This window comes from Paenibacillus sp. BGI2013 (genome assembly GCF_002843485.1).
GTDB classification, from domain to species: domain Bacteria; phylum Bacillota; class Bacilli; order Paenibacillales; family Paenibacillaceae; genus Paenibacillus; species Paenibacillus amylolyticus.
Genome location: NZ_PJFA01000001.1, coordinates 1 through 57,671 on the forward strand (window position 1 = coordinate 1; position 57,671 = coordinate 57,671).

59 protein-coding genes (1 of these 59 running past the window's edge) are annotated in these 57,671 nt (G+C 46.8%); 51 read left to right on the forward strand and 8 right to left on the reverse strand.

Features of this window, described 5'->3' with window-relative positions; all coding sequences use genetic code 11:
- Positions 1-252: 252 nt before the first annotated feature.
- The 14 genes from CXK86_RS00010 to CXK86_RS00075 all read left to right on the forward strand — a co-directional run bounded on the left by CXK86_RS00010 (position 253) and on the right by CXK86_RS00075 (position 12,612).
- Positions 253-636, forward strand: a complete 384-nt coding sequence (locus tag CXK86_RS00010; RefSeq protein ID WP_036610305.1) for a VOC family protein — start codon at positions 253-255, stop codon at positions 634-636.
- Between the two features lie 191 nt (positions 637-827).
- Entirely contained in the window at positions 828-1,574 is a 747-nt protein-coding gene (locus CXK86_RS00015) for a class I SAM-dependent methyltransferase (protein ID WP_180361719.1), read from the forward strand.
- Between the two features lie 49 nt (positions 1,575-1,623).
- Positions 1,624-2,388 (forward strand): SDR family NAD(P)-dependent oxidoreductase, encoded by a 765-nt coding sequence (locus tag CXK86_RS00020; RefSeq protein WP_101313280.1) that lies wholly within the window; start codon positions 1,624-1,626, stop codon positions 2,386-2,388.
- A gap of 189 nt (positions 2,389-2,577) precedes the next feature.
- On the forward strand, positions 2,578-3,267 hold the full coding sequence (locus tag CXK86_RS00025) for a response regulator transcription factor (protein ID WP_036610298.1): 690 nt from the start codon (positions 2,578-2,580) through the stop codon (positions 3,265-3,267).
- On the forward strand, positions 3,264-4,268 hold the full coding sequence (locus tag CXK86_RS00030; protein WP_101313281.1) for a sensor histidine kinase: 1,005 nt from the start codon (positions 3,264-3,266) through the stop codon (positions 4,266-4,268). The genes CXK86_RS00025 and CXK86_RS00030 overlap by 4 nt, the downstream gene beginning before the upstream one ends.
- A 116-nt stretch (positions 4,269-4,384) precedes the next feature.
- Complete coding sequence (locus CXK86_RS00035) at positions 4,385-5,140, forward strand: ABC transporter ATP-binding protein (RefSeq protein ID WP_076327097.1); 756 nt, start codon at positions 4,385-4,387, stop codon at positions 5,138-5,140.
- Positions 5,137-7,062 (forward strand): ABC transporter permease, encoded by a 1,926-nt coding sequence (locus tag CXK86_RS00040; RefSeq protein WP_101313282.1) that lies wholly within the window; start codon positions 5,137-5,139, stop codon positions 7,060-7,062. The genes CXK86_RS00035 and CXK86_RS00040 overlap by 4 nt, the downstream gene beginning before the upstream one ends.
- Positions 7,063-7,260: 198 nt before the next feature.
- Positions 7,261-7,806: a ClbS/DfsB family four-helix bundle protein gene (locus tag CXK86_RS00045; RefSeq protein WP_101313283.1), complete on the forward strand. Its 546-nt coding sequence runs from the start codon at positions 7,261-7,263 to the stop codon at positions 7,804-7,806.
- Entirely contained in the window at positions 7,806-8,336 is a 531-nt protein-coding gene (gene pgsA / locus CXK86_RS00050; protein WP_036610288.1) for a CDP-diacylglycerol--glycerol-3-phosphate 3-phosphatidyltransferase, read from the forward strand. Before CXK86_RS00045 ends, pgsA begins: the two co-directional genes overlap by 1 nt.
- A gap of 16 nt (positions 8,337-8,352) precedes the next feature.
- Positions 8,353-8,778 carry a GNAT family N-acetyltransferase gene (locus CXK86_RS00055; RefSeq protein WP_101313284.1) on the forward strand — a complete coding sequence of 142 codons (426 nt, stop codon included), beginning with the start codon at positions 8,353-8,355 and terminating at the stop codon, positions 8,776-8,778.
- 43 nt (positions 8,779-8,821) lie between these two features.
- Positions 8,822-9,256, forward strand: coding sequence for a GNAT family N-acetyltransferase (locus CXK86_RS00060; protein ID WP_076318268.1), 435 nt, complete (start codon positions 8,822-8,824; stop codon positions 9,254-9,256).
- A 108-nt stretch (positions 9,257-9,364) separates the two neighbouring features.
- On the forward strand, positions 9,365-9,787 hold the full coding sequence (locus tag CXK86_RS00065; protein ID WP_076318269.1) for a hypothetical protein: 423 nt from the start codon (positions 9,365-9,367) through the stop codon (positions 9,785-9,787).
- A gap of 178 nt (positions 9,788-9,965) precedes the next feature.
- On the forward strand, positions 9,966-11,186 hold the full coding sequence (locus CXK86_RS00070) for an RtcB family protein (protein WP_101313285.1): 1,221 nt from the start codon (positions 9,966-9,968) through the stop codon (positions 11,184-11,186).
- A 247-nt stretch (positions 11,187-11,433) separates the two neighbouring features.
- Positions 11,434-12,612, forward strand: coding sequence for a DUF4272 domain-containing protein (locus CXK86_RS00075; protein ID WP_101313286.1), 1,179 nt, complete (start codon positions 11,434-11,436; stop codon positions 12,610-12,612).
- 118 nt (positions 12,613-12,730) lie between these two features.
- Here the strand turns inward: CXK86_RS00075 and CXK86_RS00080 are convergent, their stop codons facing one another.
- Complete coding sequence (locus CXK86_RS00080; RefSeq protein ID WP_017689723.1) at positions 12,731-13,768, reverse strand: LacI family DNA-binding transcriptional regulator; 1,038 nt, start codon at positions 13,766-13,768, stop codon at positions 12,731-12,733.
- A gap of 693 nt (positions 13,769-14,461) precedes the next feature.
- On the opposite strand from CXK86_RS00080, the gene CXK86_RS00085 reads away from it, so the two are divergent.
- From CXK86_RS00085 to CXK86_RS00130, 10 genes are all read left to right on the forward strand, one after another.
- A complete protein-coding gene (locus CXK86_RS00085; protein ID WP_101313473.1) occupies positions 14,462-15,841 on the forward strand; it encodes an ABC transporter substrate-binding protein in 1,380 nt (459 codons plus the stop codon).
- A 126-nt stretch (positions 15,842-15,967) separates the two neighbouring features.
- Positions 15,968-18,895: an extracellular solute-binding protein gene (locus CXK86_RS00090; RefSeq protein WP_101313287.1), complete on the forward strand. Its 2,928-nt coding sequence runs from the start codon at positions 15,968-15,970 to the stop codon at positions 18,893-18,895.
- Between the two features lie 75 nt (positions 18,896-18,970).
- The gene (locus CXK86_RS00095) at positions 18,971-19,882 is read left to right on the forward strand and encodes a carbohydrate ABC transporter permease (protein WP_076327396.1); all 912 of its coding nucleotides are present in this window, start codon (positions 18,971-18,973) and stop codon (positions 19,880-19,882) included.
- Positions 19,883-19,884: 2 nt separating this feature from the next.
- Positions 19,885-20,748 carry a carbohydrate ABC transporter permease gene (locus CXK86_RS00100; protein WP_017689719.1) on the forward strand — a complete coding sequence of 288 codons (864 nt, stop codon included), beginning with the start codon at positions 19,885-19,887 and terminating at the stop codon, positions 20,746-20,748.
- An 11-nt stretch (positions 20,749-20,759) separates the two neighbouring features.
- A complete protein-coding gene (locus CXK86_RS00105) occupies positions 20,760-22,226 on the forward strand; it encodes an NHL repeat-containing protein (RefSeq protein ID WP_076327088.1) in 1,467 nt (488 codons plus the stop codon).
- The gene (locus CXK86_RS00110; RefSeq protein ID WP_101313288.1) at positions 22,207-22,827 is read left to right on the forward strand and encodes a Yip1 family protein; all 621 of its coding nucleotides are present in this window, start codon (positions 22,207-22,209) and stop codon (positions 22,825-22,827) included. The genes CXK86_RS00105 and CXK86_RS00110 overlap by 20 nt, the downstream gene beginning before the upstream one ends.
- 14 nt (positions 22,828-22,841) lie before the next feature.
- Positions 22,842-25,427 (forward strand): DUF5696 domain-containing protein, encoded by a 2,586-nt coding sequence (locus tag CXK86_RS00115; RefSeq protein WP_076327087.1) that lies wholly within the window; start codon positions 22,842-22,844, stop codon positions 25,425-25,427.
- The gene (locus CXK86_RS00120) at positions 25,424-26,323 is read left to right on the forward strand and encodes a carbohydrate ABC transporter permease (protein ID WP_076327086.1); all 900 of its coding nucleotides are present in this window, start codon (positions 25,424-25,426) and stop codon (positions 26,321-26,323) included. The genes CXK86_RS00115 and CXK86_RS00120 overlap by 4 nt, the downstream gene beginning before the upstream one ends.
- Before the next feature lie 28 nt (positions 26,324-26,351).
- Positions 26,352-27,362, forward strand: a complete 1,011-nt coding sequence (locus CXK86_RS00125; RefSeq protein WP_083677300.1) for a carbohydrate ABC transporter permease — start codon at positions 26,352-26,354, stop codon at positions 27,360-27,362.
- Positions 27,363-27,390: 28 nt separating this feature from the next.
- Positions 27,391-28,353 carry a glycoside hydrolase family 26 protein gene (locus tag CXK86_RS00130; RefSeq protein WP_257467744.1) on the forward strand — a complete coding sequence of 321 codons (963 nt, stop codon included), beginning with the start codon at positions 27,391-27,393 and terminating at the stop codon, positions 28,351-28,353.
- Between the two features lie 130 nt (positions 28,354-28,483).
- Here CXK86_RS00130 and CXK86_RS00135 read toward each other — a convergent pair whose 3' ends face one another.
- Positions 28,484-28,750, reverse strand: a complete 267-nt coding sequence (locus CXK86_RS00135) for a SunI/YnzG family protein (RefSeq protein WP_017689713.1) — start codon at positions 28,748-28,750, stop codon at positions 28,484-28,486.
- A gap of 223 nt (positions 28,751-28,973) precedes the next feature.
- Here CXK86_RS00135 and CXK86_RS00140 point away from each other — a divergent pair, with 223 nt between their 5' ends.
- A complete protein-coding gene (locus CXK86_RS00140) occupies positions 28,974-29,582 on the forward strand; it encodes a DUF1349 domain-containing protein (RefSeq protein WP_101313290.1) in 609 nt (202 codons plus the stop codon).
- Between the two features lie 26 nt (positions 29,583-29,608).
- On the opposite strand, the gene CXK86_RS00145 is transcribed toward CXK86_RS00140, so the two are convergent.
- Complete coding sequence (locus CXK86_RS00145) at positions 29,609-30,715, reverse strand: MFS transporter (protein WP_101313291.1); 1,107 nt, start codon at positions 30,713-30,715, stop codon at positions 29,609-29,611.
- An 88-nt stretch (positions 30,716-30,803) separates the two neighbouring features.
- A complete protein-coding gene (locus tag CXK86_RS00150; RefSeq protein ID WP_101313292.1) occupies positions 30,804-31,334 on the reverse strand; it encodes a TetR/AcrR family transcriptional regulator in 531 nt (176 codons plus the stop codon).
- A 235-nt stretch (positions 31,335-31,569) separates the two neighbouring features.
- On the opposite strand from CXK86_RS00150, the gene CXK86_RS00155 reads away from it, so the two are divergent.
- The 3 genes from CXK86_RS00155 (at position 31,570) to CXK86_RS00160 (ending at position 33,543) form a co-directional block, all read left to right on the forward strand.
- The gene (locus tag CXK86_RS00155) at positions 31,570-32,415 is read left to right on the forward strand and encodes an AraC family transcriptional regulator (RefSeq protein WP_076252512.1); all 846 of its coding nucleotides are present in this window, start codon (positions 31,570-31,572) and stop codon (positions 32,413-32,415) included.
- Between the two features lie 214 nt (positions 32,416-32,629).
- Positions 32,630-32,758, forward strand: a complete 129-nt coding sequence (locus CXK86_RS32475; RefSeq protein WP_143781264.1) for a nucleotidyltransferase family protein — start codon at positions 32,630-32,632, stop codon at positions 32,756-32,758.
- A 50-nt stretch (positions 32,759-32,808) separates the two neighbouring features.
- Positions 32,809-33,543: a YdcF family protein gene (locus CXK86_RS00160; RefSeq protein WP_083684630.1), complete on the forward strand. Its 735-nt coding sequence runs from the start codon at positions 32,809-32,811 to the stop codon at positions 33,541-33,543.
- Positions 33,544-33,642: 99 nt separating this feature from the next.
- Here the strand turns inward: CXK86_RS00160 and CXK86_RS00165 are convergent, their stop codons facing one another.
- The gene (locus CXK86_RS00165) at positions 33,643-34,971 is read right to left on the reverse strand and encodes a M56 family metallopeptidase (protein WP_256720081.1); all 1,329 of its coding nucleotides are present in this window, start codon (positions 34,969-34,971) and stop codon (positions 33,643-33,645) included.
- 9 nt (positions 34,972-34,980) lie between these two features.
- The gene (locus CXK86_RS00170; RefSeq protein ID WP_017689706.1) at positions 34,981-35,355 is read right to left on the reverse strand and encodes a BlaI/MecI/CopY family transcriptional regulator; all 375 of its coding nucleotides are present in this window, start codon (positions 35,353-35,355) and stop codon (positions 34,981-34,983) included.
- Positions 35,356-35,522: 167 nt separating this feature from the next.
- Between CXK86_RS00170 and CXK86_RS00175 the strand changes: the two genes are divergently transcribed.
- From CXK86_RS00175 to CXK86_RS00255, 17 genes are all read left to right on the forward strand, one after another.
- Positions 35,523-36,044 (forward strand): hypothetical protein, encoded by a 522-nt coding sequence (locus tag CXK86_RS00175; protein ID WP_076252508.1) that lies wholly within the window; start codon positions 35,523-35,525, stop codon positions 36,042-36,044.
- A 116-nt stretch (positions 36,045-36,160) separates the two neighbouring features.
- Positions 36,161-37,051, forward strand: a complete 891-nt coding sequence (locus tag CXK86_RS00180; RefSeq protein ID WP_076252506.1) for a TIGR01777 family oxidoreductase — start codon at positions 36,161-36,163, stop codon at positions 37,049-37,051.
- Between the two features lie 319 nt (positions 37,052-37,370).
- Positions 37,371-38,372 (forward strand): beta-ketoacyl-ACP synthase III, encoded by a 1,002-nt coding sequence (locus CXK86_RS00185; protein WP_076252504.1) that lies wholly within the window; start codon positions 37,371-37,373, stop codon positions 38,370-38,372.
- A complete protein-coding gene (locus tag CXK86_RS00190) occupies positions 38,362-39,654 on the forward strand; it encodes an ATP-grasp domain-containing protein (RefSeq protein WP_083684627.1) in 1,293 nt (430 codons plus the stop codon). Before CXK86_RS00185 ends, CXK86_RS00190 begins: the two co-directional genes overlap by 11 nt.
- On the forward strand, positions 39,651-40,646 hold the full coding sequence (locus CXK86_RS00195; protein ID WP_076252502.1) for an NAD-dependent epimerase/dehydratase family protein: 996 nt from the start codon (positions 39,651-39,653) through the stop codon (positions 40,644-40,646). Before CXK86_RS00190 ends, CXK86_RS00195 begins: the two co-directional genes overlap by 4 nt.
- Positions 40,640-41,500, forward strand: coding sequence for an MBL fold metallo-hydrolase (locus tag CXK86_RS00200; RefSeq protein ID WP_076252500.1), 861 nt, complete (start codon positions 40,640-40,642; stop codon positions 41,498-41,500). The genes CXK86_RS00195 and CXK86_RS00200 overlap by 7 nt, the downstream gene beginning before the upstream one ends.
- Positions 41,497-42,825 carry a F390 synthetase-related protein gene (locus tag CXK86_RS00205; protein ID WP_076252498.1) on the forward strand — a complete coding sequence of 443 codons (1,329 nt, stop codon included), beginning with the start codon at positions 41,497-41,499 and terminating at the stop codon, positions 42,823-42,825. Before CXK86_RS00200 ends, CXK86_RS00205 begins: the two co-directional genes overlap by 4 nt.
- A 69-nt stretch (positions 42,826-42,894) precedes the next feature.
- Positions 42,895-43,815, forward strand: coding sequence for an SDR family oxidoreductase (locus CXK86_RS00210; RefSeq protein WP_256720080.1), 921 nt, complete (start codon positions 42,895-42,897; stop codon positions 43,813-43,815).
- A gap of 214 nt (positions 43,816-44,029) precedes the next feature.
- Entirely contained in the window at positions 44,030-44,611 is a 582-nt protein-coding gene (locus CXK86_RS00215; protein ID WP_076252496.1) for a DJ-1/PfpI family protein, read from the forward strand.
- Positions 44,608-45,186, forward strand: a complete 579-nt coding sequence (locus tag CXK86_RS00220) for a GNAT family N-acetyltransferase (protein ID WP_076252494.1) — start codon at positions 44,608-44,610, stop codon at positions 45,184-45,186. The genes CXK86_RS00215 and CXK86_RS00220 overlap by 4 nt, the downstream gene beginning before the upstream one ends.
- Positions 45,183-46,067, forward strand: coding sequence for a serine/threonine-protein kinase (locus tag CXK86_RS00225; protein ID WP_076252492.1), 885 nt, complete (start codon positions 45,183-45,185; stop codon positions 46,065-46,067). Before CXK86_RS00220 ends, CXK86_RS00225 begins: the two co-directional genes overlap by 4 nt.
- Positions 46,068-46,155: 88 nt before the next feature.
- Positions 46,156-46,527 carry a hypothetical protein gene (locus CXK86_RS00230; RefSeq protein ID WP_306068580.1) on the forward strand — a complete coding sequence of 124 codons (372 nt, stop codon included), beginning with the start codon at positions 46,156-46,158 and terminating at the stop codon, positions 46,525-46,527.
- A gap of 50 nt (positions 46,528-46,577) precedes the next feature.
- Positions 46,578-47,246, forward strand: coding sequence for a GNAT family N-acetyltransferase (locus tag CXK86_RS00235; RefSeq protein ID WP_180361701.1), 669 nt, complete (start codon positions 46,578-46,580; stop codon positions 47,244-47,246).
- Positions 47,246-47,464: a hypothetical protein gene (locus tag CXK86_RS00240; RefSeq protein WP_076252485.1), complete on the forward strand. Its 219-nt coding sequence runs from the start codon at positions 47,246-47,248 to the stop codon at positions 47,462-47,464. Before CXK86_RS00235 ends, CXK86_RS00240 begins: the two co-directional genes overlap by 1 nt.
- A gap of 67 nt (positions 47,465-47,531) precedes the next feature.
- Positions 47,532-47,918 carry a hypothetical protein gene (locus CXK86_RS00245; protein ID WP_076252483.1) on the forward strand — a complete coding sequence of 129 codons (387 nt, stop codon included), beginning with the start codon at positions 47,532-47,534 and terminating at the stop codon, positions 47,916-47,918.
- Between the two features lie 247 nt (positions 47,919-48,165).
- On the forward strand, positions 48,166-48,948 hold the full coding sequence (gene murI, locus CXK86_RS00250) for a glutamate racemase (protein WP_076252481.1): 783 nt from the start codon (positions 48,166-48,168) through the stop codon (positions 48,946-48,948).
- Positions 48,949-48,972: 24 nt separating this feature from the next.
- Complete coding sequence (locus CXK86_RS00255) at positions 48,973-49,524, forward strand: histidine phosphatase family protein (protein ID WP_076252479.1); 552 nt, start codon at positions 48,973-48,975, stop codon at positions 49,522-49,524.
- Between the two features lie 69 nt (positions 49,525-49,593).
- Here CXK86_RS00255 and CXK86_RS00260 read toward each other — a convergent pair whose 3' ends face one another.
- Positions 49,594-49,956 carry a DUF423 domain-containing protein gene (locus CXK86_RS00260; RefSeq protein WP_076252477.1) on the reverse strand — a complete coding sequence of 121 codons (363 nt, stop codon included), beginning with the start codon at positions 49,954-49,956 and terminating at the stop codon, positions 49,594-49,596.
- Positions 49,957-50,020: 64 nt separating this feature from the next.
- The gene (coaA, locus tag CXK86_RS00265; protein ID WP_076252475.1) at positions 50,021-50,950 is read right to left on the reverse strand and encodes a type I pantothenate kinase; all 930 of its coding nucleotides are present in this window, start codon (positions 50,948-50,950) and stop codon (positions 50,021-50,023) included.
- A gap of 195 nt (positions 50,951-51,145) precedes the next feature.
- On the opposite strand from coaA, the gene CXK86_RS00270 reads away from it, so the two are divergent.
- From CXK86_RS00270 to odhB, 6 genes are all read left to right on the forward strand, one after another.
- Positions 51,146-51,934, forward strand: coding sequence for a DUF3891 family protein (locus tag CXK86_RS00270; protein WP_076252473.1), 789 nt, complete (start codon positions 51,146-51,148; stop codon positions 51,932-51,934).
- A 238-nt stretch (positions 51,935-52,172) separates the two neighbouring features.
- On the forward strand, positions 52,173-52,682 hold the full coding sequence (locus CXK86_RS00275; RefSeq protein ID WP_076252471.1) for an 8-oxo-dGTP diphosphatase: 510 nt from the start codon (positions 52,173-52,175) through the stop codon (positions 52,680-52,682).
- 360 nt (positions 52,683-53,042) lie between these two features.
- Positions 53,043-53,540, forward strand: coding sequence for a GNAT family N-acetyltransferase (locus CXK86_RS00280; protein ID WP_036610208.1), 498 nt, complete (start codon positions 53,043-53,045; stop codon positions 53,538-53,540).
- Complete coding sequence (locus CXK86_RS00285) at positions 53,541-53,975, forward strand: NUDIX domain-containing protein (protein ID WP_036610206.1); 435 nt, start codon at positions 53,541-53,543, stop codon at positions 53,973-53,975.
- Between the two features lie 634 nt (positions 53,976-54,609).
- Entirely contained in the window at positions 54,610-57,483 is a 2,874-nt protein-coding gene (locus tag CXK86_RS00290; RefSeq protein ID WP_047842236.1) for a 2-oxoglutarate dehydrogenase E1 component, read from the forward strand.
- 5 nt (positions 57,484-57,488) lie between these two features.
- Positions 57,489-57,671 carry the start of a 2-oxoglutarate dehydrogenase complex dihydrolipoyllysine-residue succinyltransferase gene (odhB, locus tag CXK86_RS00295; protein WP_076252469.1) on the forward strand. It continues 1,089 nt past the right edge of the window, so the window shows 183 of its 1,272 coding nt (coding positions 1-183); its start codon is at positions 57,489-57,491; its stop codon lies beyond the right edge, outside the window.

A 57,671-nucleotide genomic window follows, 5' to 3' on the forward strand; every position in this document is an offset into this window, starting at 1 on the left:
AGATTACGTGTACAATTACAACTACCGACGCTTTCAAGCCAAACTCAAACAGCGCGCACCGATTGAATATCGATGCGCGCTGGCAGCATAGCTTTTTTCATCTGTCTACTTGACAGGGGTATGACCAATGTGTAGTTAGTACTTGCAAAGAAAGATGATAAAAAAGCTGTCCTGCATGTTATACTCTATTGGAATTTGAGGAATGATAAACAGGATGTTGAGAGATTAGATGATCAGAGGAGTGAATGATGCATGTTTAGCAAAGTCGGCCAGATTATGTTGTATGTCAACAATCAGGATGAATCACTGGCATTTTGGACGGAAGTTGCGGGGTTCCACATTGTGGATGAAGTAAACCTTGACGAGGGTATGAGATGGATTGAGATTGCGCCTACCCCAAATTCGCAGACGAGCATTATTCTTCATGACAAGGAGTTTGTGGAGCGGATGTCGGCGGGTGTAAATCTGGGCACACCTTCGTTAATGTTCTTCACCGAAAATCTGGATCAGTTATATGCCGACTTGGCTGGTAAACATGTAACGGTTGGAGAGATTGTCGAGATGCCAACGGGGCGTGTCTTCAACTTTGCTGATAATGAAGGAAATTACTTTGCAGTCTTGGAACGGGCAAAGTAAGTTACAACACAAAACCCCAACGATTGTAAGCGATCGACATTCATGTCGGTCGTTTTTTTGTTGGGAAAAAGCTTCTGTTTTGGAGTAGAAAAGCACAAGAAAAATAGAGAACTACTGGGTAAAAATGTTATAATAGAGTGTGGCTGATTTATTGAAAATGATGAGGAATGAAGTCGGAAATGAAAGTTTGGATGGAGCAGTTAAGGAGGAATGTGGTTGTGGAAAAGACGATTAAAAGTGTACAGGACCTATATGATATGCTCGATGCGGACTTCAGATCTGCCAAGCAATTTTGGGAACCTTTCTATGAGGATCGGAACAGACCAATACCCTTTTTCCCAAACAAACCGGATGAGAATCTGGTAGAACATGTGAACGCAGGTCTGCTGAGCTGCGGCAAGGCACTGGAACTGGGGTGTGGCCCGGGCAGAAATGCGTTGTATTTAACCCGCCAAGGATATCAGGTAGATGCTTATGATCTTTCGGAGACAGCTATTGCTTGGGCTAAAGAGAGGGCGGCAGAGGAGCAACTGGACGTGCATTTTGAATGTCGATCTGTGTTCGAATTGTCCCCAGAGCAAGAATATGATCTTGTCTACGACTCGGGTTGTCTGCACCATCTGTTGCCACATCAGCGCATTCCCTACATAGAGATGATCCACAATGCACTCCGGCCTGGAGGATACTTTGGAATGACTTGTTTTGCTCCTGGTTTTGGCGATATTGGTGGGCCTGAGATCGTTATGAATGATTGGCAGGTGTATCAAGAGAAGTCGATGCGCGGTGGTCTTGCGTTCACGGAGGAGAAGCTTCGCTACATGCTGGAAGATGGCTTTGAATGTGTGGAGTTCCGTGCAATGAAGTCGCTGGAGCAACATGAACCGTATTTTGGTGTACCTTTTCTCTGGGCCACGTTGTGGAGAAAGAAAAACTCGTAAGAATAGTGAAATAAACATGCATTGAAAATAGAGGAGGAGTGGTATCGTAATGGGAACAGAAACAGGAAAAAGACACTTTATTATTACAGGCACATCCAAAGGGATCGGTTTACAACTTGCAGAGTTATTATTGGCTAAGGGGGATTACGTTTACGGTATTTCACGCGGGGGTTCGGATCTGTCGGAATCAAGCGAGGAATGGAGCGGGCGTTACCGCCATGTTCAGTATGATCTTGCCGACCTGAATGGGATCGATGATTTGATTACACGCATATTGGACCAAATACCTTCTCAAGAAGCTGAATTCATTGGACTCATTAATAATGCAGCGATGCTGGAGCCTCTAAAACCTATCGATCAATGCAGTGCGGCAGAGATAAGTCAGAGTCTTAACATCAGCCTCGCAGCACCAATGATATTAAGTTCCTCTTTTATTCAACAAACAAATCATCTGTCCGCCAGACGTAAAATTGTCAATCTCTCATCGGGTTCGGGAAGTTATCCCGCGCCTTCAATGGCAGTGTACTGTACATCCAAGGCAGGTATGAACATGTTCACCCAATGCGTATCTTTGGAGCAAACGGGCCAACAGAACCCTGTTGAGATTATTGCTTTTGATCCGGGGATGGTGGATACGGAATTGCAGGCTGTTGCACGAGGCAAAAGTGCAGAGGAGTTCGCCCTTGCAGGTATGTTCAATCAAGTATATGAAGCAGGACAATTAAGATCGCCACGAGACGTAGCGATGCAGTTGATCGAGCGGATGGACGAAAACAGTGATGCAAGCCATGGTATACACACTGTTGAGAGCTAATATGATATACGATACTTCTTTCAGCTCGTTTTCTTACGAAGTATGGATACCTTTTGATATAAGCCCAACTTCCCTGTACACTGGAATCAGCGATCGGAAGAACGATACGTTACGGTAAAGGTGATCCTTCAACAACGGAGTCTAATTACCTTATTCAACCTTAGAAGATCAGAAACGTGGTGAAGTCTCTTGTTTAAAATTATGCTCATTGAAGACGACGAGTCGTTATTCAGTGAAATCAAGGAACGTTTGTCCCAATGGTCGTATGATGTGTATGGTGTGCAGGATTTTGGAAAGGTATTGCAGGAGTACAGCGTAATTCAGCCGCAACTGGTCATTATAGATATTCAGTTACCCCAATATGACGGGTTCCATTGGTGCCGGATCATTCGTTCGCACTCCAATGTGCCGATTATCTTTTTGTCCTCAAGGGATCATCCTGCGGATATGGTTATGTCCATGCATTTGGGTGCAGACGATTTTATCCAGAAGCCTTTTCATTTCGATGTATTGATTGCCAAGATCCAAGCGACTTTGCGGAGGGTGTATAACTATAATACAGAGCATATTGAACTTCGAACCTGGCGCGGTGCCACTATTGAGTATGTGAAAAATACACTGACCTGCGGGGATGAATCTGTCCTGTTAACGAAAAATGAGATGTTTATCCTTAAAGTGCTGGTGGAGCACAAAAATCAGATTGTTACCCGTGAGGACCTCATCCGGAGCTTGTGGGATCATGAGCATTTCGTGAGTGACAATACGCTGACGGTTAACGTTAATCGGTTACGGAAGAAACTTGAACCCATCGGCTTGGAGCGTTACATTGAAACCAAAGTAGGGCAGGGGTACATGGCAACGGAAGAGGCAGAAGCATGATCGGAAAGTACATACGAGAAAGGGCTAGTTGGTTATGGCTACTGGTAAGCATGCAACTTATTATTTTATTGGTGGCCTACCTGGACTCGTCCATTCCATTCCAATCTGTGGTGTATATCGTAGGACTGAATGTGGTTGTATGCCTTGTTTTTATCTGGGCGAGATACCTGAAAGAGACCCGTTTCTATAAAAAGTTGAGCATCTGGGATCATACCTATGATCTGGGAGAACTTGATATCGCCGAAAGTCCATATGAGCAGATTGTACATGAGGCCGTCAGTTCCCAGACACAGCGGTATCGTAAGGAGTCTTCACATCATTTTATCGCTCTGGAACAGGAGAAGGACGAGATGTTGTCCTGGATTCATGAGGTGAAGACCCCACTGACTGCGTTGCAACTGATGATCGAGCGCTTGCCAGATGACAAGTTACAGAGCCAAATGACATATGAATGGTTACGAATTCATCAGTTGCTGGATCAGCAGCTTCATCAGAAGCGTATTCCGTTTATGCATAATGATCTGTTCATCGAAGAGACGGAACTTGAACCAGTATTGAATAGCGAGATACGAGCGTTGAAATCGTGGTGCATTTCCAAAGGCATTGGCTTTGATGTGTCTTTAATGGTATCGCGCGTGCTCACAGACAGCAAATGGTTAGGCTTCATCCTCCGGCAGTTGTTGAGTAATGCGGTCAAATATAGCGATTCATCGGACATCCTCATTGAAAGTTGGGAACAGGATGGACACATCATACTCATGATTCAGGATCACGGGCGAGGGATTGAGACTCAAGATCTGCCGCGTATATTTGATAAAGGATTTACGTCCACCCGAGGCAGAATGGATGGGGCGGCTACCGGGATGGGGCTGTATCTGGTTCGTCAGGTGGTCCAGACGCTTCATATGAACATTCATGTAGAATCTTCTCTTGGCGAGGGCACAATCGTCACACTTACTTTTCCGCGAAAAAACGACATGGTGCATTTTGCAGGCGTGTGACAACAATGTCACATGCTTTTTGGTTTTGTTCGGTGAATCACACGATAACACTGCACATTCCGCCTATGATATAGACACGAGCATTTTGCAGAAGATCTAAGAGGAGTGAGTGGGATATGTGGATACTGGAAGCCAAAAAAATTCATAAAGTCTATGGTAATAAATTAAATAAACAGGAAGTGCTGAAGGGGATTGATCTTGGGGTAAGCAAGGGAGAGTTTGTTGGTATTATGGGGCCTTCGGGTTCGGGTAAAACAACGCTGCTTAATGTACTTTCCTCCATTGATCGGGTGAGCCAGGGCACGATTGATATTGAGGGCAAGGAATTCACCGGAATGAAGGAGAAACAGCTGGCTGAGTTCCGCAAACATCATCTGGGCTTTATTTTTCAGGAATACAATCTTCTGGATACCCTTACGGTGAAGGAAAATGTATTATTACCGCTCTCGATTACGAGCATTCCAAAACAGGAGGCACACCACAAGTTTGAACAGATCGCACGTGAACTGGGAATCTACGAGTTGAAAGACAAGTATCCATCTGAGATTTCAGGGGGTCAGAAGCAGCGGACTTCGGCAGCACGAGCATTTGTCCACGAGCCGAGTATCATTTTTGCGGATGAGCCGACAGGAGCGCTGGATTCCAAGTCCGCTTCGGATCTGCTCGGCAAGTTAAGTGATATGAACAGCGCACGAAAAGCGACTATTATTATGGTTACCCATGATCCGGTTGCCGCAAGTTATTGCAGCAGAGTGATCTTTATTCGAGATGGTCAGATCTACACCCAGTTGAATAAAGGAGACGAGTCACGGCAATCGTTCTTCAACGATATTATCAAAACCCAGGGCGTATTGGGTGGTGTGCAGCAATGAGCTTGAATTATATTATCTTCCGCAATCTCAGAAAAAATCTGAAGAATTATTATCTCTATGTATTTGCGCTTGTGTTCAGTGTGGCCTTGTATTTTTCCTTTGTGACGTTACAGTATGATCCTTCCATGGATGAGGTGGCTGCTTCAACAAAAGGTGCGGCGGCTATAGGCGCATCTTCGGTACTGTTAATCGTCATTGTTGGTATCTTTTTGCTCTATGCCAATACGATCTTTATCAAGCGGCGTAGCAAAGAGATTGGATTATTTCAATTGATCGGACTGACGAAAGGCAGGATTTTTGGCATTTTGAGTGCGGAGAATAGTATTCTTTATTTTGGCTCCATGGCTATCGGTGTGTTAATTGGGTTTCTTGCGTCCAAGCTGGTATTGATGATATTGTTCAAAATTCTCGGTGTGGATGCGATTACGAAACTGTACTTCTCTCCGATGGCACTGATGCAAACGGTGATTGTTTTTACGATCATGTATCTGCTCATCATGCTGATGAACTACACTTTTATCAAGAGACAGAGCATTCTCTCACTTTTTCGGGTGTCGGCCACTTCGGAGCAGCAGGTGCAGAAGATGTCTGTCGGACAGATGATTGTTGGCGTCTTGGGCATTGCTCTGATTGTGTATGGATACTTCATGTCTGCACGGCTGTTCAGCGGTGAGGCAATGGATATGCAGCAGTTGATGTATACGATGATCCTGATTCTCTTCTCGGTCATACTGGGGACATACCTGTTCTATAAGGGTTCGGTAAGTTTTATCTTTAATCTGATTCGCAAAAGTAAAAACGGATACCTATCCATTCATGAGGTGTTGTCTTTATCTTCAATCATGTTCCGCATGAAGTCCAATGCATTGCTGCTTACAATTATTACAACCGTATCGGCGCTTGCTATTGGCATGCTGTCACTCAGTTACATTTCGTATTATTCCGCAGAGGCTCAGGCGAAAGAAAGCTTGCCGGAGGATTTCTCTTTTGCTCAGGTTGATGTGAAAAATCGCTTTGTAACGGATTTGGAACACAAACAGATTCCATATGAAGAGGAGCATAGACAGCCCATTTATATTGAAATTGATGCTCATAAAGTGATGGATGAGTCCATGACGGAAAAGTACCTGTTCAGTAGTGTGTTGAGTGACAAGATGGTAGATAACATTGATCTGCAACCAGGCGAAGTGGTCTTCATGGGATACGGAAATGCCATTCAGCAGTTGATTTCCATTCAGGAGACAGGTCCAATTGTCTTGCATGGATTGAAGCGAACGCTAGACCAACAACTGATCGGAACCACCCAAAAGGGGGTTCTTCCTGGATACTATTCTGGGGGCACGCCTGTAGCGGTAGTAGATGAAACGGTATACCAGCAGTTGCGGCAGGATCTCGATCCCGAGTTGCAAAAATCCGAGTGGGCGGATTACTATGGTGTACGTATTCTGAATGAGGGGCAGGCTGAAGAGGCATATGCCGTATATAAGGAGCTACAGTTGGAAGCACCGAGCTTCTCCCAGATTGAGTTCAGAAATAACCAACGTAATAATATGGGACTGATTATGTTCATTGTTGGTTTCCTGGGTTTGACGTTCTTGATCACATCGGGATGTATCCTGTACTTTAAACAAATGAATGAGAGCGAAGAAGAGAAGGGTAATTATACCATTCTGCGAAAACTCGGATTTACACAAGGCAATCTGTTGCGTGGAATTCAGATCAAGCAGTTGTTTAACTTTGGTATTCCGCTTATGGTGGGGCTGAGTCATAGTTACTTTGCCGTGAAATCAGGTTGGTTTTTCTTTGGTACGGAGCTGGCGACACCTACGGTCATTGTCATGATAGTCTATACATTGTTATATTCGATCTTTGGTCTGTTGTCTGTGTGGTACTATAAACGGGTGATTAAGGAAGCTTTGTAGAATTGGGATCACGAGTATGCTGATATAGCAAAATAGGTTGAGTAAAGGGCAGCTGTATTGTTTACAGACTGCCCTTTTTCTTGCAGAAATAAATATAGCTTTATGAAAAAAAGGATGATTATGGAATTGAGTCGAAATGATGATAGAGTCCATGCTTCTGATTCATGTATAACGGTGAAACGAGAGGAGTGGAGTAGCGTGCCTGGAGTTCTATATGCCTCGAAGAAAGAGTTACGTGAGACGATTCGACGCACCTATGAATTGTTTGAGGGTGAGTTCAATGACATCCATAACAGCGACAGAGATAAGTGGGTTGAAGGTGTGGACAAGACGCCTGCCCAGATGATCGCCTACCAGTTAGGATGGATGAACCTGGTGATGGATTGGGAGCGAAATGAACAGTTGGGAAATGAATTCCATATGCCGGCACCAGGATATAAATGGAACCAACTAGGGTCATTAAATGAATCATTTTACGAAAAGTATTCAGGTTGTACGCTGGAGGAGTTACGCTCATTGTTTCGGGAGACAGAACAACAATGGCAGAACTGGATTGACTCCCTTAGTGAAGAGGACTTATTTGTACAAGGGATGAGACAGTGGACGGGAACAAAGCCCAGGTGGGCTATGGTGAAGTGGATCCAGATTAATTCGGTAGCTCCTTTTAAATCCTTTCGGACCCGATTACGTAAATGGAAAAAAGGTCACTTAGCCAACATGGATGAGGGGAGAATAGATGTCTAATGAATCTGGCAAATAAAATCACGTTGGCTAGAATCGCGTTGATTCCATTGTTTATGATCTGTTTTCTCAATCAGCAAAGCGTGATGATTGCACTAATTATATTTGCAGTAGCGGCAGGTACGGATAAATTGGATGGATATGTGGCGAGGAAATATAACCAAATCACGAATCTGGGAAAGTTGCTTGATCCACTGGCGGATAAACTGTTGATTGCGGTAGCGCTGGTCATGATGGTTCAGGAGAATATGATCAGTTCATGGATTGCTGTAATCATTATAGGACGTGAAATTGTCATTACTGCATTGCGAATGGTAGCGACAGAACAGGGCATTGCTCTTGCAGCGGATCGATATGGTAAGATCAAAATGGTGCTTCAGGTGGCAGCGATCATTGCCATTTTGTTGAATAATGTTCCGTTTAGTTTGTTGACTGATATCAGAGTGGATGTGGCATTACTATGGGTTGCAACAGGCGTTACTCTCTTATCCGGAATGAATTACATTATCGTAAATTATAAACTGTTGAGATAAAAGGAGTGATTAGGAGATGTCCCCAATAAATATTAATCCAAGTACTTCAGAGGATTCAGAGTATGTTCGCCAGCAACTTATCGCATTTAATGCTGCACATGTGAGCGAGGAATTAAGGCATCGGTACGAAGAACTGAATTTCAATATCAAAAATGAGACCGGCGAGATTGTTGCAGGTGTGCTTAGCACACTTTGCTGGAACTGGCTGGAGGTTGATATTCTTTGGGTGGATTCTGAACAACGGCATCGGGGATATGGTTCACAGTTGTTGCTTGAAGTTGAGCGAATTGCGCGAGAGAAATCTTGTGATTTTGTCATGTTGAACACCTTCTCCTATCAAGCACCGGAATTTTACAAGAAACATGGCTACCAATTGATCACAACGATCAAGAATGCACCGACTGGACACAGTCATTATTATTTTAAAAAGGACCTCACTTAAGACAGACAAAGCATACGAAATAGGAAAAATCAGGAGGGTTATGATGGTTACCATTAAAGGAATCGAACTTGAAGATTTACCGGCACTAAGCCAGCTATACAATGAGTTGATGGGAATGCCTACCAATGAACAGCAGATGAAAAAGATGTTTCATTACATACAGCAGAATGGCCATTATCATGTGCTTGGGGCATTTTACAATGGCAAACTGGTTGGGTCCGTTATGGGGGTTGAGTGTATGGATCTGGTAGGGCCATGCAAACCGTTCATGGTTGTGGAGAATGTGATTGTATCGGATCAGGTACGCAGGCAGGGCATTGGGCAGAGGTTAATGCTCCAGATTGAGCGGATTGCAAAAGATATGGGTTGTGGTTACATGATTCTGGTGTCTGGCGATCAGCGTAAGGAAGCACATATATTTTATGAGAAGTTAGGTTTCAAGGATGAGAAGGTTCAGGGTTACCGAAAGCATCTTTAACAGACAGTTCAAGTGAAAATTTCTTACACAAGTGGAAGGATTACTTAAGGAACACGGCGAATAAGGCATAGTCTTAACAAAAGAAACGAATAAGAGGGAGGCACTCTCGTGTTCAAAAAATGGGCTAATGTTTTCATGGTTCTGAGCCTGGTATTCGCCGTATGTTCCCCAACCTCCTATGCTGCCGCCAAAACGGTAAAGGTAACCGTGACGCTGGTGAGCGCAGAGCTTGTCGAGAATAACTCTGTCGGTAATGAGTGGGCCATCGGAGCAAGTGTGAACGGCAAAGATCTGGAAGAGGGTTCGTCAGTCACCTTAAACCTGAAATCCACGGGTACGTTGAAACTGGAGGCCATCGCCGAAGAACAGGACAAAATTCCCGATTACGGGGATAAAAGCACCAACGTCAAACTATCTTCGTTCTCCAAATCAACCAACAAGACACTTTCCGTGGTGGTGACCGAGAACAGAGGCCGATATTCTGGTAACACAGCGACTTGGGCGTTCAAGTTTAAGATTAGCAAGAAGTGAATAGGAACCAACCGTGAGAAAAGGGAGCTGAGCTCTCTTTTTTTATGCGTAAATAATTGGTGATCTAAAGTAAGGCGACGTTTCGAGCCACGCTAATCTTTGTTAAACTAATGAGAACAACAGTATAGAAATAAAAGATGTATTTTCAAAAAAAAGTACATAGGAGGTTAACACAATTATGCGTATCGTAGATAACATTAAAGTCTGGGGGGAGCCGCTGGAGAACGCCGTAAGTCAGGCGGTGACTTGCTCGCAATATGGAGATGTATTGGGTGTGGCTCTGATGGCCGACCATCACAAAGGTTACTCGCAACCCATCGGTGGTGTTGTCGCTTATCGGAATATGATCAGTCCGTCAGGTGTCGGATATGATATTGCCTGTGGCAACAAGGCTGTGCGCACAAATCTGATGTGGGACGATATTCGGGATCGGATTGTAACGATCATGGATGACATTAATTCGACCATTTCTTTCGGCGTGGGTCGTAACAATCCAACACCCGTGGATCATGAACTGTTTGACGACGCGAGCTGGAAGCTGTTTGATACCATTGAACCGGGATTACAACATAAGCTGAAGACACTTGCACGCAACCAACTCGGAACCGTAGGCAGTGGCAATCATTTCGTGGATATTTTTGTAGAAGATGCAACGGGAAAGGTGTGGATCGCAAATCATTTTGGCAGCCGCGGGTTCGGTCATAAAGTGGCGAGTGGGTTCCTTAACCTTGCGGCAGGACGTCAGTTCAGTGGCAAAGCGCCTGGCGAATCCATGGATCAACCGCCTACGTTGTTTGATCTGAACAGCGAAATGGGTGATATGTATTGGGATGGAATGACTTTGGCGGGCCGATACGCCTATGCAGGACGTGACTATGTCATTGAACAGGTGCTCGGAATTCTGGGGGCAAGTGCTGAATACGCCGTACATAACCATCACAACTTTGCCTGGAAGGAACAACACATGGGTGAAGAGGTAGTTGTGGTTCGCAAAGGTGCAACGCCACTGGCACCCGGGCAACTCGGTTTTGTCGGAGGGAGTATGGGTGATATCTCGGTAATTGTGGAGGGGATCCACAGCGAGGAGAATACCGAGTCATTCCGCAGCACCGTACATGGGGCAGGGCGCAAGATGAGCCGAACCCAGGCGGCTGGCAAAATGAATTACAAGTTGCGCACACGCATGGGTGGCGAGATCAGCGAAGCACAGATGCATGAGGCGATTCGTGCCTATGGTGTCGAACTGCGGGGAGCGGGCACAGACGAAAGTCCGTTTGTGTACAAGAAACTGCAAGACGTGCTGAACGCACATGCGAATACGCTGAAAATCAACCATGTGTTGCGTCCCGTTGGTGTCGCCATGGCCGGAGGTAATGAATTCGATCCGTACAAGGATTAGTCATATATGTTCAACTGAACATTTACACGATAACGGAGAGGGCAGAAATAACTTGAAGAAGCGGAGCGTTCGCCTAAAAGCTTTCTAAAAGAAAGCTACATCGGAAGCATACGCTATCACCGGATTTCCCCTTTCAAAAAAAGGAATAAAAAAATCTGGGGATAACAGCGATCGGAAAGTTATTCTGCCATCGGAGTGCCAGTGTAAATATTCATTAGTTGAACTATATATAGAGAGGGTGAACTTCATGAGAAATTGTGCGATATATAGCTCTCAGTTTGACCTGGATCAGCTGTATGAACTGGTTCAATCCATTTACCCCGAGGGTACGATTGAACGCCGGGAAGACAAGACCCATATTCAAGTGACTCAGAAAAAATGGCTCAGTAAGAAAACCAAAGGCTTTAATATCATGACCAGCCAGACACATCCTGAGGAATTTACGACAATGATTCAGGGGATGCTTGGATTTTTGGGTCAGATTAAAGGGCGCAATGCTTCGCTACAGGAAAAGGTATTGATCAAATGTTCCACATTGAACATGGTGGTTGGTATTGAGACGGAAGAGGATATCTCGGAAGAATTCTTCGGCGAGTTATTACGGTTGGCTGATGCGCTGGATGCTGTTATCTTCTGGGGAGGTGGATCTCTGCTGAACGCACAAGGTAAGCTATTGCTGGATGTGAATGGAGAATCTGAGGTAGAGGATTACACGGTGACAGCGCACACCAGTTTCCTTGACGGTGACAGCCCCCAGTCGGAGTCTGGCATTCAACGTAAAGCGCGTTCAGAGCAACTGTTGACTGAACAAGGCATTCCGTATAATGCGCACTTGCCCGCAAGGGCCGGAGATGAGCACACCACGATTCGGAGTAAAGAGGAAGTTGCGCGCCGTGCGGTTGCCCTATGTCTTGCCGCGCTTAAGGGTGAGTGTCTGGGAGCCGGCGAAAGTGCGGATGATACCGCAGCACTGGTTCAGGAAGTGATCGACAAGTATGAGGCTGACTCCTTTTTCTCACCCGTAGAGAAGAGGTTTATCGACCAGTACGGAGCAGAGCAGCAGGAGATTATTTCCTTCTCTTGGGGATATGAAGCCTACCACGTAATGTTATGGGCGCTTGGTTATGTGAAGGAACTGGCTGCACCAACGGAGTTGTGTAACGTAGGGAAGGATGTCGGTTATTTGCAACAGAAGGATAGTTTTACCGACTTTCTCTCCGATGCATCTCTGCGTAACAAGAGCGAGATTCTGGATGAAGCAGATCTGATCTACCGTTATAACTGGGTGTGCGTGGATAGTCGTGTGAATGACAAAACACCTCCAGCTGGCCTGAATGGTGGAGTGGCTTATGAACGTCACCGTGCATTGAACTGGCTGATCTGTTATCTGGATCTGGCGTGGGATGATGTGCGTACAGATACGTAGAACGGGATGATGTGACGGCCTATTGTAAATAAACAATAAACATTACACAACATACAACAATGCAAATACCCCTTTAGCCGCACAAATACGGTTAAAGGGTATTTGATATTCTGCCATATTACCCACTATGTCTGCCAAACTGTTCACGGATAATGACGTCAGCAAGAATTAATTTTTTCTCGACGTTGCTCTCTGGATTCGCAATGCGCCATAACATCTGATCCACTGCACGCGCACCGAGCAACTCCTTGTTCACATTAACTGTGGCAAGTAATGGGATATTGTCGTATAGATTATCAAATCCCGTGACAACACACTGATCGGGTACACGAATACCCATACTCTCAAGGGCTTCTATGGTGTATAGCCCATAGAAATCATTCGCACATACAAACACTTCAGGCAGGTTATCCTCACTGATCACCGAAGTGAACGTCTGGCGGAACTCATCCAATGCCTGATTACTCAGCTCGGGAATCTGATGTATTTCCATCCCATGACCCATAAGCACAGAAGTATACGCAATCCAGCGTTCATAGAAGCTATGAGCATCCCCGATATTGCCAACGAACTGGAATGTTTTGAAACCCTTGCGGAGCAAATAGAGCATGATCTCTCGCATGGATGCAAAGTTATCGGTGAATATGCTGTCACTGTGAAAAACAGGGTCCAGATGATCCACCATCACAACCGGAATACTGAGCCGTTTGATTTCAAGCAGAATCGGGGTCGAGATAGAGCCAACGGTAATGATCCCTCGAATGGCATCCGGGTTGAGTAGGGTAAATAGCTGGTCTGCTGAGGGTTCCGTTAAGGTCAGAATATTAATCCCTTTTTGGTTCAGCTTGGAAGAGATCCCGTTAAAGACGGGGCCCCAGTATACGGAGTCTTGATTTTGGTACCGAACATTGGGGAACAAAATCAAGATCGTTCCGCTTGAACGTGTGTTCTTTGGTTCCTGAAGTTCATGGCTGTTATACAGTTCACCAGACAACATGCTGTTATCTTTGAAATATCCAAGTTTGCCAGCGGCCTTGAGAATGACATCCCTCGTTTGATCGCTAACTCCCGATTTTCCAGACAAAGCTCGTGACACCGCGAATTTCGACAAACCCGTAAAATGTGCAATCTCCTGAATTGTTACCTTTGTCTTCATCATACCATCCTTACACTCGTAGTTCTGCCGTATTCCTTATTTGGAGCGATATCCAACTGATCCCGGGGCGTATCTTATAACTCCGAAAGGAGCAGATTTTGCCGAATTTTCGTTCCAGGCCAGGAACTTTTTCGCAGGCGTACCGGGGTACGTCAAGAGAAAGTGACGCAGCAGGGGGCGAAAAGGCGGTGAAAGATGCCCTTAAGTGAGATTTAAGACACGCCCTAGTATAACATGATGTATTTCTCTTAATCTAATAACGGACAGAGAATTCAAAATGTTAGTGATGCACAGTATTTTAGGATGAACGTTCAACGTGACGGTAAGCATATTTTCAGATAGTATGACGAAAATTGTCTGCTTAATTATTATTTTGTTATTTTATAAAAATAACAAAATAAACAAAGTTAGAATCATGGTTTAATATGTTTGTACTTAGAGTCCAGGATATTGAATAAGCTGTGATACAGGCATTTTACAGCTTAATCAGAATTTTATCAGAGAAATTAGAAAATGTTAACAACAAAAATGTTGACGCTTACATTTTGCTGTGTTAAATTTTGTTTGTCAAAAACAAACAAGAAAATAACAAATGGTGGTGGTTGTTTATTTTCGATTGGTTGATGAATGGGGTTAATGATTTAGGGTGAACCATGATTGGTATACACATTCGGGGAGGTTGTTAAAATCATGATGAGAAGATGGAATGTTCTGCCTCTGATGTTATTGGCCGTGATGCTTTTTGTATCCGCTTGCAGTGGTGGGGGGACAGCGCAGACGGGGACCGAAGCAGAGGGAACAACGAACTCAGGTAACAGCACCGAGGTCGCTGAGACAGAGAAAGAGGGCGAAGCGGAAGAAGCTGTGCTTAATGTGCCTGATCTGGGTGGGCGTGTCATCAAGGTCGCGGCCTGGTGGGACTTGAAACCGGCGGGAGAGACGGCCTCCGATAAGGCCAGACTTGATAAAATTGCAGAGGTCGAGAAGAAATACAACGTAAAACTGGAGTTTGTTAACGTACCTTTTGAAGAATACATGAACAAATTCACAACGTCTGCACTGGCTGGCGAACCGTTCGCCGACATCGTTCAGATGGAGTACAAATCCGCATTACCCGCCATCCTCAAAGGGCAACTATTGCCCATCTCCGAATTCACTACACCTGAGAATAACATCAACCAAGAGGCTAACCTGATTGCAAAATTTCCTGCCATTGCAGGCAACGAATATGCCTTCGAATCTCCAACCAGCATTGGTCTGGGACTTCACTATAACCGTGACTTGTTCAAAAAATTATCTTTGCCTGATCCTCAAGAACTGTATAACCAAGGCAAATGGGATTGGGACAAATTCATGGAACTTGCCAAACAGGCAACCAAAGATACCAATAACGACGGCAAAACTGACGTATACGGATTTTCTGGCTGGGCGCTTGATGTCGTTCGTCATTTTACCGCAGCCAATGGTGGAACGATCGTGGATGATACCAATAGCAAAGAAGGATTGTCCGATCCGAAAACGATTGAAGCTGCCGAATTCGTCAAACGCCTGTATAACGTGGAAAATGTCGTGAAGGTCAAAACCGGCGACAAAACCAATTGGGAGGAAAGCAATACGTTCAAAGATGGAGATGTAGCTCTGTTCACCGCTGCTGAATGGCAGTTGGGCGATCTCACCTTTGCTGTTGGTGTTGTGCCGATTCCGAACGGGCCACAGGGTAGCAAAGGGGTAACGTATGCAAACAATGCAGCATCAGCGAAGTTCATTCCAAAAGGTGTGGAAGATCCAAAGATCGTCTACCAAATCTATGAAGAGACCTTCGACATCCCGCAGATTGAAGAGTATCCAGGTCAAGATTATCTGGAGAGTCGTTATACCGACGAGAAGGATATTGCGATCATTCGCGAGCACATCGCTGGAACCGGCCGCATCTTGCTGGATGATGCCTACACAGGATACCCTTTCGGGGATTATGTGAACGATATCATCAAAAACAATGCTTCCGTGACAGCAACAGCCGAGAAATACAAGGCACAGGCACAAGCTGCAATTGATAAACTCGGCAAACAATAACAACACTTATCACCAGCAAACGATTCAGGCAGGGGGGCTCGTGTCGGCAATGTTGCACGGAGCCCCTTTTCCTGAACCACCAAATCGGCATTGCTGGCATCAGCCTTGATGAGGAGGACTCGTAGGATGGCTGGAATTCTACAACGTAAGACATGGATATTGTCCACAGTATTCATCGTGGCGGCAGCCTGCATCATTCTATATGTAACTTCCGGCGCTGATGGAAAGAGTGCAAACATTCCACCTGGCAGTCTGCCTGCCATTGAAGTGGATGCAGTCTTGCAGCAGACCCGGCAGAAAAAGGGATACGAACAGTATCGATCCGGAACGGATCAGGCTACACAGCCGAATGTGGACATCACCATTGAAGCAGGAGATTACATAAAAGCCGAAGGTGAAGACGTCCGCAAACTGACTAATTATGAAGGAATGGATGGTGTATCTCTCCATACCGGAGAGACCGGACAAGTCGATTGGACGATTAATGTGCCGGAGACCGGGCTGTATAACCTGTCCGCAATCTATTTTCCCGTAGAAGGCAAGAGTTCGGCCATTGAGCGTGCATTGTACATTGATGGTGAACTTCCTTTTGCGGAAGCCGCCTATTTGCAGTTTGACCGGGTATGGGCGAATGAGAAAGATGTCGTTGAACAGGATAACCAAGGCAATGACCTTCGCCCGAGACAAGTGGAGCAACCACGCTGGCTGGAAGAAACGTTTCAGGACTCCGACGGGTACGAACAGACTCCATTCAAGTTTTATTTGGAAAAAGGGGAACACACGCTAACGCTAAAATCATCGCGTGAACCCATGGTGATTCGGTCCATTCGTCTTTTCAATGAGAAGACAGCTGTTCCTTACACAGAGACTGCAGGGGCACAACAATCGGACTCCTCTGGGCAGCCGAAGGATGTACTGATTCGCATTGAAGGAGAAGCCGCGATTGCCAAATCTTCACCTACGTTATACCCGACCAGCGAAAGGTCAAGTTCTGCTGTATCTCCTTATAGCGCTTCCCAGGTACGCATCAATACGATTGGCGGCTTTAACTGGCGTCTGCCAGGACAATGGATTGAATGGGAAGTGGATGTGCCGGAAAGTGGACTGTATCATATCGGTTTTACCGCTCAGCAGAATTTTGTCAAAGGCATCTATTCTACACGCAAACTGACCATCGATGGTGAAGTTCCGTTTGCAGAGATGGCGAAAGCACCTTTCCGTTATCAGAGTGACTATCGTATTGACGTGATGGGCGGCAAAGAAGCATACAAGTTTCACATGGAAAAAGGAAAACATGTGCTGCGGCTGGAGAACAGCCTCGGGGACTTCGCACCGCTTATCCGCAATGTGGAGGACAGTCTGTACAACTTGAACTCCATGTACCGACGTATTCTGATGATTACAGGCACCAAGCCTGATGAATTCCGGGATTACCGGGTGGAAAAACAGATTCCGAACCTGCTGGAAGTGTTCAGCGGAGAAAGTAAACGTCTCAAGGACGTGGCTGCACAGCTTCGTCTCCTGTCAGGACAGTCCAGTGATCAGGAAGCGCTGATTAAGACGATGGCGCTGCAGCTGGACGAGATGATTGATAAGCCAGATACCATTCCAAGACGGCTTGCGGCTTACAAAACCAATACAGGCGGTCTCGGCACATGGGTGCAGCAGGCACGAGAGCAGCCCCTTGAGATTGACGCACTGTACGTCACTTCGATTGACCAAGATATTCCCGGAACAGGTATGGGGCCACTTGCCAAGCTTGGTCATGAAGCGAAGATATTCTATCATTCGTTCTTCATTGATTATAACCAGATCGGCAATGTAGCGACATCGGAAGATCAGCGTACGGTAACAGTCTGGATTGGTAGCGGACGTGACCAGGCGAATACGATGAAAGCGATGATTGACAAGACCTTCACACCAGACAGTGGCATTAACGTGAATCTGAAGCTGGTGAATATGGGAACCTTGCTGCCAGCGACTTTGTCCGGTGAAGGTCCGGATGTAGCGATGCAGATCGGCAATGATCTGCCGGTGAACTTTGCGATGCGGAACTCGGCTGTAGATCTGACGCAATTCAGTGATTATAGCACCGTGGAACAGGAGTTCAGGGAAAGTGCAATCGTGCCGTATGCCTATGATTCAGGCGTATATGCCCTGCCGGAAACGCAAACTTTTAACATGCTGTTTTATCGTAAAGACGTGCTCGAAGAACTCGGACTTGAAGTGCCTCAGAACTGGGAAGATGTCGAAGCTCTGCTCGCGATTCTGAGCAAAAATCATATGGAATTTGGTATGCCGATTGTGACCCAAGCGAATATGCAGGGTGTCAATATTCCGCCGAACTCTCAGTATGCCACGATGCTGCTTCAGAACGGCGGCGCCTTCTATCGTAACGATGACAAGGAGTCGGATCTGGATTCAAGGATCGGAATTGAGACGTTCAAGCAGTGGACGGAGTTTTATACCGATTACAAGTTAGAGCGGGAATATGATTTTGCCAACCGTTTCCGGACAGGACAGATGCCTATCGGACTAACGGATTACACCATGTACAACCAATTGTCCGTATTTGCACCGGAGATTCGCGGACTATGGGGATTCGTTCCTGTCCCGGGAACCGTTCAAGCAGATGGTACCTTGAATCGGGACGTACCGGGTGGAGGCAGCGCAGTCATGATGCTGGAGGGTGCCAAGGATCAGGATGCGGCGTGGGAGTTCATGAAGTGGTGGACCAGCACACCGATTCAGGCGGAATTCGGACGGGAGATGGAAGGACTGATGGGTGCCGCTGCCCGTTATCCAACGGCCAACATCAAGGCGCTGGATTCCCTGCCGTGGCCTGCGGAGGATTACGCCAATCTCAAGGCACAATTCGAAACGGTGAAGGGCATTCCTGAAGTACCCGGTGGTTATTTTACAGGCCGCCATCTGTTCAATGCATTTTACAAAACCGTTGTTGGCCAAGTGGAAGCCAGGGAATCCATCATGGATTATACCCAATATATTCAGGACGAGATTCGAGTCAAACGTAATGAATTTGGTCTTCCGTAAGCAGAGGGAGGGTTAATCGTGCCACAAATATCACTCCGAGACGGACAAAACAGTCCTCCTGAGAAAGCGTCAAGGATGGGCATGAAATCGTGGTGGAGCTGGAAGATCCAGGAAATGAAGGCCAGCAAACATTCCTATGTTCTGCTTGCACCTTATATGCTCCTGTTCCTCATGTTTACCGTGATTCCGGTTGTCATCTCGATCATACTCAGCTTCACCTACTTTAACATGCTGGAATTCCCGCGTTTTATTGGCTGGCAGAACTACACTCGCCTGTTTCTGGAGGATGATGTATTCCTGATTGCAATCAAGAATACGTTGCTGTTTGCCATCATTACCGGGCCGATCAGTTATATTGCCTGTTTTGTCTTCGCGTGGATCATTAATGAGTTAACACCGAAATGGAGAGCGTTCATGACGCTGATCTTCTACGCGCCCTCCATCTCGGGCAATGTGTATTTTATCTGGCTGATGATTTTCTCGGGAGATCGTTATGGTATTGCCAATGGGCTGTTGATCAAATGGGGTTTTCTGTTGGAGCCGATCCAATGGCTGAAGACGGAAGCCTACATTATGCCTATTCTCATTCTCGTGCAGCTATGGCTGAGTCTCGGAACGGGATTTCTGGCTTTTATCGCTGGTTTGCAGACGGTGGACCGGACATTGTACGAAGCGGGAGCGGTGGATGGGATCAAGAATCGCTGGCAGGAACTATGGTACATTACCCTGCCTTCGATGCGTCCACAGTTGATGTTCGGCGCAGTCATTCAGCTGACAACCTCGTTTGCCGTGGCCGATGTGTCGATCGCGCTGGCCGGGTTCCCAAGTGTGAACTATGCAGCAGAGACTGTGGTGACCCATTTGATCGACTTTGGTACTACGCGGTTTGAGATGGGGTATGCATCAGCAATTGCCACCGTGCTGTTCATGATTATGGTGGGCACCAACTTGCTGGTCCAGAAACTGCTTCGAAGGGTGGGAGAATAGCTATGGCTGCAATTGCGACAGGCAAAAAGCGGGTGAATCGCTCGCTATCGGGAAGCCTCTCCCTGTTTGCTCTTCTGCTCGTTTTTGGTGCCTTCATGGTGCTACCGTTGATCTATGCGATCAACAATGCATTTAAACCATTGGATGAGATTTTCACCTTTCCACCAACGCTGTTTGTCAAAAATCCCACGTTCAGCAACTTTACAGATCTGCTGAATCTGCTGAGTGACTCGTGGGTGCCGTTCTCACGTTATATATTCAACACGGTGTTTATAACAGGCATCGGTATCGTAGGCCATGTGCTGCTAGCTTCCGCAGCGGCGTACCCACTTGCCAAACACAAGTTTCCGGGCAAAGTATTCATGTTCCAAGTGGTCGTACTGTCACTGATGTTCACACCTGCGGTAACGGCAATTCCGAACTATATGATCATGTCATGGCTCGGATGGATCGACACGTACTGGGCCGTCATTATTCCGGCATTTGCCTATTCACTCGGGTTGTATCTGATGAAACAGTTCATGGAGCAGATCCCGGATGCACTGCTGGAAGCAGCCAAGATTGATGGCGCCAGTGAATACCGGATCTTCTGGTCCATTGTCATGCCCAATGTGAAGCCAGCCTGGCTTACATTGATCATTCTACTGTTTCAGATGTTATGGGGCAGTGATGGCAATGGGTACATCTACAGCGAGCAGCTCAAGACCCTGCATTATGCAGCAGGTCAGATTATTCAGGGCGGAATATCCCGGGCAGGAGCGGGTGCTGCGGTAGCACTGATTTTGATGAGTGTGCCGATCACGCTATTTATTTTCTCTCAGAGCCGAATCATTGAGACGATGGCGAGCTCGGGCATGAAGGATTAAGGGGGAATGATATGGCACGCACAGTGAAAAGATGGCTTGTTCTCCTGGCGGCAGTATCTCTGCTGCTGGTGAATGCCGTGCCTGCGGCGGCCTCCCCGGCGCCGTATGAGAGTTATAACTACAACTACTGGAAAGAGGCTGTACCTTCACCAGATGCCTATCTGCCCGAGCGTACTCTATCAGGTCGTGACCTCGGCATTAGTGAGTTCAAAGACCCCGGTGATGTGAACGTTTCTCCCTCCGGGTTGATCTACATTTTGGATAGCGGCAACAGCCGAATTGTTGTATTGGCCCCAGACTTTAAGCTGTTGCGCGTCATCGATGGATTCATGATGGATGGCAGCAAGGAGACCTTCAACCTTCCGGGCGGATTGTTCGTGGATGAGCAAGAACGCATATACGTCGCTGATACTGGCAACGGTCGTGTGGTTGTCCTGGATGGAGAAGGGACACTGATTCAAACCATCACGAAGCCCGAGTCGGATATCCTGTCGACCCAATTCCAGTTCCAGCCTTTGAAGCTGACGGTGGACCATGTAGGCCGAGTGTATGTTGTGGCGCAGGGGGTCTACGAAGGGATTATGCAGTTTGACGAGAGTGGGAAATTTATCGGATATGTCGGTACCAACAAAGTGGAGCGGGACTACGGCGAATATATCTGGCGCATGTTATCCACCAAAGCCCAGCGCGCACAGATGGTTCTCTTTGTTCCAACGGAGTTCTCCAATGCGGATATTGACCACAAAGGATTTGTGTATGCAACGAATATTGATCCCGGCTCAAATGAACCGATCAAACGGCTGAATCCGTCTGGTGAAGATGTACTGAAGCGGTTTGGTTATTACGACGTCAAAGGCGATATCCGGTTCCGCAACAATCCGGGTCCATCCAAACTGATCGATGTGAAAGTGCTGGGCGACGGCATGTACAGTGTATTGGATGCGACACAGAATCGGGTGTTCACGTACGACGATGAAGGTCATCTGCTCTACATATACGGTGGTAAAGGAAATCAGGTGGGCACGCTCAAAACACCTGTCGCGATTGAACAATCGGGTGAGCACCACTTGGTTCTGGATCGGGGCAAGAATAACCTTGTTGTCTATGAGCCGACCCGTTTTGGTGCCCGTGTGAATGAAGCGGTGGTACTCCACTATCGGGGCGAGGACACGGAGGCCGTGAATATATGGAGAGAAGTGCTGAAGCTGAATGCCAACTATGACATCGCTTATATCGGTATCGGCAAGTCCTTATTAATGGAGAAGAAAAACGAGGAAGCGCTAGGTTACTTCGAACTTGGAATGGACCGCAAGAGTTATTCTGTCGCGTTCAAGAGGCATCGGCGGGAGATGATGAAAGAACATTTTGGTACATTCCTGACCGTTGCAATCGCGCTGATTGTCATTCTGATCCTGACCCGGGTAGCGGTTAAATGGAGACGGAGGAGGCAGGTTGATCGTGAAGCAGGATTTCATTAAGTTTCCGCTGCATCTCATTTTTCACCCCATTGATGCATTCTGGGACCTCAAGTCGGATAACCGGGGACGGCTGTTTGTTGCTTTTGCAGCATTGGCGCTTACCATTGTTATGATGGTTTTGCAAAAGCAGTACGCAGGATTTCTCGTTAATTACATCGATCCTCGTACGATTAATAGCATCATCGAAATCGCCACGGTTGCAGTACCTTTCTTACTATGGTGCATGGCCAACTGGGCGGTAACAACTTTGATGGAAGGGGAAGGCAAGTTCAAGGAAATCGTTCTGGCGACAGGTTACTCGCTCATTCCGGTTATTCTGATCTATGCCCCAATGATCGTGATCAGCCGTTTTATGGTGCAGGAGGAGACTGCTTTTTATTATCTGTTCAATAGTATCGCGTTCTTCTGGTTTGTACTGCTTCTGTTCATTGGCATGATGACGGTACACCAGTACACGGTGATTAGAACAATCATTACGATGGTGCTGACACTCATTGTGATGGGCATTATTGTATTCCTTGGAGCACTGGTCTTTAGCATGCTGCAACAGCTGTACGAATTCGGTTATAACATTTACCGCGAGTTGATTTTTCGGACCTAAAGGAGGCGGCATCCGTGAACAAAAGGCAACGATTATATACGGTGCTGGCTGGTGGTACAGCTGTAATCATGATTGCAGCCGGGCTGCTGTATATAAACAACAGGGGAGTTCCTGCCGTAGAAGCCGCGGCTTATCTGGATACGACAACCAAAGCCATGCCCGTCACGGAGGACCCGTTGCAGTTCCTTAGCGACTCCTCGCAGGGTGTGCCTGGTATGCAACTGGTCGCTGAAGATCAGGGACTCGCCCTGTACTATAACGAGGAGACCACGGAAATTGCAGTACGTGACGGGAAAAGCGGAGAGATCTGGTACAGCAACCCGAAAGAACGGGCTGAGGACGGTCTTGCTTCCGCGTATGAAAAAGAGGTGCTGTCCTCCCAGCTGAATGTGTCTTTCCGGGATTCGATGGGTACACTGGAGAACTTTCCGAATTTCAGTTCGAGTATTAGCAACAAACAATTCACAGTGGGCCAGATTGACCAGGGGATTCGGGTGAATTATACCCTTGGGGATACATCACTTGGCATTGATGCGCTGCCGAAGTTGATTAGCAAACAGCGACTGGAGGAGAAGGTTCTTTCCAAGCTGGATGCTACTGTCGCAAGATACACATCTGCCCGATATTATCCAACCAAGAACAATCCGGATATTCTGGAGCGGCTGGATGGACAGATCTCGAAGCAACTTGTGCTGAACAAGATGCTGGGTGCCTTTGAGACGGCGGGGTACACTGCGGACGATCTGGCTTTTGACAATCAGGAGAATGGAGTCGAAGGCGGAGGTGTATCGGATAAGCCCAGCTTTGTCATTTCTGTGGAATACCGATTGGATCAAGGGGCGCTTGTTGTGACTGTACCTCTAAGCCAAATAGAAGAAAGTGGGCAATACCGCATTCGGAATATTGATTTGCTCGCTTATTTTGGTGCTGCGGATACAAAGGGCGAGGGTTATATGCTCGTACCTGACGGTTCCGGCAGCCTGATCCATCTGAACAACGGGAAAACCCAGGAAGAGCAATATGTACAGCGTGTATACGGCGCAGACCCAAATGATAATTCGCTCAGTCGTCCTCAGGTGAGTGAATCCGCGTATATGCCTGTGTTTGGTCTGAAGAACGGGGAAAATTCCTGGTTTGCAGTCATTGAAAAAGGGGACGGTATTGCCAGTATCTCCGCGGATATTGGAGGCAGACAGAATAGCTACAACCACGTGCATGCGACCTTCTCCCTGCGGGGGGAGGATGAATTGGAAATGTACACCTCGCAGAAAATGCAGGAGATTCAGCTGCTTAGCGAAGAGCCTTACCGTGGAGATATTCAGGTCCGTTATCATTTCCTTCATGGAGAAGATGCCAGTTACTCGGGTATGGCCCGCCTGTATCAGCAGCAGTTGATCGAGCAGGATGTACTGAAGCCGCTCCCAGAACAGACGGAGATGCCGTTTTATGTTGATGTGCTTGGTGCAGTGGATAAAAAGGCTTCGTTCCTGAGTGTACCCTATCGGACCACTTTAGCCATGACCACGTACGAACAGGCTACAGAAATGGCAGCAAAGTTACAGCAGGATGGTGTTGAACGTGTACAAATGCGGTATCAAGGATGGTTTGGCGGTGGCATCAGTCATCATACGCCAACCCAGGTGAAGTTGGACAGTGAAGTGGGCAGTCGTTCCGAACTGCAGGCGTTGTCCACCAAGCTGGAGCAGTCGGGTGGAGCACTGTTCCCGGATGTGGCTTTCCAGCACATTTATCACGATGATATGCGCTTTGCTCCTTCCTCGGATGCAGCGCGGTTTGTAACAAAGGAGACAGCAGAATTGTATCCGTACAATCCTGCACTTAATCGCATGGATCAGAGTAGGGACAGCTATTATTTGCTCTCAGCGGCCAAGCTTCCTTATGTAGTGAGTGAGTTTGCTGACAAATTCAATCAACTGGACCTTGGTGGACTATCCCTTCGTGATCTTGGGCAGGTCCTGACTTCAGATTATCGGGATAGTCGGGTGATTCATCGAGAGACGGCGAAGAACATTGTGAAAGAGCAGCTGGGCAAGCTGGAACAGTCCTATCCGAACTTGATGGTATCTGCCGCTAATAGCTACGCTTGGGGAAGTGCACAACATGTTGTAAATGTACCCGCAGGGTCGAGTCGATTCAATATTACCGATGAAGAAGTTCCTTTTTATGCGATGGTCATTCATGGGTACATGAACTACGCAGCATCTCCCATGAACACGTCGGGGGATCAGGATCTCCACAAACAGTTGCTGCGCAGTCTGGAGCTTGGGGCCGCTCCGTATTTTCAATGGACCTATGAACCATCTTCCCGGCTGAAGCTGACGAATTATGATTCGGCTTACGCAACGGAGTATGCATATTGGGTGGATGACGCTGTTGCCTTGTATAAGCAGGCCAATGAAGTACTGGGAGAACTGGGGAATGAGCAGATCCTCAAGCATGAACGCATTCAGGATGGCGTGGTCCGCATCACCTATACTGGGGGTACATCCATCCTTGTGAATTACAATGCGGATGCAGTTACCGTGGATGGAACAACGGTTGGCGGGACGGACTATGTGGTGGGAGGAGCGAACCGATGAGAACCATTCGATTATCGCTGAAGTCACGGAGAGCGCTGCTTGGACTTGCATTTATTTCCCCGTGGCTGGTCGGATTCATCTTCCTCTTTGCCACACCGCTCCTGCAATCGATTCGATTCAGTCTGAGTAATCTGTCTGTTGCTCCGGGCGGATACGTCCTGGAATACGTTGGATTTAAAAACTTCAAGGATGCGCTTCTGGTTGACGCGACGTTCAACCGGATTCTGGTCGACTCGGTTGGAGCGATGCTACTGAATGTGCCGATGATTTTGTTCTTCAGTCTGTTTACGGCCACACTGCTTAACCAGAAGTTCAGAGGCAGAACGATGGCACGTGCAATCTTTTTCCTGCCGGTTATTCTGGCTTCGAGTGCAGTCGCAGCAGCTGAGTCTGCGGGATTAATCAATCTAATGGGGGATGCAAGTGCGGTGGATGCATCAGCCGATGGCGGTGCTTCGTTCAACGTAGTATCCATTGTGCGGATGCTGGCGGATGTGGGATTGCCGATGGCCTATGTGGATTACATTGTAGAAGCCATCATGCGGATCTATGAGATTATTAGCAGCTCAGGTGTTCAGATTCTGATCTTTCTCGCCGCGCTACAATCGGTACCGGGATCGATGTATGAGGTTGCGAAGATCGAAGGGGCGACAGCTTATGAATCATTCTGGAAAATTACATTTCCCATGGTCAGTCCGTTGATCCTGACAAATGTCATCTATACGATCATTGATTCATTTGCCGGGAGTCCAGTCACACAGGCCATCTACCAAACCGCATTCAAAACCCAGAACTTTGGCTTAAGCTCGGCGATGTCCTGGCTGTACACACTGGTGATTGGTCTTGTATTGATCGTAGTGGGATGGGTCTTGTCACGGCGGGTTCACTACAACTGACGGTTAACATTAAGGGAGGCTTCAGATTATGGCTGCATCAGGGACAGATCGCATGGTGGTAGTTCCGAAGCAGAATTATCACATGCATCGGGTGCGAAACAAAACATCGGACCTTCTCTATTCCATATTCAGATATGCACTGGTCATCGGCATTTCATTTATTATTTTGTACCCGTTATTTCTCAAAGTGTCAGTTGCGTTCAAGGATAAACAGGATATCTACAATCCAACGATCTATATGATTCCCCAGCACTTTACATTGGATAATATCCGGCTAGCGGTGCAAGTGATGGATTACCTGCCTCTGTTGGCGAACACGTTATTGTTTGTTACCATCACAACGCTTCTGACAGCGATATCCTGTGCACTTGCCGGATATGGCTTTGCCCGGTTTTCGTTTCCGGGTAGTAATGTGCTCTTTGTGCTGGTGATTCTGACGATTCTGGTGCCGACAAGCACACTTATGGTGCCAATGTATCTGCATTTCCGCAGCTTTGACTTTATGGGCATCATCCAGTTGTTCTCTGGAAAAAATGGCATCAATCTGCTGAATACGTATTGGCCTTCCATGATCACGGCTGCTACAGCGGGAGGGCTGAAGGCGGGGCTGTTCATCTATATTTTCCGTCAGTTCTTCAAGGGCATGCCAAAGGAAATCGAGGAGGCTGCATTGATTGACGGCGCAGGTGGATTCAAAACGTTTGCTCGAATCATGCTGCCCAATGCAATCTCGCCGTTGATTACGGTTATTCTGTTCTCGTTTGTATGGCAGTATAACGATACCTTTTATTCGGCATTATTCATGAGTGAAAGTCCACTGATCTCGCTGAAAGTGGCTTCCTTACCTGCTCAGGCGAACCAGTTGATTCCGCAGCTGATGGGCTTTGGCTCGAACTCGGGCATCAAGGCCGATCCAAACTATGTGGCGATGATTGTGGATACAGGCATTTTGCTGGCTATTGCACCCCTGATTATTTTGTATCTGTTTGTGCAACGTTATTTCGTGGAGAGTATTGAACGTTCTGGTGTAGTGGGTTAACATGTTAAATCCAATTGGAGGTGTAGAGATGACAGTGCGTGAGATCAGCAGAGTTCCGGTGAATAAAGCAGCGACTCCCGAAGCAAAAGAACTGATGGCGTTCCTGGTAGAGCGTTATCAAAAAGGGATGTTGTCAGGCCAGCAGGATTATAGCAATCTAAACTGGATTAATGAAAATACAGGACGGAAACCAGTTGTGATTGGCTTTGATCTCATGGAATATTCGCCATCAAGAACAGAGCGCGGTGCGGTCTCCCAGGAGATTCGGGATGCGGTAGACTGGCACAAACAAGGCGGGATCGTGACGCTATGCTGGCACTGGAACGCACCGACGGATCTGATCGATGAACCGGGTAAAGAGTGGTGGCGGGGGTTCTATACGGACGCGACAACCTATGATCTTGCCTCCGCGATAGCTGATACTGAATCGGAAGCATTTCAGTTATTGATCCGGGATATCGATGCGATTGCATTTCACTTGCAAGAGTTGAAGGATGCTGGTCTTCCTGTATTATTCCGACCACTTCATGAAGCAGAAGGTGGGTGGTTCTGGTGGGGAGCGAAAGGCCCCGAACCTGCCAAACAGTTGTATCGTTTGTTGTATGATCGATTGGTTCAAGAACATCAGCTGCACAATCTTATCTGGGTCTGGAACTCGGAAAAACCGGAATGGTATCCGGGTGATGATATCGTGGATATTGTGAGTGTAGATGTATACCCGGAAGCGGGAGATCACAGCCCGCTGGCGGCACGTTACACCAACCTGCGAGAGCTTGTGAAGGATAGTAAAATCATTGCACTGGCCGAGAACGGCTCCATCCCTGATCCTAAGCAGATGAAGGAGCAGGATGTACACTGGAGTTGGTTCTGTACCTGGACAGGTGGATTCCTGAGAGACGGGACACATAATGAACTAACGTTTTTGAAGGAATTGTACCATAGCAAAGAGGTCATTACGCTCGATCAGTTACCGAAGTGGAGTTGGTTATAAGGATCCCACGTCCAACTTGAATTGGAATCAATGAAGCGTTAGTATTCGCTGTAAGAATTCATGCGAATACTAACGCTTCATTTGTTAATGGAACCCATCACCCCTGAAACATTAGAAGTTGAACAACCATTTAGTTTGAGGGGTGTAACATAGCTTGGATATTGGTATGTAAAGTCACGCTGGAAGTGAATAAAATATACGATTGATTCACTGTGCGGATCAGAATCCTCTCGCTTGTGCCATTGACTGGACCGATCCGAATGGCGGATGGTTCGCTTCCACCGTACGTATCATCCAGGGTGACCGATGTGATATGTGTGATGGGAATTTCAATTTTGGAAAACTGCCACCGGATGACCAGTTGATCTTCTACTTTTTTCACGTTAACACCAAACATAGGATGACCTCCTGTTGTAATTCATATTATTGAAGTAATCTCGTATGTCCAGTTTATCATATTTTGGATAAAATTACCTTATTAATAATGAAGAGTGACAATTTCTATCAACTGATATCAGGGATGGGAACTTGATGTAAAACATACAGGATTAACCATGATGTATATCGAATACAAATAGAGAAATTAGAGAACTTATACTCCAACACAAAGGGTGTGCCACATGACGAATCTATTCGAACATTGTTCAGGTCAAACATTATCTGCCAACCTGAGATGGCTGAACGAGCCAGCAGATTGGTCCATTGAAGACGGCAAAGTAACGATAACCGTTTCGCCGATCAGTGACTTTTTCATTGATCCGGGTGGTGAGCCGGTGAAAGCTTCAGCTCCATTTTTACATACGATAGTCAAGGGAGATTTCAGCATCGTCACTCAAGTACAGGTGGACATGAAAGAACAGTATGATTCGGGCTGCCTGATGGTGAGGGTGGACGATACGAATTGGGCTAAAGTCTGCTTTGAGTATTTTGAAGAACAGCCGTCTATTCTTAGTGTTGTTACTCGTGGTAACTCCGATGATTGTGTATCAGCACCCGTAGACGTTAATAAGCCTTATTTACGTGTAGCTCGGGCAGGCAACAGCTTTGCTTTCCATTATTCTCAAGATGGAGAGAAGTGGAAGCTCGTTCGTTATTTCGGACTCGACTGCCCGGAAGAGATCAAAGTTGGCATTGTGGCCCAATCCCCGATTGGGCAAGGGACCACGGTTACTTTTACAGACGTACAGCTTCAACATGGAGTGACCGGAAGTGTTCGCCGGGTAAAATGACAGCGATCAGAAGGTTGTTCTGTCATTTATTTCACCCGAATTAACATTCCGAACAGACCGAGTATAGCAAAGGCCAGAAATGCCGTTGTATTGGAAAACACTTCGATCGTATAACCTGCCATAGATGATCCAAGGAATTGCCCAACACCCAGCGCGAGAAAGGCAAGGCTAATTCCGATGGACACATTTGGACTGAATAGTCTCGTCGCCCAAACGATAAATACACTGGTCAGGAAAATATACGTGCTGCCAAATATGATCGCAGAGATGAGACTGGCAGTCATTGAAGGCAGAAGGATAACCCCGAGCGAAATAGCCAATAACAGTATGCCTATTCGGTAGGACCACCCAATCTCGAACCGTTCAATAATGCGACCAGCGCATCCACCGAGTATCCCCATAACCCCCATCACAATCCAGAACAACACGGCTTCCGAATCGGAGGCCCCTTTCTCGTCTGTGAGGAAGTTCCGGGCAAAGGTCCAGTAGATTGCAGAACTGAAACCTGTCAACAGACAAGCCATGAGCAGAGCAGACCCTGGTCTGGTAGGTTTCATACATGTCCAGAGAGACTTGGTACAAGGCAGTGTCTTGGTTGCCGGAATAACACGTCTGTTCCACAAAAGAACCACAACACCGATTACAGCAAACAGGATGTAGGTTAGACGCCAGTAATCCGTGAACAGCCAGTAGAGTGGACCTGATATTACAATTCCGAAGCTGGTCCCTGTGTTAATCCAGCTGTTGCCTCTTGCTTGTAGCTCGGGAGCAAGCTCGGCATTAACCGTGTTACCGAGGGCTGGAGAGGCCCAGCCTGTACTCAAACCTGCTAGAAATATACTAAATGTAAGAACCCATGCATTCTGAGCCAAGGCGATGCCGGTTAATCCGAGCACTGCGCTGATTCCTGCCAATTGAATGACATAATGATGTCCCTTGCGATTAATCAACAATGGTGCAGTTAGAAGGGACAGACAGTAGGCGATATACGTTCCTGAGTTAATCGCGCCAGAGGCTGCATCATTTAATTGTAAGGCTTCCGAAATTTCCGGCATAAACAATCCATAACTGAATCGCCCGAATGCATAACATACAGCGATAAGTGCAATGCCTGGAAAGATAATTTTTTTCATTAAATCCACCGCCTTTTAGATAGAACGATCATTATATTTCTTATTAAATAAAAAAGTGAGTTGAACTACTAACTCACCCGGAATAGCTTTACTTGAAACTGGTCTGCGTCATATGGATCAGTTCACGGCAGACGTTATTTACATTTTCTGTCTCAGCAAGTGCCGTGGAACCCTCCAGCAGCAGGGAGAATCGCAATAGATCTCGATCACTTGCAACAGGCGCCAATGTTTGAATTAAAGTTCGCATATGTCTTTTGTGCGCATTTACTGTCTGGACGATGATATGGTCTGTATGACCTCCGAATTCTTCTTTGGCGCGTAAAAATAAGCAACCTCGTGATTCGTGTTCCTTCAACCAGGTTGCATGTCCTTCAGCCAGATTGAGAAACATAGGTTGTGCTTTATTGTCTGCATATTGCCTGAGCTGTTCTAAATAACGCTGTTCGCGTCGCAAGAGTACCTGGACAATGAGATCATCCTTGGACTCAAAGTGATTGTATAGCGTCATAATCGCAATCCCGGCATCCGTGATAATCCGCTTCAAACCGATGGAATGGAAGCCATGGAGGTAGAATAATTCTTCAGCCACGTTCAAAAGCATTTCTTTTTTGCTGCTCATATTCAATGATACTCTCCCTTCAAAATAAGATAGAACGATCATTATACTTGTAGGCTATAATAATTCGTAGACATTGTCAAATGTTGTGACTCCCCTTTTCTTTGGTTAGTTCAAAGCCTGGGCAGGGCGTTATATGAACAACGTCTTTGCACATTAACCGGACATATGAGAGCACAACATGACAGGTTTTTGGGTGGTTTATCCGTTATATTAGACATCAAGGAGTGATTATTACATGAACTGGATCAACGCATTACAGGTCGCTATTCAATATATGGAAGACCACTTGCTCGAAAATATGACGATGGAGCAGATTGCAGCACAGGTCCATATCTCTCCTTTTCATTTTCAACGTACCTTTGCCTTATTAACGGATGTTACTGTAGCCGAGTACCTAAAACGCAGACGATTGACACTGGCGGCACATGAGCTTCTACAAAGTGATCACAAAATCATTGATCTGGCGTTTAAATACGGTTATGACACACCGGAATCTTTCTCCAAAGCATTTCGTAGACAACATGGGATCGCACCCAGTGAGGCTCGTAAGAATGGTAACGCTATCCAATCGTATAATCGTCTGGTGATTCAAGTGAGTCTAAAAGGAGCAGAACCGATGAAATATAAAATCGTTGAACATCCCGAATTTACGTTGGTCGGAGTAGAGCAGACTTTCTCATATGCAGATGGAGAACATCTGCAAGGAATCGGAAAGATGTGGCAGGAAGCGTGGACGAGCGGTACAGAGGATCGTTTATTTGAACTGAACAACAGGGATATTCCAGGGTTACTTGGCGTCGTTGTGGATCAGAGCGAAATCCAGGAAAAACAGATGCAATACTGGATTGCTACGACTTACGATGGTGAAGTACCGGAAGGATTATCAAGCTTCACTATGCCTGCTTCCAAATGGAGTGTATTTGAAGTAGAAGGCCCGATGCCGGAGAGTATGCAGCTTCTATGGAAACGGATTATTTCGGAATGGTTTCCATCCAACCCGTATGAGCACGCATATATGCCGGAGCTGGAAGTATATCCGGGGCCCAATCAACCGCCACAAATCTGGATACCGATTAAATAAATTTTAACCGTTTCAAACTCGATCATTGTAGCCCATAAACATTCGGATAACCGAAGCTGTTTATGGGTTATTTGGTTGTGATTAATCAGAGATTCGAAGTTGTACAGAGGATGTTCAAGCGTTGTTCATTTTATTGCGGATAGGTAAACATGATATATTGGAACGAAGGTTAACAGCAATAAGAGGACAACGAGGTAAACCGCAGGAGGCAGATATGTTATATGAGAACCCATTCATTCAGACGATCATCCAACACGAGCAATTAATGCGTGACCTGCGGAGAGTTCGTAGTCTCCATTTGCCTCAAAGTTACATAGGTGCAGGATATATTCGTAATTATTGAATAATAAGTGATTTGCGGAATAGTGGGTACAAGAAGGAGTGTCTACGGATTTGATAAAAAAGTTCTTACAAAAAAATGGACTGATCATTGATCTTGTCCTGTTGGCATGTTTTGTGGCGTTCCTGGCCTTCTGGGGCCAAAGATTCCCAGTCATGTTTTTCGGAATGATCACGGTGGCTTTTATCGTTCTAAGACGGATTGACTATCAGAAGCATGTTATTCTGAAACGGATTATCCTTACCGGAATTAGCGTGGCTGCCGTCTCTTTTGTCATTATCGAAGCCCTTGTATTCACACAGCTCGGTGCGAATGATCCGGATGAGGCAGACTATGTCATTATTCTGGGTTCAGGCATCCGTGGAACGGAATTGTCATTGACCCTGAAACAAAGGTTGGATGCAAGTTTGGACTACATTCGCAGCCACCCTCAGACACCCGTCATTGTATCGGGTGGGCAGGGACCTGGAGAATCCATTCCTGAAGCGCTCGCCATGAAAAACTATCTAATTGAACAGGGGATTAACCCCGTCCAAGTCATTATGGAAGATCGCTCCACAAGTACACAGGAGAATTTGGCCTTTTCCAAAAGAATCATTCTTGAATCCGGGTTAGAGCACCCTGAGATCATGATTGTCACCAGTGACTATCATATGTTCCGTTCCAAATACATCGCTGTCAAGAACGGTTATGCAGCAGAATACGGCATATCGGCCCCGTCACCGGGTTATCTGAAACCCGTCAACATGATCCGTGAATATTTTGCTACGATCAAAACATTTATCTAATGCACATGACAGAAAAAAGCAAACAGGACGAAGCGGAGATCTATGATCTATGCTTCGTCCTGTTGCATATAAGGATGGCTATTGCTCCTTAACGATAGGTTATTTTTCTGAAGGAGCAGGTACAGTTACTGAAACCTTATCCCCAGGGAGAGCTACCATTTCAGGAGATTCACCAGTAAAAGGAACAGTGGCTGATTCTACAACTTTAGCCTCAGAAGGTTCAGTAGTAGATGGAACAGTAGTAGAAGGTACAGTAGCAGACGGAACTGGCACAGCTTCGGAAACTTCATCCTCAGGGAGAGCCACGATCTCAGGAGTTTCGGAAGTAGAAGGAGCAGTTACAGCTTCGGAAATTCCAACCTTGTTGGGAGAAGCTACGATTTCAGAAGATCCACCCGTAGAAGGAACAGTCACAGCTTCAGAAGCCTCAGCCTCCACTTTAACCGTGTGGTTTGATGCCCATACGGCGGTGGACGTACTTACACCTGTAATAAGCAGGAGGGCTCCCATACTTAACATCCAATGTTTCTTTTTCAGTTTCTTTACATTAAACATAATCATCAATCTCCTTTTTAATTGTTTGCCTTCACCCGATAGGGACGAACAAAATTGAGCAGGCATTTTCTTGGTTCCCGCCATCACATTTAAAATTGTCTCACCATATCGTCTGCGTTCTTCGTGGGACATCTCTTTCACCACATCTTCATCACAGGCCAACTCGCTCCAGGTATGAATGTCCCTGCGAATCATATGAATCAGGGGATTGAACCAGTGCAGGGCACTAACCCCCAAGGTCAAAGCTTTGACCCACAGATCTTTATGTTTTAGATGTACCAACTCATGATGAATTACCATACTGATGTCCATTTTCACCGTATTTTCGGGTGGCAGATATATCGTGGGTTTAAACAAGCCAACCAGTATAGGGCTTCGTACTAGCGTGCTGTGAGCAAGCGTGATATTACGTTTGAGACCCAAAGCTTCTTTGATTAATGGTAGCTGTACAGCTGCTTCACTATGACAGAGGACTGGGGTACGTGTACGAGATAATTCATTCAGAAATCTTCGATAACAGTACACCTGCCATGCAGAAAAACCAATGACTCCAATGCCCCAGACGCATAACAAGAACCAGGCTGTGGTTACCGAGATGGTTTGTTCCGGGATAAACGTTCCTGCAAGTACATCCGAAGCTGCTGCATTCTCCGTACCTGGTATAGTTGATGTCGTTTGGAATGCAATATCCAAAAGCCATGAAAGGCCAAGAGATACCGGGAACAGATAAAACAAGATAGCCAGTTTACCGAGTCTGTAGAGCCACTTGGTCGGAAAGACAGAACCGGGTATAAGTCGTAGTGCCAAAATACAAACAGAAACGATACTTCCCGCCACGGTCAGGCTGCACAGAATCTCAAAAAAGATATTCATCATCTGCACCTACTTTTCCGAAAGCCATTTTTTCAGTTCTGAAATGTCATCGTCTGAAAGCTTGTCACCGTCATACATGGCCGAAACCAAATTCTTGACTGAACCTTGATACAGTCCATCAAGAACATGCTGCGTTTCCTGTAGTTTGTAATCTTCGGGTTTCAGAAGAGGCTCATAATCATTGGTCCGTCCACGTCTCGTGACGGTAAGAGCGCCTTTATCCACCAACCGTGACAGAAAGGTAGACATGGTCTGCGCTTTCCACGCTTTCCCCTTCTCAGCAAATATGTCTAATAGTTCTGTGGAGGTGACCGGTGGGGCGCATGACCATATAACAACCATTAACTCCATTTCTGTTTCGGATAATTTTTGAATCTGGTTCACAGTGAACACTCCTTAACATCGTTATGCGTCCATAACGATCGTATTACTACACTACGTAGTACGTATAAACTACTACAACTTGTAGTGGATAGTCAAGTTATCCTGATAGATGATTGCCAAACCATGTTATAATATAGGTCATTAATAGAAGAACGATGTAGGAGTGAATGATCATTACAGCATATCAATTACCTGCTCTCTATGAGCAGAAGCGAATTTCAATGCAAGCGATGGAAGAGATTGTACGCCTGTTGGCGCAGGCACCACTATTATATGATGATGGACAGGGCATCCAGGTTCAGGATTACATGGGAGGCTTGGAGGTCGAACTTGAGCATGAGGTACGCCGTGCAGTGACCGAGTTGTACGAACTGGCTGTTCAGGCCTGCCGGGTCTTCGCCGATCCATTGGCGTACGAGCAACTTCAGGATGCGCTTGGGTTACAGGCTGAGTTATGGCAGGAGGAAGTGCTTACTCTTGCAAAGTGGATGGACTGGCTGAAGCAGATCAGTGAAGGAAAGAGAACACTGCCCGAGTACAACTTTACAGCCATGCTTGGCAATCTGCCAGATGGATTCATGATCCATGATTTTTATGATGAACTCCGATATCAGCTGGAACAAAACCCTGCAAACGCATGGGCTATCGAAGAGCGGGATCGCTTGTACGCAGCTCTTGGTGCGAAATAAATCAAACCAACGGGTCACCGGCGGTGTTAATCTAATATCTGTATTTTGCATGCATAGAAACATTCCAATCTATATCTTGCGAATTCTTTACCCAGTATGGGAAATGAGGGGATACCGTGAAGAAGGTTGTATTAGCTGGTGGAACGGGATTTGTTGGACAGGATTTTGCCCAAAGATTCAGAAAGCTGGGGTATGAGGTGTTAATTATCTCGCGTCAGCCCGGTCATATTGCCTGGGAGGATCGTGCAGGAATTATAGGGGCACTGGAAGAAGCAGAAATGTTGATTAACCTGGCAGGTAAATCGGTGAACTGCCGTTATACGGATGAGAATCGCAAAGTCATTCTGGAATCCAGAACCCGTACAACGCGCATTCTCGGGGAAGCCGTCCTAGCTTGTAATCAACCTCCCGAACTATGGATTAATTCGAGTACAGCGACCATATACAGACATGCTGAAGATCGTCCCATGACGGAAAAAGAGGGCGAGATTGGCTCCGGATTCTCGGTCGACGTTGCCAAGGCATGGGAACAGGCTTTCTTCGAATTCAGTCTGCCGTCTACGCGTCAGATTGCACTTCGGATTGCGATTGTGCTGGGCGAGGGCGGCGTGATGGTGCCCATGACGAACCTCGTCCGTTTTGGACTGGGAGGATCTCAAGGCGCAGGAACACAGCAGTTCAGCTGGATTCATATCGAGGATCTCTTCCGCATGGTAATTTATCTGCAAGAGCATCCACACTTGAATGGTGTGTTCAATGCGTCCTCTCCGCATCCGGTGACGAATCGGGAGCTAATGGCGCGTCTGAGAGAACAGATGGGGGCGCGGATTGGACTACCTTCTCCTCGCTGGATGCTTGAACTGGGCGCACGCTTCATTCAGACCGAGACGGAACTGGTTCTCAAAAGCCGTTGGGTGATTCCCGAGCGAATGGAGAGGGAAGGCTTCACGTTCACATACGGTACACTAGATGCAGCTCTTGCCGAGATTTTGAATAAGAAGAAATGACATTTCATAACAAAAGAAAACACAACAGGAAGGGCAGAGGCATCTGCCCTTTTGTTATATATGTTCAACTAAACATTTACACGATAACGGAGAGGATAGAAATAACTTGAAGAAGCGAAGCGGTCGCCTAAAAGCTTTCTGAAAGAAAGCTGCATCGGAAGCATATGCTTATCCCCGGATTTCCCCATTTTACAAAAGGAATCAAAAAAATCTGGGGATAACAGCGATCGGAAAGTTGTTCTGTCATCGCAGTGTCTGTGTAAGTACAATTAGCTGAATATATATTAATCAGTCAGATGAACAGAAAGAGGTTGGGGAAATGCAACTTAGAAGAGTAAGGATCGCGGGAACAGGGAAGTACCTGCCTGAACAGGAAGTCACCGATGAGGAACTGGATCGCCGCTTGGACGTGCCTGCGGGCTGGGTTAGCAAAGCTACAGGCGTAGGTGTACGTCATTATGCTTCGGGTGAAGAAACCTCCTCTTTTATGGGCGCGCGGGCTGCGGAAGCTGCACTGGCGGATGCAGGATTACAATTCAGTGATATCGACTGTCTGGTGTGCACCAGTGGCACGAAGGAACAACCGTTGCCAAGTACGGCGGTATTTATCCAGCAGGCCATGGGGCAGGAAGATTCTGGCGTACCTGCTTTTGATATGGATGCAACCTGCCTGAGTTTCCTGAACGGACTCGATGTGATCTCCTATATGGTAGATGCCGGACGTTACCAGCGAGTATTGCTCGTAGCCACCGAGATTGCCTCAGCCGGACTGAATTGGTCTGATAAAGAGAGTGCGGCCCTGTTCGGAGATGGAGCGGCCGCTGTTATTATTGAGCGTTCGCCTGAAGGGTCATCCTCTCAGATTGTACATGCTTCCCTTCAAACCTACAGCCGAGGTGCTCGCTTCTCGGAGATTGCAGGTGGAGGTACACGGCTGCATGCTTCGAATTATAAGGCAGATCAGCCTGAACCCTACCTTTTTCATATGGATGGACAGGCGATCTTCCGCATGGCTTCCAGACTTTTGCCTGGATTCATTGGTGATATGCTGCAGGCGACCGGGAATCGAATGGAGGATTTCCAATTGGTCATTCCTCATCAGGGAAGTGCGATGGCGATGAGACTGATTCGCAAGAAGCTTGGCATTGCTGAAGATCGGTTTATGGACATCACACGAAATCACGGCAATACGATTGCGGCATCAATCCCGATGGGGCTGCATGAAGCGATTAAACAACAGCGTATTCAGCGTGGAGATCGGGTGTTGATGATTGGCACGGCTGCCGGATTATCATTGGGAGGACTCATTTTTGACTACTAGATCTGGGAAAACTGGACATCGTACAGCTGATTCTCTCCGTGTGTTGCTTACAGGCGGAAGGGCTCCCGTAACGCTTGATCTGGCACGCATGCTTCGCCGAGCAGGCCATCGGGTCTATGTTGCGGAGAGTGCCATACGGCATCTGACCAGATCATCCAGTGCAGTGGAACAGTGCGCTGTGGTCCCATCGCCGCGTCATGACACAGCTGCGTATCTGGCGGAGTTGGAACAGTTGGTTCAGGATTGGCAGATTGACCTGCTGATCCCAATGTGTGAAGAAGTCTTTTATGTTGCCCAAGGGGCAGACAGATTGCGTGTATATTGCCGTGTTCTGGTTACAACTCTGGAGCAGCTGCATGAGCTGCACCATAAATATGATTTTATCCAGCTTGCAGGGTCACTTGGTCTTTCGGTTCCGGATACACACCTGATCCAAAGTCGGCAGGAATGGATGGAAGCTCAGTCTGTTCTGGGAAAAGTAGGAGATTGGGTATGGAAACCGGTGTATTCCCGCTTCGCAGCCAAAGTTCGCATGCCAACACTCATGAACGATGAGGCTAGGGCAGGGACGGATCAGGAAGGAAACGTAAGTGAAAAGAAACGTCGACATTTCCGTAACGACCCTCCGGACGAGGTAGCACTATCATCTATTTCACCTTGGGTTGCACAGGCCTACATTCCTGGTCAGATGTTATGTACATACAGCATAGCGTATGAAGGGCAACTGGTTGCACATGCCACTTACGACAGTCGCTATCGTACAGGAAGCGTGGGAGCCAGTGTTTTTTTTGAACAGGTGGAACATGAGGATGCCCTTGCGTGGGTGAGACAATTTGTTGAGGCAACGGGGTTTAGCGGACAGATTGGGTTTGATTTTATAGAAGGTCAGGACAGGCGAGTGTACGCGATTGAGTGTAATCCGAGGGCAACGAGTGGGATTCATCTGTTTCACCCCGGAGATGACTTGGTGCGTGCATTGACTGAACCGGAGACGTTGGTCAAGGAAGGAAAAATGATCACGCCCGCACGGGGCAGCAAAGCCATGCTCATGCTTCCCATGCTGGGAAGTGGAGTACAGCAGATCTTAGGCAAAGGAAAGCTCCGTGCATGGATAGCAGCATGGCGTGGAACCAGGGATGTGGTCTATGTAGGGCAGGATATCCAGCCTGTATTGGAACAATTCGGAGTGGTGCTAGCCGCATGGCGTCTGGCAAGATCGCAGAAGTGCTCGCTGACTGAAGCTTTGACTCATGACATAGAATGGAACGGTGAACAACAATGAATAGAGCATTGGTTACGGGAGCTACGGGATGTCTGGGCAGGCACCTAGCGATGCGGCTTGCCAAAGAGGGATGGGAAGTCACTGGCATGGGCCGACAGCCAAAGGTTGGTGCAGAACTTGAGTTGGCAGGAATCCGATTCCTGAATGGAGATATACGGGATGAGGCTGCAGTGAACGAAGCGTGTGTGGGGCAGGATATGGTCTTTCACTGTGCGGCACTATCATCGCCATGGGGTAAATATCGTGACTTTTACAGCAGCAATGTGGAAGGAACGCAGAATCTTGTAGATAGCTGCCTGCATAATGAAGTACAGCGATTCATACATGTCTCAACTCCGAGTATATATTTTAATTACAATCCGCGATATAACGTACATGAGAATGATCCGTTGCCATCCAAACCAGCCAATCATTATGCAGCCACGAAGCTTCTCGCTGAGCAGGTTGTAATGGAGGGGCATGCGAAGGGACTTCCATCGATCATGATTCGACCGCGAGCGATCTTTGGTCCGTATGATCAGACGTTATTTCCCAGAATTGTCGCAGCAAACGCAAAATCGGGCGTGCCCATGATCGGTGGTGGACAGGCTTTAATCGATCTGACATGTGTGGATAATGTGGTGGATGCCCTATTATTGTGTCGCGATGCCTCTGACGAAGCGCTCGGCAGAGCCTACAATATCTCGAATGGCGATCCAAGGGCGTTTAATGAGTTGGTGAGCAGTCTGTTTGGCATGCTGGATATGCCCTTGCGTCGTCGAAACATTCCTTATCGGATGGCATATGGTGTGGCAGCGTTGCTAGAGCGAGTTCATGGCTCTATTCCTGCGTTGGGTGAACCTGCGTTGACACGGTATACAGTCGGCTCCTTATCCATCCCACAGACGTTGGATATTACGGATGCACGGGAGCAATTGGGGTACGTCCCTCGGGTGTCCATTGAAGAGGGGTTACAACAATTTGCAGACTGGTGGAAGGCTGAATCATGCTGACAACAACTCCGGTGAAACTATATTTGGGTGCGGCGGGTTACTGTACACATCCAGAGTTTCTGACGCTGCGTGGTGGTCGATTGAGTCCAGTACATTTCCCGGCAGGATTTGCCTGCATCATTCATCCCGTACATGGACCGATCCTGTTGGATACGGGATATAGTTCCCGCTTTTTTGAGGAAACGGCTCATTTGCCTAATGCAATGTATCGTCATATTACACCAGTGGTCTATCGTGAAGAGGATAGTGCCGTTCATTTTTTGGCTCGAATTGGACTGAAAGCTTCGGATATTCGGTATATCATCCTCTCTCATTTTCACGGCGATCATATTGCGGGTGTACGAGATTTCCCAGAGGCACAATTCATCTATCTGCCAAGAGCCTATGATGCTGTGCGCTCACTTGGTCCGATTGCGGCTGTAAAAGCAGGTTTTCTTGCGGGGCTGTTGCCCGAGGATTTTATAGTCAGATCATTGCCAGTTACGTGTGAGCCTGAGCGATGGATAAGAGCGGGGGAAGCTTTCCCTTTTGATGAGGTCTACGACATCTTTGGTGATGGCAGTCTGCTTGGGGTGGATGTATCCGGTCATGCGGAAGGCATGATGGGACTCCTGTTGCGCACAGAAGAACATGACTATTTTCTCTGCGCGGACGCGGTATGGTCGAGTCGGGCTTTTCGTGAACAGCGCAGACCGAATATTTTTGCTGGAATCATTATGTCGAATCGACAGGAATACCATCGTAACTTTGACAAGCTGGTTCAGCTGCATCAGCAATCTCCCCACATTCGGATTGTGCCGAGTCATTGTCGAGATGTACTGGACGCTTGGGGTGCAGGAGGGCTGAAACGATGAGTAATACCTTTCGTATTGTGGTTCATTATGCACTCGCACGTGGGCTGCGAACATGGAAAACACGAGAACAACTTGAGCGCTGGCAAGAGCGCCGGATTATTCGGCATGTTCATCAGATCCGTGCCCGATCTCCGTTTTACCGGAAGTGGTGGGGTGGCGTGGACGCAACCGACTGGAGAAGCTTTCCGTTGATTGACAAATCAACCATGATGGAATATTTTGATACACTGAACACGGTGGGTATTACCAAGGACAAAGCGCTGGCTCTTGCAGGTGAAAGTGAAGAAACACGTGACTTCAAACCTTCCATTCAAGGTGTGACGGTTGGACTGTCTTCGGGCACGTCAGGGAACCGGGGGATATTTTTGGTGAGTGATCGGGAGCAGGATGCGTGGACGGGTACGGTGTTGGCCAAGTTGCTGCCTGGTGGACTGTGGAAACCTGCGAAGATTGCGTTTTTCCTGCGGGCCAACAGTAATCTGTATGAATCGGTGCAACGTGGAAAATTGCAGTTTCAGTACTTTGATCTGCTGGAACGTGTGGAGACCTTGGTTAAGCGGCTGGAAACCTACCAACCTACCGTGTGGGTGGCTCCTCCATCCATGCTGCGTCTGTTGGCGGATGCGTATGTGGCAGGATATCTGACTGCTGTACCGGATAAAATCATCTCTGTTGCCGAGGTGCTGGACCCCCTGGATCGCAAGGTGTTGGAGAAGATCTTCGGACAGACCGTTCATCAAGTCTATCAGTGTACAGAAGGGTTCCTGGGTGCAACCTGTCGTTATGGCACACTGCATTTGAATGAAGATATCGTGCATATTGAAAAAGAGTTCATTGATCCCGCCACCCGACGGTTCGTGCCCATTATTACGGACTTCTCCAGAACATCACAGCCGATCATCCGGTATCGGCTGAATGATATTCTGACCGAGGCGGCGCTGCCATGTGCCTGTGGTTCCCCGTTTACTGCCATTGAGCGGATTGAAGGCCGCTGTGATGACACGCTTTATTTTTCAAACATGCATACGGGTGAGGCGGTACCGGTCTTTCCGGATTTCGTTACCCGTTCGGTCATTGCGGCTTCGCCGGATATTGAACATTATCGTGTGGTGCAGCAAGGGGACGGAACAATGGAGGTATCCCTTCGACTTGGCGGGAACGCAGTGATGGCTCAGGTTGAGACCAATGTACTGCTGGAACTGATGAAGCTGGGAGAGCGGCTTGAATGCACCTTACCTGAGATCAGATTTGTACCGTATACGTTTGAACCGGGACTTACGAAGCTGCGCAGGGTGGAGAGACGGCATAATGGAGTGGCGGATTAAGCAGCAGGGGCCGTGCGGTATAGGTAGGAACGGGAAGTAAGTAATTTACCGAGGAAAGAAGGACACACCGTGACAGTAGAGGAAAACTTAACAGAAGCCGGACAGGGACGGATTAATGCAGGTTCTGATGTAGTGAAAAAGACGAAGGAAGGAACTAACGCTCCGGTGGCCTTAATTACGGGTACATCCAGTGGTTTCGGTATGCTTACCGCGATCACCCTTGCCAAGCAGGGATACCTTGTTGTTGCTACAATGCGTGATCTGAGTCGAAGAGAAGAATTGGTGAAACTGGCTGAACAGGCGGGGTTAGCTGAACGTTTGCAATATGTGCAACTGGACGTGACCGATGCTGAATCGGTGCAGAAAGCTGTGCGGTCCGTACTTCATAATAATGGCCGAATCGACATGCTGGTGAACAATGCGGGATTTGCGGTGGGCGGGTTCATTGAGGAAGTGTCAATGGAGGATTGGCGGCGCCAGATGGAAACAAATCTATTTGGATTAATCGCTGTGACACGTGCGGTCCTGCCTGTGATGCGTGAACAGAAGCAGGGGTTAATTATAAATTTGTCCAGCGTCAGTGGGTTGTCCGGTTTTCCAGGGTATGCGCCCTATGCTGCCTCCAAATTCGCTGTGGAAGGATTCACGGAAAGTTTACGGCATGAGATGTCTTTGTTCGGTGTTCGGGTGGTATTAGTTGAGCCTGGCTCTTATCGCACACCGATCTGGAATAAAGGTTTGGGTGAGATTCACCGGAGCGAGGACTCTCCGTATAAGCATAAGCTGGACGCGGTTCTTCGTTATTCCAAACATGCGAGCGAGACGGCACCTGATCCACAGGAGGTAGCCGATCTGATTGGCCGAATTGCACGGATGCGTGCACCAAGACTTCGATATGCTTTGGGAAAAGGTTCGCGTGTGCTCATCATAGGTAAAGTACTGCTACCCTGGAAGTGGCTGGAGTGGATCATCGCCCGTGGATTAAAATAGAGATAAGGTACGAGTCACGATTGCGTATTTTCCGAAAAGGAGAGATTAGCCATATTCGAATTTATCGTCATTATTTTACTTCTTGCGATTGTGGGTCTGCTCTTTCATATCAATAGTAAGCTGCCAGCGCGTGACCGGGTGAAGGAAGCAATGGAACGGGATCGGAATCAGAAACATAATCAGGATGCTCCAAATTAAAACGCGGAGGTTACCAATGAAAATGGCATTCGTTTTGTTTGATGGACTGACTTTCCTTGATTTTGCAGGATTTTATGATGTGATCAATCGGTTGAATTTCTTTGAACCTACCAAAGGAACGACGTGGGAAACCTGTGCCATGACAGACCAGGTCACGGATGAGTCTGGTCTAACATTGAAGGTGGATCGAGTGAAGCCTGACCTATCGGAATATGATCTCGTGTTTATCCCCGGAGGCATGGGAACGCGCAAGCTTCGATATGACGAGACCTTTGTAGGTTGGCTGAAACAGGCTGAGTCTGTGCCTTTGAAGGTTTCGGTGTGCACAGGCTCTCTGCTGCTGGGTGCGGCTGGTTTTTTATCCGGCAAAAAAGCAACAACACATCCCCGTGCATATAATTTGCTTGAGCCGTATGTCACCGAGGTGATTCAGAAGCGGATTGTAAAAGATGGAAATGTAATTACTGCCGGTGGTGTGGCCACGTCCATTGACCTTGGGATTTATGTTGTTGGGTTGCTTGCAGGACAGGAAGCGGCAGCGAATGTAAAACTTCAGATCGATTATCCTTATGAGATGCAGGGAGTGGTCGAAGAATGAATGCAGATCGCAAGCAAGAGACTTATATCATTCGCAATATTCAGCGGGATGAAGCAGACATCTACTGGCCTTTGCGACTGGAAGCACTGAAAACACATCCTGAAGCCTTCGGGGCTTCGTTCGAGTTGTCCATTCAACTCCCCATGAGTGAAGTGCAGGAGCGCATACATAATGAACCGGATGATTATATTCTGGGAGCATACACAGAAGAAGGAACCTTGGCGGGAATGATGGGTTTCAAAAGAGAATATGGCCTAAAGCTCAGGCACAAAGGCATGATCTGGGGCGTCTATGTTGCTCCGCCATATCGGGGAAGTGGGCTGGCTTCGCTCTTGCTCCGCGAGGTGCTGGATCGTGGAAGACATCTGGAAGGCATCAAGCAGATTAATCTGAGTGTAGTGACAACGAATGAATCAGCCCGACGTTTATACGAGCGATATGGATTTGAAGTTTTCGGCATCGAGCGTAACGCATTGGAAGTCAACGGTCAGGGATATGATGAGGCGCATATGAATTACTTTTACACGGAGCATTCAACATTGAATGAAGATACCAGCACAGGAGGAGTCCGATGACAGATCAATTTGAACTTGAGATCGACGGTGTTTCCTTTGTCTTAAAAGAGTCTCATTCTTTCGACTGGTTACAGCCCTTGGGTACGGTCTTTCGCGTATTCGATCAGCAGGATTCAGGGAATCTCTCTTTTGGTATTGTGCAAAAGGATGGAAAGCGATTGTTCGTTAAATATGCGGGAGCACATACAATTCATGCGAATCATACGGGAAGTCCCCCGGAAGCCATTCGTAATCTGAAATCATCTGTTTCCGTTTACGAAGATTTGGCGCATGACACGTTGATTCGACTAACGGATCATTTTGCAACGGATGAGGGGTATGCCTGTGTATTCGATTGGGTGGATGGGGAGTGTTTGCATTCCCACTGGTATTTTCCGCCTCCGGCCAAATATGAAGATCCGCGTTCGCCCTACTATCGGTTCAGACAACTCCCAGTGCAGACAAGTATTCAGGCAATGGAGCAGATTCTGGATTTTCATATCGAGGTGGAACGAAGAGGCTATGTGGCTGTAGATCTGTATGATGGCAGTCTGATCTATGATTTTGACAGAAACTTTATGAAAATTTGTGATATCGACTTGTATCGGAAGGGCTCTTTTATCAATACCATGGGTCGTATGTGGGGATCTTCCCGCTTTATGTCTCCCGAAGAGTTTGAGCTAGGTGCACCCGTAGATACTGTTACCAATGTATTCAATATGGGGGCAATGGCGTTTGGTTTGCTTGGCGGGGAGAAAGATCGTTCCTATGCCAGATGGGATGCCGGAGAAGCGTTGTATCAGGTTGTGATACGTGCAGTGAGCGATGATCGGTCCGAGCGGTACGCAACGATTGCGGAATTGGGTGACTCCTGGAAACAAGCCGCGATTAAAGGTCAATAGTGAGTGGGTGGAATTTTCGCAAATATGCAAAATCCATTCGTATATGTGTGTGAAATCCCGTATAATGGAAATTATTAAGGGGGTGCAGATGATGTGCAGATATGCCTTGTCAGGACCATATAAAGACATCTATGCATGTTTCATTTGTCGCAAATCATTTAAACAAGTTTCCAGACATGACCTGAGCCCTGAGGTGGTGGCACAACTTGAATATAAATGCCCGCAATGTGCCAAGTCTATGGTCAGCATGGGACAGGATTTCCAGGCGCCCAAGCAAAATGATACCAAACAATGGACCAAAGTGATGATGCTGTATCGTCATGGTTTTACCTATCATAATTGCGGGTGCGGGGCTGGATATCGACCTGCAGAATTACGTCAATTATCCGAATTTCTGGAGCAGCAGGAAGCTGGTAAAGGCAGTGTAGGCAAACGATTATTGCGAAGGTTAACTTCATAGTTATGGTTCCAAAATCCAACCTGTCGTCTATGGGAATGTTGAAAATACAGGTGAGTACTTTATATAGTATTAACGAGCAGCAGCGTCTATTAAGCATCAACGAGCCGGGTGGTGGGCAGGCTCCAGCCATTTTTATCGGCATGACTTCTGCTGGTTCACTGATCTATTATCATGAGCAGTTACCGCCGGATCTAATGGATGAGTTGGGGAAGGATTGCGAGCTTCCATTGGATATTCCGAAACTGATTCGAAAGGTGGAGAACTTTGAGCCAGTTAACCGTGTGTGGATGGGACCCGCCTATGCTTTTCCTGAGATATCTTACAAGTGGAATCAGAAGGTTCAGTTGATTGGTCAGGAGCAGCGTTATTTGCTGGCAGAGCATTTCCCTGAATTAACAGACTACTTATATGAAAAAAGCCCTGTTGCCGCTTATGTTATTGGGGATTCTGCTGTGGCAGTGTGTTGCTCCGCAAGGTTTTCCGATCATGGGGCGGAAGCGAGTCTGTATACGGCACCCGGTTATAGAGGACATGGATATGCAGCGGAGACAGTAAAGTGCTGGCAGTATTATGTCAAGGAGCGTGGACGCATGCCAATCTACAGTACATCTTGGGATAATCTTGCTTCACAGCAAGTTGCCCGTAAACTCGGATTAATTCAGTTCGGTGTGGATTTCAGTATCACAACTGTGGATTTGAGGAAGGACTGTGATGTCTGATGATTCGCACTTTCGTACAAAAGGATCTGAAGTATGTCATTGAAGCGCATATCCGAATTTATCGAAACGAGTATAATTATGATCATAGCTTTGCTGAATTTATCACCAATGGCGCGCGTAGATTATATCAATCTGTGGGCTTTGAAGTGAAGGAAGTCCGCAAGCAGATGTTGTCAGGTCAGGAGCTTACCGAAGAACAATGGGAACTTGTTCTGTAGTTGGCCGGGGGCTTGAGCATGAAAGCCGGATCTGTTGTTTTAACTCATTGTTGAAAGGAGTGGCACAGTGAATAGCAGAAGACTGATTCTGGGTTTGTTATCCGTATGCACAGCCTTGACGGTAGTAGCATGTTCGACTCGGACAGAAGACCAAGCATTATCAGAAACCATTGAAAGCAAGTTGCAGCAGATGGTTAGCGACCCTGTCCTCGTGACCAGCAGTAATCCCAATGATTATATTGGTGGTAACCGGGAGGCTTACGACGACATCTTGAATACGGGTGAGGCAGGACTGCCTTTCCTGTTACAGCAGCTCGAATCCAGTCCGGATAATGGTCTCAAGGAATGGATCATGGCTCAGGCAAGTACTGAACTGCTCGGAGAGCATAACCCTGTAGAGGCGTGGCATAGTGGCAAGGACTGGCTCAAGCAGTATAAAATGAACGTAGAATAATGGTTTATCTTCTCTATAGTACCTGACTTAGCGGAAGTAATAGAGGGGGCGGAATCGATTCTGAAGAAGCGATAGCGTTCGCCTTTGTCTCCGATTAGAAGAACGATCCGTAACCGGAATGGTTCCCGCAAGCCGTCAAGCACTGTAGTGTGTGATGAGCCGGAAGTACAAACCTCACCTCCAGTCAGCATGAGCAGCATTGAGAGGTTCTTGGAACCCGAAAGAATACATTATAGAGGTGAAATCCTTGAAAAAGAAAATTGCTTTTTTTGATTCAGGCATCGGTGGTTTAACCGTTTTGCATAAGGCATTACAACAGTTTCCGGAAGAACAATTTCTGTATTATGCGGATACTTTGCATGTCCCTTATGGAACCAAATCTGCGGATGAGGTTAGAGGACATATTTTTGATTGTGTGGAAGCCATCGTTCAGGAGGATGTTCAAGCAATAGTGATTGCTTGTAATACAGCAACAAGTCTGGCTGTGAAGGATCTGCGCGCCAAGTACGATATCCCGATCATTGGCATGGAGCCTGCGGTGAAACCAGCCGTGGAGATGAATCGTGATAGTGGAAAGAGAGTGCTTGTATTTGCCACGGCCCTCACCTTGAGCCAAACCAAGTATAACGAACTGGTATCGCGTGTTGATGATCACCACAGTGTGGATTCCATTGCGCTGCCGGAACTTGTGGAGTGGTGTGAACAACTACATTTTGAACCGGACAAAATCGCTGATTATTTCAGGTTGAAGCTGGCAGATCTCGATCTTCATGGGTATGGCACAGTGGTGCTTGGTTGCACGCATTATCCATTCTATACGTCCATTCTGCGCACGGTTCTGCCCGATCATATACAGATTATTGATGGCAGTACAGGCACGGTGAACCATCTGAAGCAGCAGCTTGGACTGGTGGCTCAACATGGAGACAGAACAGGGAAAGAAGTCACTTTCCTCAGTTCATCAGGCCGACTGGAAGAGCAGGAGAAGATGTACAGTGCACTTCAATATCTTGAGATGAACTCCAAGTAAGTTACACCATAGGAGGTGATAGCTATGCAGTCGATTTATCTTATCCGTCACGCCAAGGCCACAGGGCAGGAACCCCATGCAGAGCTTACAGATGAAGGGATCAGGCAGGCTGAAAAACTTGCAGATATCTTGGCTCATCATTCCATAACGTATATTGTCTCCAGTCCATGGAAAAGGGCTGTTCAGACGGCTATGCCACTGGGCATAGCAACGCTGCAACATATACATACGGATGAACGTCTCCAGGAGAGGATACTTAGCTCTCTTGATCTGTCTAACTGGATGGATGTACTGAAACGTACATACGATGATGTGGATTGGGTGGAAGAAGGCGGGGAATCTTCGAGAAACGCGGCTGCAAGGGGGCTGGCACTACTGGAAGAGTTGTGGAGCAGACCGGAACAGCACGCGGCCGTGGTTACACATGGAAACTTGTTATCACTGCTTATTCGTGAGTATGAACCATCCTTTGGTTATGAAGAGTGGAGCAAACTGTCTAACCCGGATGTGTATGTGCTGGAGAGACAACGACCGGATGCAGGGCTGTCCACCATTCGAAGAATGTGGACAGATTAAACAGCAAAAGAGTGCTCCAGCGATATTATATCAGCCAGAACACTCTTTTCGTTTATCCACGGGGCAAGTTTACAATGCGGCAATCATGATCATAACCCATCCAGCCAAAAATGCGACTCCGCCAAGTGGGGTAATGGCTCCCAATTTGCGAACACCCGTAACACTTAAAACGTACAGGCTGCCAGAGAACAGGATGATTCCGGCGAACATCAGCCACCCGGCAAGCATGACGAGCGAAGAGGATTCAAGGCGGTCTGCCAGCAGTCCGATCAGGATGATCCCAAGTCCATGGATGAGGTGATATTGAACACCGGTTTCATAGATTTTGATCATGTCAGCGGATAGTTTGCGCTTGAGCGCGTGTGCGCCAAAAGCACCCAATGCAACAGCCAGGAACATCATAATACTGCCGAGTATAATCAGGGTTTGCAATGTGTTTTTCTCTCCTTTTAAGGGTAATTAGATATAACATCAAAGTGTACTGCACGAGTGTTGTCTACAGTTTGCGCAATTGAATCTGCCCAATGGAGTGATCGGCTTCCTTTTTCAGAATCAGTCTGGCACGTCCTTTGGTTGGCAAAATGTTTTCATGCAGGTTTTTGGCATTGATATCTTGCCAGATCTGGTTGGCCGTACGTACGGTTTCTTCTTCATCGATATTGGCGAATCGTTGATGGAAAAAGGAATCTGTGTTCTGGAACGCTGTATTGCGGAGTAGCTTAAAACGCTCAACGTACCAGTGTCGTATATGCTCTTCTTCCGCATCAATGTAGATGGAAAAATCGAAGAAATCACTAACCAGCAAAGGCGTTTCCTTTTTGATCTGAAGTACATTGATACCTTCAATAATGAGAATATCCGGTTGACAGATCTGCTTCTCTTCTCCTTGAATGACATCGTAGGCGAGGTGAGAGTAGACGGGTGCTTTCACTTCGGGTTTGCCAGATTTCACATCACCCATGAAGTGAATCAGGGATTTGATATCATAACTTTCCGGGAATCCCTTGCGGTTCATGATGCCCTTCTCTTGCAGCACCGCATTGGGATATAAGAAACCGTCGGTTGTGACAAGGTCAACCTTCGGGCTATTCTTACCTCTGGCGAGCAGTGCCTGTAGTAAGCGGGCCGCTGTACTTTTGCCCACGGCAACACTCCCCCCGATTCCAATGATGTAGGGAGTGGGGAGGGCTTCTTTTTTCATAAAGGAGGCCGTCAGTTGATTCAGCTCTCGTGAAACTCTTGCATATAGGTCAATAAAGTGGGTAAGAGGCAAATATATATCTTCGACTTCTTGAATCGATACCTCTTCATTCAATCCCTTTAACTGTTCTAATTCGGCTTCCGTCAGTGGAAGAGTGGTCTGATGTTCTTTAAGTTCAGCCCATTCCTTGCGGTTAAACTCGATGTAAGGAGAGTATAAATTCATGAGATCCCGCTTTCTGTATGTAATATAATTGTGGACACAACCTTTAGTGTATCAAATTTCAGGAAACTGACAACACCTTTACATTGTGCCTTTCATAATGCCTTTCGTCAAAATGGAGCAAAAAACAACTTACTAGGAAAGTTTAACCCAATTTATGTTAAAGTCAACGTATACCATGCGGAAGGGTGACAGCAAATGATCGTATATGAGAGAGAGCATGATTTTGTTTTGACTGCACAGCATGAGCATGGATTAGTAGCCGGAGAGATGGCTTCCCACTGGAAAAATGAATTACTAGCCGATGCTGCGCATCGGGATGAATTGATTCTAGCGGCCAAGGAACATGACCGTGGTTGGATTGAACTGGATTCATCTCCGTTCTGGAATGATTACAGTCAATCGCCGTATTCGTTTCGTGACTTTCCATTGCGTCCGCGTTTTGTATTCTACCATAAAGGGATTGAAGAAGTTCGTCAGAAAAACCTCTACGCCGGATTATTGTGTAGCTTAATGTACACGGAGCTATTTCAGAAAAATCTGGGGGCCAATGCTCAGGATGATGATGACATCCGAGATTATCTGGAGCAAGAACACGAACGTCAGCTGGATTGGGAGAAACAGCTTGGTGGTGAAGCTGAAGCACTGAAAAAGAGGCTGCAAAGTGATGTGGAGATTATGCTTTTCTGTGATCAGCTCAGTCTGTTTCTCTGTATGGAGGAACCTGGAACACCTGCTGCGCGTTATGATTTTTTTGCAGAAGGGCTCAGTTGTACATTTGATGCCTGTTCCAGACAACCGATTCAGGCAGAGTGGTTATCCAATGAAAAAGTAGGCCTGTCTTTTTTCCCGTTTGATGAGGACTTTACGATCGTTTTACCATATAAATCGGTACCAAAGGCAAGTATCCGCAAATTTGGTATGCAACAGGCTTATCGCCGGGCTGAATGGAAGGAACGCCGGGTGTTGATTACGGAATTGCACTGAGAACTGGAAACTCCAGGCTTGAGGAAATAGCAGCATAGAATATAACAAAACAGGCGGGCTTCTGATGTACAGGTGTACAGGGCGTCCGCCTTTCGTATGCATATATATCATCATAGACTATACTGTGAGACCGGTGAAAATACGAATGAATCAGAGTGGGAATAAAGAAGGAAAACACAGGTTATTCCCAGAAATGTTAGTGTACAACAGAGAAACGCATGTTAGCAGGAGGACGAATATGGATACTAGAATAGAGATATTAACGATGTGTATGGTATGGGACAAAACGAATGATCAGGTGCTGTTAATGAATCGGCCGGACCGCAAAGGATTTCCGGGATACATCGCTCCTGGGGGGAAGGTAGATTTTCCGGAGAGTATCGTGGATGGTGCCGTGCGGGAGGTTCTGGAGGAGACAGGGCTAATAGTTAATGAGATTACATATAAAGGGCTTGATGAGTTCTGTGATCCCGAACAAGGATTGCGGTACATGGTATTTAACTATTTGGCGACTTCATTCGAGGGTCGGTTATTGCAAGATCCGCCCGAAGGCGAGCTGTTATGGGTGCCGATGAAGCGGGTTTTTGAGCTGCCTATGCAGGATTGGTTCGCTGAACGTTTCCCACGTTTTTTCCAAAAAGGCACTTTTGAGCGGAGTGTGATCTGGGAGAAATCATCCGGACGTACGTTGCAAGAAACATTTATGGTGTATAGCGATTCCGTACTTGAACAGAGTGGGACCCGATAAGTTAAACCGTCAGAAGGAGGAAAAATCATGGGATACCAGCATGCCCTGCAAGGATACATTGCGGCGCCGCTTGATGGGGAATGGAAATTAATTCATGAGCATTTAAGCTTGGGTTAGGATAAAAAATAATGCCTCATAATGTATCATCCATATCTATATATTTATATCCAAATATTATGATATAATGAAGTTTACTATTTTTATAGGAGATGACTAGTCTGTGGGTAATAGTGTGTGATTAATAGATTGAGTAAACTAGTTTGTTGAAATGAAGAATGATATATTTGTGGATTTGCCATACATAGGCTTCTGCAAACAGAACGTAAATGAATATTGTACGATGAAAAGGTGGAGATTGGCATGAAATTGTCGTTCCGGATTTTGGACTGGGAAGAAGAGAGACCCTACGAACTTTTGTTGATGGCTGATCCTTCAAAAGCAATTGTGGATGAATACCTGAGTCGGGGTGTTTGTTTTATTGCCGAGTATGAAGGAGAGATGGTTGGGGAGTTCGTATTGTTGAAGACTCGTCCAGAGACTGCGGAGATTGTTAATATTGCCGTACAGGAAGAACTGCAGGGACAAGGTGTAGGCAAACACATGATTAAGGAAGCGATGGAAGCTGCACGTAGATTGGGATGCCGAATTCTCGAGATTGGGACGGGAAACTCCAGCTTTCATCAATTGAAGTTATACCAACGTTGCGGTTTCCGCATTATCGGGGTTGATCGTGACTTCTTTGTGAGGCATTATGAGGAAGAGATTATAGAGGATGGTATCCGCTGTGTGGATATGATCCGTATGGCCATAGATCTGGATGCTGTTACAGAGGATGAAAACGAAAGGAAGAGTCCTTAAGTGAATCGGCATACACATATTGGGGTATATGGCTTGGTAGCTTGGGAGGGCCAATTCCTGTTGATTCATAAGGCTCGCGGAGCATATCAGGGGCAATGGGATTTACCAGGCGGAAGGCTGGAATTTGGCGAGCAGCCAGAGACTGCTCTTCATCGTGAGATTGAAGAGGAGACGGGCCTGACCCATCTACAAGTGATGATTCGTTCTGCGGAGTCTACGGTACTGGAATGGGTGTATCAAGGTGAGCCGGAAGAGTTGCACCATATCGGGATGTTGTATGATGTTGTTTTGACCGCAGCCAGTCAGCCGGATCATATCAAAAAAGAACCCGATGGTGAAGATTCGTTGGGCGCGGACTGGTTTACACTGGAGCAAGTTAGAGATCTTTCCCTAACGCCGTTTGCAGAGTATATGATTAGCAAAAGTACATCTTAATGTGCATCCTCAACTTTATTGTTAACTTAAATTTGATGAATCCAAAGAAGCTGCTCGGATAATTTATGTCTGGGCCAGCTTTTTGCTGTGGGTCTCCTGAAGAAAACCCTAATTATTTGTTGAATGTGACGTCAAATGGTTAATGTTTAACTTGACGGTTTGTTTTTGCACATAATGGACCACAATTCAATTAAGGAGGTAAAATGGGAGATCGTATGCCTATTTTGTTGTAATTAAGCGTTCGTTGTTCTACCCAAATTGATCGATTTATTCGATTCATCTAATTTATGCATCAATTGAACTAAAAATAGGAAATGCTCCTGAGCGTAAAAGTTTATAGAATAGATAGTAGAACATGGACTTCACTTGAAGAAGTGGAGAAAGTGTAACCTTCGAACGGATCAGGACAGTATTCGACATCTGTGCGACGGTATATACAATCATTGTTTTACTTTGATTTTGAAAACGCAGACAAACCTTGACGGGAGCGTCGGACTAACGTTACTACCACCAACAGCACGATTATTGGACTTCATGAAAAATTTCGCTTAAAATGTTGAACGAACGCAAATTACGGCTTAGTCAATGATTTCCGTCAAAAACTTATGACTAAATCAAGACGGAGGGAACGTCGATGACGATCGTGGAAGGCAACAAGAAGCCCTGGGAAAGTTACTATGGCCCCAATATGGGATACGTACAGGAACAATATGAATTATTCACTCAAGACCCTGGTTCGGTTACACCGGCTTATCGTGAACTATTTGAACAATGGGGTGCACCGCCGATGTCTGGCAGGGATGCACGCACAACCTTGAATTCCGGCAACGCCCAATCGGCTTCCGGAAGCGTAGACATTCAACTATTACAGAAAGCGGTTACAGCGGGTAAACTGGTATGGAACATCCGCACCTATGGTCATCTTGCTGCAGATATAGATCCGCTTGGAATCAGTGAAGATACAGACACATCTTTGCTGGAACCTCAGCATTTTGAATTAAACGAAGAAGATCTGAAAGCTTTGCCTGCTTCCCTGATCTGGGAAGGTGCAGATGGGCAGACAGCAACCGGATGGGATGCAATCCAACGTTTGCGTCAGATATACACTGGACCCATGGCATACGAATTCAGTCATGTGCACGAAGTTCAAGAGCGTGAGTGGCTGAATCGTCGTGCGGAATCTCGGACATCACCGGCTCCACTTACGCCGAAAGAACGTAAGGCTTTGCTGGAACGTTTGGTTGAAGTCGAGCAATTTGAAGATTATCTTCACAAAACATTTGTTGGGCAGAAACGTTTCTCCATCGAAGGTAACGATGTGCTTGTGCCGATGCTGGATGAAGCTGTTCGCATCATGGCAGAAGCCGGATCAAGCCACATTCTGATGGGTATGGCCCACCGTGGACGGTTAAATGTACTGGCTCATGTTTTGGGCAAACCGTACAGCAAGATTTTCTCTGAATTTCATCATGCTCCGAACAAAGATTTGGTTCCATCGGAAGGTTCGACTGGGATCAACTACGGTTGGACGGGGGATGTCAAATATCATATGGGTGCCAACCGTTTTGTGAAAGACGGGGAAACTGTGCAGGCACGCCTTACTCTGGCGAATAACCCGAGCCATCTGGAATACGTTAATCCGGTTGTACAAGGGTTTGCTCGTGCCGCTCAGGATGACCGTCGTGACCCTGGATATCCGAAGCAAGACGTGACGAAGGCAGCTACCATTTTGATGCACGGTGATGCAGCATTCCCTGGAGAAGGGATCGTTGCAGAGACGCTTAACTTCAAAGCTCTGCCAGGATATCAGAATGGCGGAACCATCCATATTATCGTCAACAATCGTCTGGGTTTCACTACAGATAGCAGTGATTCCCGTTCAACGTACTACGCAAGTGACCTTGCTAAAGGGTACGAAATTCCGATTGTACACGTGAATGCGGACAATCCGGATGCTTGTATTGCAGCCATTCGTATGGCAGCCGAGTATCGCAATCGCTTCAAAAAGGATTTCCTGATCGACTTGATCGGTTATCGTCGCTACGGCCATAACGAAACCGATGATCCCGAAACAACTCAACCTATCGTTTATGACAAGGTGAAAAACCATCCAACGGTAAGCCACTTGTATCAGGATCAGTTGAAAGAGGAATCGATTATCGATGATGCATCCATTACGAGCATTCGCGATGGAGTAACGAACAAATTAAAAGAAGCTTATGACCAGATGAAGAAAAATGAAGTACATGAATATTATCAGCGGAAAATCAGTGAGCCGGAGGCTGTTACGATTACTCCGACTGCGGTACCGCTTGAGAATCTTCGCAGCATTAATGCCGATCTGCTGAAATGGCCTGAGAACTTCAATGTGTATCCGAAGTTACAGCGAATTTTGCAACGCCGGAGCACTTCCCTGAACGAAGGGGAAAAAGTGGATTGGAGCCTTGCGGAGACACTCGCATTTGCAACCATTCTGGCAGATGGCAAGCCAATTCGGATTAGTGGACAGGATGCCGAGCGTGCTACATTCGCTCATCGGAATCTGGTGTTGCATGATTCGGAGAATGGAGCAAAGTTCTGCCCATTACATCACTTGCCACAGGCAAGAGCATCCTTTGCAATCTATAACAGTCCGTTGTCTGAAGAATCCGTTGTTGGATTCGAATACGGATATAACGTATATTCACCCGATACACTGGTCATCTGGGAAGCTCAATTCGGTGACTTTGCCAACTGTGCACAGGTTATCTTTGATCAGTTTGTATCAGCGGGTCGTGCCAAGTGGTCTCAGAAATCCAGTCTGGTCATGTTGCTTCCACACGCGAATGAGGGTCAGGGACCTGAGCATACAAGTGCTCGTCTGGAACGCTTCCTGCAGCTTTGTGCAGAAGACAACATGACGGTTGCCAACTTGTCGAGTGCTTCGCAGTACTTCCACTTGTTGCGTCGTCAAGCTTCGTTGACTGAAACGGAAGATGCTCGTCCACTTGTGATGATGTCACCGAAAAGTCTCATTCGGAATCCGCGTGTTGCTTCACCGGCAGTCGAATTCAGTGAAGGCAAGTTTGAGCTTGTGCTGGAGCAAGCCGGACTGGGTACACAGCCGGATCGCGTAGAGCGCATTATTTTGTGCAGTGGCAAGATTGCCATTGACCTGGAAGATGCTTTTGAAAAAGATAAAGCAGATTGGTCATGGCTTCACATCATTCGAGTGGAACAGCTATATCCGTTCCCGGCAGAAGAGATTAAACGCATACTCGCACGTTTCAGCAATGTAAAAGAACTGGTATGGGTACAGGAAGAAAACAAAAACATGGGTGCCTGGACATACATGGAGCCTCGTCTTCGTGAAGTTGCCCCGGAAGGCACAACCGTTAGATACGAAGGTCGCCCGGAACACGCAAGTCCTTCCAGCGGTTATCAGCTTGTGCATAGTATGGAACAGCAACAGATTATTACATCTGCGTTGAAACAAACGACGAAGAATAATATTCCACTGGGGAGGTAACAGCTGTGAGTGAAATTAAAGTACCTGCAATGGGTGAGTCAATAACTGAGGGAACTGTATCCAGATGGATGGTTAAAGAAGGGGATACCGTTAATCAGGGTGATGTGCTTCTTGAACTGGAAACGGATAAAGTAAATATTGAGATCAGCGCAGAAGAAAGTGGCGTGCTGGAGAAGATCATTCGTCAG

Bases quoted from the DNA above. Each gene is read 5' to 3' on its own strand.
- CXK86_RS00020 (WP_101313280.1), top strand. From the start codon at position 1,624: ATGGGAACAGAAACAGGAAAAAGACACTTTATTATTACAGGCACATCC.
- CXK86_RS00280 (WP_036610208.1), top strand. From the start codon at position 53,043: ATGAAATTGTCGTTCCGGATTTTGGACTGGGAAGAAGAGAGACCCTAC.
- CXK86_RS00165 (WP_256720081.1), bottom strand. From the start codon at position 34,971: ATGAATATCTTTTTTGAGATTCTGTGCAGCCTGACCGTGGCGGGAAGT.
- CXK86_RS00175 (WP_076252508.1), top strand. From the start codon at position 35,523: ATGATCATTACAGCATATCAATTACCTGCTCTCTATGAGCAGAAGCGA.
- CXK86_RS00140 (WP_101313290.1), top strand. From the start codon at position 28,974: ATGACGAATCTATTCGAACATTGTTCAGGTCAAACATTATCTGCCAAC.
- CXK86_RS00230 (WP_306068580.1), top strand. From the start codon at position 46,156: ATGATGTGCAGATATGCCTTGTCAGGACCATATAAAGACATCTATGCA.
- pgsA (WP_036610288.1), top strand. From the start codon at position 7,806: ATGAATCTGGCAAATAAAATCACGTTGGCTAGAATCGCGTTGATTCCA.
- CXK86_RS00120 (WP_076327086.1), top strand. From the start codon at position 25,424: ATGAGAACCATTCGATTATCGCTGAAGTCACGGAGAGCGCTGCTTGGA.
- CXK86_RS00275 (WP_076252471.1), top strand. From the start codon at position 52,173: ATGGATACTAGAATAGAGATATTAACGATGTGTATGGTATGGGACAAA.
- coaA (WP_076252475.1), bottom strand. From the start codon at position 50,950: ATGAATTTATACTCTCCTTACATCGAGTTTAACCGCAAGGAATGGGCT.
- CXK86_RS00205 (WP_076252498.1), top strand. From the start codon at position 41,497: ATGAGTAATACCTTTCGTATTGTGGTTCATTATGCACTCGCACGTGGG.
- CXK86_RS00130 (WP_257467744.1), top strand. From the start codon at position 27,391: ATGACAGTGCGTGAGATCAGCAGAGTTCCGGTGAATAAAGCAGCGACT.
- CXK86_RS00060 (WP_076318268.1), top strand. From the start codon at position 8,822: ATGGTTACCATTAAAGGAATCGAACTTGAAGATTTACCGGCACTAAGC.
- CXK86_RS00070 (WP_101313285.1), top strand. From the start codon at position 9,966: ATGCGTATCGTAGATAACATTAAAGTCTGGGGGGAGCCGCTGGAGAAC.
- CXK86_RS00095 (WP_076327396.1), top strand. From the start codon at position 18,971: ATGGGCATGAAATCGTGGTGGAGCTGGAAGATCCAGGAAATGAAGGCC.
- CXK86_RS00090 (WP_101313287.1), top strand. From the start codon at position 15,968: ATGGCTGGAATTCTACAACGTAAGACATGGATATTGTCCACAGTATTC.
- CXK86_RS00145 (WP_101313291.1), bottom strand. From the start codon at position 30,715: ATGAAAAAAATTATCTTTCCAGGCATTGCACTTATCGCTGTATGTTAT.
- CXK86_RS00040 (WP_101313282.1), top strand. From the start codon at position 5,137: ATGAGCTTGAATTATATTATCTTCCGCAATCTCAGAAAAAATCTGAAG.
- CXK86_RS00035 (WP_076327097.1), top strand. From the start codon at position 4,385: ATGTGGATACTGGAAGCCAAAAAAATTCATAAAGTCTATGGTAATAAA.
- CXK86_RS00105 (WP_076327088.1), top strand. From the start codon at position 20,760: ATGGCACGCACAGTGAAAAGATGGCTTGTTCTCCTGGCGGCAGTATCT.
- CXK86_RS00220 (WP_076252494.1), top strand. From the start codon at position 44,608: ATGAATGCAGATCGCAAGCAAGAGACTTATATCATTCGCAATATTCAG.
- CXK86_RS00100 (WP_017689719.1), top strand. From the start codon at position 19,885: ATGGCTGCAATTGCGACAGGCAAAAAGCGGGTGAATCGCTCGCTATCG.
- CXK86_RS00155 (WP_076252512.1), top strand. From the start codon at position 31,570: ATGAACTGGATCAACGCATTACAGGTCGCTATTCAATATATGGAAGAC.
- CXK86_RS00055 (WP_101313284.1), top strand. From the start codon at position 8,353: ATGTCCCCAATAAATATTAATCCAAGTACTTCAGAGGATTCAGAGTAT.
- CXK86_RS00215 (WP_076252496.1), top strand. From the start codon at position 44,030: ATGAAAATGGCATTCGTTTTGTTTGATGGACTGACTTTCCTTGATTTT.
- CXK86_RS00290 (WP_047842236.1), top strand. From the start codon at position 54,610: ATGACGATCGTGGAAGGCAACAAGAAGCCCTGGGAAAGTTACTATGGC.
- CXK86_RS00125 (WP_083677300.1), top strand. From the start codon at position 26,352: ATGGCTGCATCAGGGACAGATCGCATGGTGGTAGTTCCGAAGCAGAAT.
- CXK86_RS00085 (WP_101313473.1), top strand. From the start codon at position 14,462: ATGAGAAGATGGAATGTTCTGCCTCTGATGTTATTGGCCGTGATGCTT.
- CXK86_RS00200 (WP_076252500.1), top strand. From the start codon at position 40,640: ATGCTGACAACAACTCCGGTGAAACTATATTTGGGTGCGGCGGGTTAC.
- CXK86_RS00270 (WP_076252473.1), top strand. From the start codon at position 51,146: ATGATCGTATATGAGAGAGAGCATGATTTTGTTTTGACTGCACAGCAT.
- CXK86_RS00135 (WP_017689713.1), bottom strand. From the start codon at position 28,750: ATGTTTGGTGTTAACGTGAAAAAAGTAGAAGATCAACTGGTCATCCGG.
- CXK86_RS00010 (WP_036610305.1), top strand. From the start codon at position 253: ATGTTTAGCAAAGTCGGCCAGATTATGTTGTATGTCAACAATCAGGAT.
- CXK86_RS00240 (WP_076252485.1), top strand. From the start codon at position 47,246: ATGATTCGCACTTTCGTACAAAAGGATCTGAAGTATGTCATTGAAGCG.
- CXK86_RS00015 (WP_180361719.1), top strand. From the start codon at position 828: ATGGAGCAGTTAAGGAGGAATGTGGTTGTGGAAAAGACGATTAAAAGT.
- CXK86_RS00075 (WP_101313286.1), top strand. From the start codon at position 11,434: ATGAGAAATTGTGCGATATATAGCTCTCAGTTTGACCTGGATCAGCTG.
- CXK86_RS00225 (WP_076252492.1), top strand. From the start codon at position 45,183: ATGACAGATCAATTTGAACTTGAGATCGACGGTGTTTCCTTTGTCTTA.
- CXK86_RS00185 (WP_076252504.1), top strand. From the start codon at position 37,371: ATGCAACTTAGAAGAGTAAGGATCGCGGGAACAGGGAAGTACCTGCCT.
- CXK86_RS00195 (WP_076252502.1), top strand. From the start codon at position 39,651: ATGAATAGAGCATTGGTTACGGGAGCTACGGGATGTCTGGGCAGGCAC.
- CXK86_RS00030 (WP_101313281.1), top strand. From the start codon at position 3,264: ATGATCGGAAAGTACATACGAGAAAGGGCTAGTTGGTTATGGCTACTG.
- CXK86_RS00150 (WP_101313292.1), bottom strand. From the start codon at position 31,334: ATGAGCAGCAAAAAAGAAATGCTTTTGAACGTGGCTGAAGAATTATTC.
- CXK86_RS00080 (WP_017689723.1), bottom strand. From the start codon at position 13,768: ATGAAGACAAAGGTAACAATTCAGGAGATTGCACATTTTACGGGTTTG.
- CXK86_RS32475 (WP_143781264.1), top strand. From the start codon at position 32,630: ATGTTATATGAGAACCCATTCATTCAGACGATCATCCAACACGAGCAA.
- CXK86_RS00255 (WP_076252479.1), top strand. From the start codon at position 48,973: ATGCAGTCGATTTATCTTATCCGTCACGCCAAGGCCACAGGGCAGGAA.